This window comes from Serratia sp. CY43202, assembly GCF_052168755.1.
GTDB classification, from domain to species: domain Bacteria; phylum Pseudomonadota; class Gammaproteobacteria; order Enterobacterales; family Enterobacteriaceae; genus Serratia; species Serratia bockelmannii.
On record NZ_JBJNMB010000002.1, the window covers coordinates 911316 to 968986 of the forward strand.

Here is a 57671-nt window from a genome sequence, read left to right on the forward strand (position 1 = left end):
GCCACCTGCTCCGGGGAAAACGGCTGCGGCTGGCTGTCGATAATGCACAGGGTGCCGAGCGACAGCAGCGGTTGCCCGACGTAAAAACCGATCCTCGGCCCGCCGATCACCAGCGGATTATCGAAAAAGCGCGGGTCTTTGGCGGTATCGGGTACCACCAGCGCTTCGCGTTGCAAGATGGCATGGCCGCAAAACGAGATATTGCGCGGCGTTTCTCGGGCATCCAGACCGTAGCGCGATAAGAACCACTGGCGATCCCGGTCGATTAGCGACACCAGCGCAATGGTTACGCCGAAGTATTTCGCCGCCAACCGCGTGATGCGATCCAGTTTTTCCACCGAGTTCGAATCCAGCACGTTCAGGGAATTCAATACCGACAGGCGTTCGGCTTCGTTTTCGGGGAAGCAGGGTTCGAGCATGTTGTCTCCCATTGTGTCACCCACGGCCCCCGGCAAAGCCGGCGTGAGTCCGTTCAGCGTTTCCGTCGGTTAGCGGCAAATATCCTTGTCCATCATAGACTCACTCAGTATCAATCCGATTGCGTATTCTCGCCAGCTTTGCCGGGCGTTGCGTTTACCCCCGCGCTGCGCTACAGTCGTTCACAAGGTGATGGTGTTCCACCTTTCCCAACCGCCGCGTTCACTCGAACCGGATGATGACGCCTGATATACAACTTCGCTTTATTTTTTAGGCAGGTATGTCAGGAGTCGCTATGAATGAAATCTCACGTCTTACCCCTTTTCCGCCTCAGCCCGACGCCGTCGAGCAGGAAATACCCCTGTCCGTTTTCGGCCATAAAAATCCCGACAGCGACAGCATCTGCAGCGCGCTGGTGGTCGCGGACTGGCTCAATCACCTCGGCAAGCCGGCCGTGGCTTTTCGCCTTGGCGAACTGACGCCGGAAACCCGTTACATACTGGCTGCCGCCGGCGTGCAAGCGCCTGCGCTGCTGACAGACGAGCTCCGTGACCGCAAAGTCTGGCTGGTCGACTTTACCGATATCGAACAAGGCCCGGCCTCATTGCCCGACAGCGATGTGGTCGGCGTTATCGATCATCACCGGCTGGGCACCTTGATCACTCGCAACCCGCCCGATGTCTGGATCCGCGCCGTTGGCTGTTGCGCCACCGTGATCCTGTCCATACTGACGTCAGATACGCCGATGCCGCTTTCTTCCGCCCAGGCCACGCTGCTGCTGGGCGCGATTTTGAGCGATACCGTTGCGCTGAGCGCACCGACCACCACCGAACAGGATCGGGTGGCGGTCGCGCGGTTATGCGCAATCTCTCACGTTGACTATGACGCCTTCACCGCCGGATTGCTTGCCGCCAAAACCGATCTTTCGGGGCAATCCGCCCCGCAGTTGCTGCACCGTGACGCCAAGAATTACCGCATCCATAGCGTCTCGCTGCTGCTGTCGCAGATAGAAGTGCGGGCTATGAGCGATATCGATCCGCTGTTGCCCGCGCTGCAACAGGCGCTCGAGCAGGCTAAGCAGGAGGCCGGGCTGGAGATGGCCGCGCTGCTGGTTACCGATATCACCCGCCACCGCTCTACCCTGTATTTCTCGTCGAACCGGGTGCTCGCCATTCGGCAGGTGTCGCTGCCCGGCATGACGAGCCGGAAAAAAGAGGTTTTACCGTGGTTAACCCTACAGATTGCTAACGCAGGGAGATAAGTCATGTCGCTCTATCAACATGCTTTACTGCTGGTGCAGGATGAACGCGACGGCCGGCTGCTGTTGCGCCATGCCGAACGCCTCAATCAGCAGATGAATACGCGCATTACCGTGGCGCACATCAGCGCCGACTATGCCGAGCTGGACTACCTCAGCGATGCACAAACCAAAGATCGCCAGTCCAGCGAGGTGATCGCTGCCAAAGCCATGCTCAGCCGGCTGGTGGAAGACTGCACAATCCCCCTGGAGGTGCGCGCAATTGTCAGTATTCACCGTTTCAAAGACATCGAGGCCCTGATTGCCCGTGAAGGCGTCGATCTGTTGCTGCTCGGCCATCAGAACCGTCCGTTCGGCGTCTTTGCCTCCTTCGGCTTCGAGTTCATTAACCATTTGTCGATCGACGTGCTGATAAAGCACGTGCCCACTCCCTAGAATGAGGTGATCATCCATGAGCTATGAAATTGAAAACGTAACCGCCAGAGAGATCCTGGATTCGCGCGGCAACCCCACCGTCGAAGTTGAAATGACTGCGGCGGGCGTCGTAGCACGGGCTTCGGTTCCCTCCGGCGCCAGCACCGGTTCACGCGAGGCGGTGGAACACTGCGACGGCGATCCGCACCGTTACGGCGGCAGAGGCGTACTGGAGGCGGTGCAAAGCGTCAAAACGGCGATCAATGAAGCGCTGTGCGGGGTGGATGTACGTCAACAAGGGGAGATTGACCGCCGGTTGATCGCACTGGACGGCAGCGAGAACAAGAGCCGATTGGGGGCCAACGCCCTGCTCGGCGTTTCTCTGGCCGCCGCCCGCCTCGCGGCGCAATTGTCGCAGCTGCCGCTGTATCGTTATCTGGGCGGTCTCGGCGCCAACCTGCTGCCGGTGCCCTGCATGAATATCATCAACGGCGGCGTGCATGCCCGCTGGCAAGGTGCGGACTTTCAGGAATTTATGATAGCGCCGCTGGGCGCGCCGTCGCTGCGCGAGGCCGTGCGCTGGGGCAGTGAAGTTTATCAGGCGCTGCGCCAAATTCTGTTGGAGAAAGGCCTGTCGGTCGGCGTTGGCGACGAAGGCGGTTTTGCGCCGGCGGTTGCCTCGAACCGGCAACCGCTGGAGCTGATCGTGCAGGCGATAGAGAAAGCCGGTTATCAACCGGGAGACGATATCGCCATTTGTATGGACCCGGCCTCGAGTGAATTCTATGCCAACGGCAAATACCGCCTGCGCAGCGAAAACGCTGAACTGGATGCCGAACAGATGACGGCCTATTACCAGCGGCTGGTGCAAGATTTTCCCATCGTGCTGATTGAAGACGGTTTGGCCGAGGACGACTGGGCGGGCTGGCGCATTCTCAGCGACGCCCTGGGCGATCAGGTGGAACTGGTCGGTGACGATCTGTTCGTCACCAACGTGAAATACATCCAGCGCGGGATTGATGAAAGATTGGCCAATGCGGCGCTGATCAAGCTGAACCAGATTGGCACGCTGAGCGAAACTTTCGCCGCCGTGCAGCTTTGCCAGGCAAATGGCTGGGGCGCCTTTATCTCACACCGCAGCGGCGAAACCGTCGACAGCTTTATCGCCGATATGACGGTTGCGATGCGAGCTGGCCATGTGAAAACCGGCGCGCCGTGCCGCGGCGAGCGGATCGAAAAATACAATCAGCTGATGCGCATCGAAGACCAATTGGGCATCGCGGCGGTATATGCCGGGCGCGCCGCCTTTAAACACCGTTAATCTTTGCAGGCCGGCCACGCACCGGCCTGTTTTTCATTTTTTGCGCGGCATAATCCCGCCACGCCGGATTCTAACAGAATACGCCGCGTCGCCATCAACGTCTCACGCTGCTCGTTCAGCGTCGCCATCATCCGTTCGATTTCCGCCAGCCGGCTGTCGACGCCCTGTATCAACCCATCCTGATAGGCGCTGCCCTGCAGCGCCAATACCCCGCGGATCGCCTGCAGCGAAAACCCCAGATTCTGGCCGATTTGGATCAGGTGCAGCCGCTCCAGCGCGCTTTCGCTATACACCCGATATCCGTTAACGCCGCGCACCGCTTTGGGCAGCAGACCCTGCTGTTCGTAGTAACGTATCGCCGACGCGGCCATGCCGGCGCGCTCCGCCAACTCTCCGATTTTCATGCCCTATTGACCTTAAAGTTAACTTTAACCCTAGTATAGCGCCATTCCCCCTGCGACAGGAACGTACCCGATGTTTACCCCACTGATTCTGCCCAACGGCAGCCGCTTACCCAACCGTCTGGCCAAGGCCGCGTTGGAAGAAAATCTGGCCGATGAAGGCCAACTGCCCGGCCCCGCGCTATGGCGCCTGTATCGCCACTGGGGTATCGGCGGTGCCGGCCTCATCATCACCGGCAACGTGATGATCGACGGACGCGCCATGACCGGCCCCGGCGGCGTAGTGCTGGAACAGGATACGCCGCTCGAGGCGTTCAAAACCTGGGCGGCGGCCTCGCGCCAAGAAGGCGCACAGGTATGGATGCAGCTCAGCCACCCGGGCCGTCAGGTGATGGCCAACATGGGCGGTAACGCCTGGGCGCCCTCCGCCATCCCAATGGCGATGGGCAAGTACAGCAAGCAGTTTGCCCCGCCGCAGGCCATGAGCGAAGCGCAGATTGCCGAGGTGATCGCCCGCTTCGCCGCCAGCGCGCACGCCGCCGAACAGGCCGGGTTTACCGGCGTGCAGATCCATGCGGCGCACGGCTACCTCATCTCCCAGTTCTTGTCGCCGTTGTCCAACCAGCGCAGCGATCGTTGGGGGGGCGAGCTGGCGAATCGCGCCCGCCTGCTGCTGGAGGTGGTGCGCGCGGTGCGCCAGCGTGTCTCGCCAGGCTTTTGCGTGGCGGTCAAACTGAACTCCGCCGATTTTCAGCGTGGCGGCTTTTCGCCGGACGAGGCCCGACAGGTATTGTTGATGCTCAACGAACTGCCGGTCGATCTGGTGGAGTTGTCAGGCGGGAGTTATGAGAGCCCGGCGATGCAGGGCGAAGCGGCGGACGACAGCACCCTGGCGCGCGAAGCCTATTTTCTAACCTTCGCCCGCGATCTCGCCGCAGTGGCCCGCATGCCGGTGATGACTACTGGCGGCATCGCCCGCCCGTCGGTGGCGCAACGGGTGCTGAACAGCGGCATCGCGGTGGTCGGCATCGCCACCGCCATGGCGGAAATTCCCGATCTGCCGCACCGCTGGCAAACCGGCGAAGCCCCTCATGCGCTGCCCGCACCGGTAAAATGGCGCGATAAAACGCTGACGCTGCTCGCTCGTATGGCGCTGATCAAGCGCCGCATGCACGCCCTGAGCCGCGATCGGACGCGCAACGTGCGTTACTCCCCGCTGTGGTCGCTGCTCATCGACCGGTGGCGCACCCGCCGCACTCTGCGGCGCTATCACGCCTGGTTACGACAACGTTAATAACCGCGGTGCCGGCAGACTCGCCGGCACCGCACAAAAATCCCGCTTTTTTGATCGCGCTACGTAAAATCTGCAAGAAATCACCACTCTGGGTACTGCGCTTTTAACGCTCGACCGCTTATATTCATCACAAATTTTGTGTATATAACCGCTATAGGACTTAAGGTGGTGAATAGATGAAAATAAGCCGCTATTTTCTATTTATGTTATTAATCGGAAATTCACCTTAATAATAAATGCATTAAAGAAGTAGCCAAAGGAAAGCAGAAAAGGATTTTTACGCAATGTTAAAGAAATGTTGTTTTTTGCTGGCAAAATCAACGGTCAACAAATCAACAACATATTGATGAGCCTAAGAAAAAACTAAACAATTCAAAACAAAATCGGCTATTGAGTCCCAGGCAAAAAAGCCATATATTGGTCGCGCTTTTCACAAGGCAGTTACTTTTCTAATTCATTAATTCAATCGTTGCGTCTTGAGACCTTCGGTTGTAGGAGAGATATGATGACGGATAAAGTCCGTATTGATACTTTAGTTGCAAACTCATTAAACGGAAACAATGAAACCTATTTGGCGCGTCAAGCCGAATTTGAGTCGAATGTTAGGAGTTATCCGCGCAAATTGCCGTTGGCAATTGCGAAAGCCCAGGGTGTTTGGATCACTGATGTTGAGAATAATCAATATCTTGATTGCCTGGCCGGGGCGGGAACGTTGGCTCTTGGACATAATCACCCCGACGTCCTGCAAAGCATCCAAAATGTCATTACCAGCGGCTTGCCGTTACATACTCTCGATCTCACGACCCCGTTGAAAGATCGTTTCTCCGATTACCTGCTCTCTCTGTTGCCTGGCGAAGGCAAAGGGTATTGCCTGCAGTTCTGCGGCCCGTCCGGCGCCGATGCGGTGGAAGCCGCGCTGAAGCTGGCGAAAAAGCACACCGGCCGTTCCGGCGTGATCAGCTTCTCCGGCGGCTATCACGGCATGACCCACGGCGCGCTGTCAGTCACCGGCAACCTGTCGCCGAAGGCGGCGATCAACGGCATGATGCCGGAAGTGCAGTTCATGCCTTATCCGCATGAATACCGCTGCCCGCTGGGCATCGGCGGCGAAGCCGGCGTCAAGGCGCTGACCTACTACTTCGACAACCTGATCAACGACGTGGAAAGCGGCGTGCGTAAACCGGCGGCGGTGATCCTAGAAGCCGTTCAGGGCGAAGGCGGGGTTAACCCGGCGCCGGCCGAGTGGCTGCAGCGCATCCGCAAAGTGACGCAGGAGCATGGCATTCTGCTGATCATCGACGAAGTTCAGGCTGGTTTCGCCCGTACGGGCAAGCTGTTCGCCTTCGAACACGCCGGCATCGAGCCGGACATCATCGTGATGTCGAAAGCGGTCGGCGGCGGCTTGCCGCTCGCGGTGCTGGGCATCAAAAAAGAGTTCGATGCCTGGGAACCGGGCCACCACACCGGCACCTTCCGCGGCAACCAGCTGGCGATGGCCACCGGCCTGACCACCCTGCAGTACCTGAAAGAGCATAAGGTCGCCGATAAAGTGGCCGCTCAGGGCGAATGGCTCAAAGGCAAGCTGACCGAGCTGCAGAAACGTTATCCGGTGATCGGTCACGTCCGCGGTCTGGGCCTGATGATCGGCATCGAGATCGTCAAGCCGAACGAAGCGCAGGATCACATGGGCTGTTACCCGGCCGATGGCGAGCTGTCCGCGCTGCTGCAGAAAAAATGCTTCGAATCCGGCTTGATCCTGGAGCGCGGCGGGCGCAACGGCTGTGTGCTGCGCCTGTTGCCTTCCCTGCTGATCACCAATGATGAGCTGGGTATTTTCCTGGATAAATTTGAGCAGGCGCTGTTGGCCGCCGGCGTCAAGCCTGTCTGATTGGAGCGAATGACCGCGATGTCCAAGTTAAACCCGATTCTGGCTTCCTCGGCGCACAGCGCCGAGGCTTACCGCCAGGCGATCGCACAGAGCAGTGAAGCCGTCGTGCAGTGGCTGCAACAGCCCGAGATGTATCAGGGCAAAAGCGTTGCCGAACTGCGCGAGCGCATCCAGCTAGACTTTACCCCGCAAGGCCTGGGCAACCAGGCGGCGATCGAGCGCGCCATCGAGTACTTTTTGAAAGACAGCCTGTCGGTGCACCACCCGCAGTGCGTGGCGCACCTGCACTGCCCGAGCCTGGTGATTAGCCAGGCTGCCGAAGTGCTGATCAACGCCACCAACCAGAGCATGGACTCCTGGGACCAAAGCCCGTCGGCCACGCTGATCGAAATGAAACTGATCGAGTGGCTCCGCGCCCAGGTCGGTTACCCGTCCGGCGACGCCGGGGTGTTCACCAGCGGCGGCACCCAGAGCAACCTGATGGGGCTGATGCTGGCGCGCGACGCGTTCTTCGCGCGTCAGGGCCACTCCGTGCAGCAGGACGGTCTGGTGGGCGATTTGCGCAAGCTGAAGGTGTTCTGTTCTGAAAACGCCCACTTCTCGGTGCAGAAGAACATGGCGCTGATGGGCCTCGGTTATCAGTCCGTCACCCTGGTGAAAACCGATCGCTTCGCCCGCATGGACGTGAACGATCTGGCGGAAAAACTGGCGCAGGCCAAGGCCAACGGCGAGCAGGTGATGGCGATTGTCGCCACCGCCGGCACCACCGACGCCGGTGCCATTGACCCGCTGCGCGACATCGCGCGGCTGGCGGCGGAGCAGCAGATTTGGGTGCACGTGGATGCGGCCTGGGGCGGCGCGTTGCTGCTTTCCGAGCAGTACCGCGACTACCTGGACGGCCTGGAGCTGGTGGACTCCATCACCCTGGACTTCCATAAACAGTTCTTCCAGACCATCAGCTGCGGCGCCTTCCTGCTGAAAGACGAGCGCCACTACGAGCTGATGCGCTATCAGGCGGCCTACCTGAACTCCGAGTTCGACGAAGCGCAAGGCGTGCCGAACCTGGTGTCCAAGTCGCTACAGACCACCCGCCGCTTCGATGCGTTGAAGCTGTGGATGGGGCTGGAAGCGCTCGGGCAGAAGCAATACGCCGAGATCATCGATCATGGCGTGACGCTGGCGCAACAGGTGGCGCGCTACATCGCCGATCAAGAAGCACTGGAACTGGTGATGCAGCCGCAGCTGGCCAGCGTGTTGTTCCGCTACCGTCCGGCGCAGCTGGCGGCGAACGGCGATGCGGCCGTCGCGCTGTTCAACCAGCGTATCGGTGACGCCCTGTTGGAATCTGGCCGCGCCAACGTCGGCGTGACCGAGTTCGATGGCGTGACCTGCCTGAAGATGACGCTGCTGAACCCGATCGTGACGCTGGAAGACATCAAGCTGTTGCTGGCGCTGGTCGAGAAAACCGCCCAGCAGCTGCCCGCGTAACCCTCTGCCACTGCGCATTAAAAGCCGATAACCCCAGGTTATCGGCTTTTTTATCGCGCTCACGCCGTGCGCGTATTCAATCCGTTGACATGTTTTCCCAGGATGTCGCTTGTAGGTCCAGATCGATTTCCAGCGTTTCCAAAAAGCGCGCCGTCATCATGTAGTGCCCAATCATTAATGCCAGTTCAGCCAGTTGAACCTCGTCATAATAGCGCCTGACCGCGTTAAATGTGTCGGCAGAGACCTTCACCTGCTTCACGCATTCATCGACAAAATGCAAGATGGCCGTCCCTCTGGCGTCGATGCCCACACCCTGCTCTATTTTCTCGATGTCGTCATCGCACCACCCCGCAAGGATCGCCAGCGGATAGTGTTGCATACGCTCATAAGCGCTGTGGCTTAACGCGCCAACCCTTAATATGATCATTTCCCGATCTTTATCACACAGTCGCCCGGCCGGAAAAGAAGCGCCCAGGGACAGATATCCCTGCGCCGAACGGCTGGTTTTCAACAGACCCAGCGTAAGATTGGCGGGAAAACGGGCATATTGCTGCTGCTGCTCAGCCGTTAATTCACTCACTGCCGGCAGTTTTATTCTGGCCATCGCTTATTCTCCCGCTTGAGCTTCGATAATTGCAACCGGCCGAGCCCAGCCGGCGGATGCCTTATAAACCTTCACCGGCAGACTGATCACGTTAAATCCACAGGGCGGCAGCAATTCAAGATTGCACAGTTTTTCAATCTGGCAATAAGGATATTGACTGCCGGCATAGTGCCCTTCCCAAATAAACGAAATATCGCCGCTTTGTTCAAATTTGGTGCGCGTATGGCTGAATGGCGCGTCCCAGCTCCAGGCATCGGTGCCCACCACCCTGACGCCGCGTTCAGTAAGATACAGCGTCGCTTCACGGCCCATGCCGCAACCGCGATGAATAAAATCTTCGCTGCCGTAACGCCCGCCGGCCGCCGTGTTGACCAAGACAATATCGCCGGCGGCGATAGGATGGCCGATCCTCGCTAATTCACGCTCAATATCATGCGCAGTGGCCACATAACCGTCGGGAAAATGCCGAAAATCCAATTTGACGCCAGGGCCGATACACCATTCCAGCGGTATTTCATCAATGGTCTTTGACGCCGAGCCGTCATCCATATGCGAATGGTAGTGATAAGGGGCGTCCATATGCGTCCCCGCATGGGTGCTCATGCGGACAAACTCCACCGCCCAGCCCTCCTGACGCGGCAACTCCCGGGGATCCAGACCGGGGAATGATTCCGCCAGCTGCAACGCTCCGCGCTGGTTATCAACATACTCGATTTCCGGCAGAAAACTTTCCGGATCGGAGGCGATCCCGCTCATCAGCGGCACCGAAAGATCAATGATTTTGCCGTACATAGGGTTACCTTTACCCAGGGGAATGACCTGCCCAGAGTAAGCTTTCCCCATAGAATAGAAATGCCGATTATCAGACAACTTATTGTTATAATAGGAAGGCGCAGCCATAAGCGGACAGGAAGGCGTCATGAAGCCGTCAGAATTGACCGGGGAAGCCCCAATATCGATTTGGTTCAGAAATAAATCCTGGCCGGCAGGAACGCAATTCCCTTTGCAAGCGTTGCCTTGGGGAAAACTGATGTATTCCATGAAAGGGTTGGCGGAAATAAATATTGAGAACAATATTTATTTATCCACACCGGAATATGCTATTTGGCTCCCCGTTAATACTGAACATGAATCCGTTGCAAAGAGTGCAATTGACTATGTCATTCTTCATGTCAGTCCCCCGCTATGCCAACCCTTACCGAGCAAACCGCAAACCCTGCGGCTGAATAAGATCGTCAAAGCGGTGCTGGCCGATTTTTCAGAAAGGCTTATTGGCTATCCGCACACGCCTCAGGACCAGACGCTGGTTACCGCGTTGCTTGAGCAGCTGGCGCTGTCGGAGCGTTTTGACAGCTACCTGCCGCTCGGCAGCGATGACGTTGTCAAGATCATGACCGAAAAAATGAGCGCCGCGCCGCACGATCTCAACACCCTGACACAATGGTCGGGCATGCTGGGCTTGAGTGAGCGTACGCTGTCGCGGCGATTTCTCGCCGCTACCGGCATCTCTTTCAATGAATTGAAGCTGAGAAGCAAAACCCTCATGGCGATGACGCTGTTACAGGAAGGGAAAGCCGTCAAATATGTCGCCTCTACCCTGGGATATAACGATCCGTCCGCGTTTATCGCCATGTTCAGACGGCAAACGGGCCAGTCCCCCTCCGGTTTTTTAGCGGTAAGTCATGGCACAGCGAAAACAGGCTCAGGCATAATGCATGGCGACTGATGCAGCATTCGCACGCACAAACTGCATCGAACGCCTTCCCCCCTATTCAGCACGACAGGATGCGCACGCATGACCGACCCTGATTTCAACCTGCTGATCGCACTCGACGCGCTGCTGACGGCGGGCAGCGTTGCCGGCGCGGCGCGGCGTCTCGGTTTAAGCGCCTCGGCGATGAGCCGCACCCTCAGCCGGCTGCGCACGGCCACCGGTGATCCTCTGTTGGTGCGCGCCGGCCGTCATATGGTGCTGACGCCCTATGCCGAAACGCTGCGCGAGCGGGCGCGGCACGCGACGTTCGAAGCCCGCGCTGTGTTGCGTCCGGCGCAGGGAGCATTGGATCCCGCCGCGCTGGATCGTACCTTCACGCTGCGCGCCAATGACGGCTTCGTCGAGGCCTTCGGCCCGGCGCTGATCGCCGCCGCCGCCGAACAGGCGCCGCGGGTGCGGTTGCGCTTTGCGCCCAAGCCGGAGAAAAGCGACCGCCCCCTGCGTGAAGGTCTGGTCGATCTGGAGATCGGCGTGTTGGGTGACATGGGCCCGGAAATCCGCCTGCAGGCGCTGTTCCGCGATCGCTTCGTTGGCGTGATGAGAACCGCACATCCGCTGGCGCAACAGCCAGAGATTGGCGTCGCCGACTACGCCGCCTGCGGCCACGTGGTGGCCTCGCGCAGCGGGCGCATTCTCGGGCCGGTAGACGCTGCGCTGGCGGAGCTGGGGCTGGCACGCCATATCGCCGCCGTGGTGCCAAGCTTTCCCGCCGCGCTGGCGGTGGCGCAAGCCTCAAACCTGTTGGCGTTGCTGCCCACCTCTTTCCTGCAGGCTCAACCTGCCGATGGCCCGCTGCGCGTCTTCGAGCTGCCGGTGAAAACGCCGGCCATTACCGTCTCGCAAATGTGGCACCCGCGCCTGGACGCCGAGGCGGATCACCGCTGGCTGCGGCAGTTGGTGTTGTCGGTTTGTCATCGGGAGGCGCAGCCCTCGGTGAATGACAATGTCACCTAAAAAGCGTTTACGGCCTCTGATGCCGGTTTAAATCGGCCAGATAAGCGCAAAACATGTCCGCCATCGCATCGGCATAAGCCGCGATCTCGGTATCGGTTCGCGGCGTTTCGGAGAATTGCTTGCCCGCCGCCCCCAACGTGCCGACGATCAGATCGCCCGCCAACCGGCGAGTGACCTGCGGAACACCAGGCAACGCTTCGCACATGAAAACCTGCACGATATCCTTGCCGGCTGCCTTTACCGCCTGTGCCTCCGGCGCATCGCGGTAAAGCGGCGCCGCATCATTCAACGCTACGCGCATCTGCGCCTCTTCACATTCCGAACGGATAAACGCCTGCACCAACAACCGCAAGCGCGCGAACGGCGTTTTCTCGCGATCGGCCAAAATACGGCTCAGCATATCCGTGGTCTGCCGCCATTCGTCGCTCTGCAAACGAAACAGGATCGCCGCCTTATTGGGGAAATACTGATAAAGCGACCCGACGCTGACGCCGGCACGCTCGGCCACCCTGGCGGTGGTGAAACGCGCCGCCCCCTCCTGCGCCAAAACCTGAATAGCGGCGGTCAGAATAGCGGACACCAGTTCGGCAGATCGCGCCTGTTGTGGTTGTTTTCTCGAGGAAATTTGCTTACTGCGGCGTTCAGTCATAGCGGACGGCCAATGCGAATAGAGGAATGCGAATAGTTCGTCATATTATAACGGCATGCGCTAACGCGCTCCATTTACGACAGGAAATTAGCCATGAGTACCCTGACCACTGCCCCCTTAGCGCCGCTGCTAAGCCGCCTGTTCCAGCAGGCATCCCGCCACGCGCCGGCGCTTGCCGCCCTGTTCCGCGACGTGCCGGACGCAGAGCAAAGCAGGCTGATGCAGAGCAAAACCGAGTACCGCGAACTCTACCACCGCCTGAAGGATTTCCCGCTGGCCGTGTCGCCGGAAACCGGCGCATTGCTGTATATGCTGGCGCGCGGTTGCCGGGCGCAAAACATTGTCGAATTCGGTACGTCGTTCGGCATTTCTACCCTGCACTTAGCCGCCGCGCTGCGCGATAACGGCGGAGGCCGGTTGATCACCTGCGAGTTTGAACCGGGCAAAGCGGCGCAGGCGCGCAACAACCTGACCGAAGGCGGCGTCATCGACCTGGTGGAGATCCGGGTGGGCGACGCCCTGGAAACGCTGCGCGACGATCTGCCGGCCACGGTTGATCTGCTGCTGCTCGACGGCGCCAAGGGACTTTACCCTGATATTCTCGACTTGCTTGAGAGCCGTCTGCGGCCCGGCGCGCTGATCGTCGCCGACAACGCCGATGACAGCCCGGATTACCTGGCGCGGGTGCGTGCCCCGGCGGCAGGCTATCTCTCCACGCCGTTCGCAGATGACGTCGAGCTGTCGATTCGGCTTTAAAATCCCCATCGAGCGAGGGTTGTTCCCCCTCGCTCGATGGGAGAACATAGCGTTCACGATGCCTGACTCAGTGAAACGCCCATGACGCTTCCCCCTCTCTGGCCGGTCTTCGACGGCCATAACGACCTGCTGCTCAATCTGTGGCTGCAGCATGACGACGATCCGGTCGCCGCCTTTTATTCCCGCGTCACGCCGGGCCACCTCGATTTCTCCCGCATGCGGCGCGGCGGATTTTTCGGCGGGCTGTTCGCGGTATTTATTCCTCCGGTCAGCTATATCGCCCAGATGCGTAATCAAACGCAGGACGAGGCGCAGGCCGCCTTCGATCCGCTGGCGATCGCCGAACGGCAGATCGCCATCCTGCAGCAGCTGGAGCAGGCTTCTCAGGGGCAGCTGCGCATCTGTCGCACCGCCACCGAAATAGAACAGTGCCGCCTCAACCGGCAAATCGCCGCGGTGCTGCATATCGAAGGCGCCGGCATGATCGATGCAGAACTGACGCAGTTGGAGGCCTTCTACCGGCTGGGCGTGCGCAGCATCGGGCCATTCTGGAATCTGCCAAACGCCTTTGGTACCGGCGTCAGCGGGTCGTTCCCCGGCTCACCCGATACCGGCCCCGGCCTGACGCCGGCCGGCGAGGCGCTGATCCGTGCCTGCAATCAGCGCCGCATCATGATAGACGTCTCGCACATGAACGAGAAAGCCTTCTGGCAAACCGCCGCGTTGAGCACCGCACCGCTGGTCGCTACCCACTCCAATGCCCATGCCCTCTGCCCGCAGCCACGCAACCTGACCGACGCGCAGCTGGACGCCATCGCCCAGAGCGGCGGGATGGTCGGCGTCAATTTCGGCACCGCCTTCCTGCGGGCGGACGGTAAACGTGACAGTGCAACGACCGGCTTAACAGAAATTGTTAAACACGTTGAGTATTTGATCGCTAAACTTGGTGAAGATCGCGTGGGATTTGGCTCTGATTTTGACGGGGTCAACGTACCGCAATCGTTGGATGACGCAGCAGGCCTGCCGCGCCTGACGCAAGCGCTGGCGCAGGCCGGGTTCGATAACCGGCTGCTGGAGAAGCTGACCTGGCGCAACTGGCTGAACGTGCTCGCCGCCACCTGGGGTGAATAACCCGGTTACGCTTTAAAGGTTGCGATCTTTGTCACATTTCGCCAACATTGGGCCGGCCGAATGCGAACGTTTCTCATTGGGTTCGACATATTACGATGCATGCTAAGGAGCACCGCTATGACTACCTGGACTAAACCTGAGTTTGTTGACCTGCGTCTGGGGCTGGAAGTGACGCTGTACATTTCCAACCGTTAATCGCCCGTCTGCCCGCCTTTCGCGCGGGCATTTCTTTCTCTCTTTTCTGGTTTAGACATGCAGATAAAAGTTCTCGGCTCGGCGGCGGGCGGCGGCTTTCCCCAGTGGAATTGCAACTGCGACAACTGTCGGGGCGTTCGCGACCACAGCATCAGCGCCACGCGCCGCACGCAGTCCTCCATCGCCGTCAGCGACGACGGAAAAAACTGGGTACTGTGCAACGTTTCTCCGGACATTTGCCATCAGCTGTTGGCCTCGCCCGCATTGAATAACCCCGACGTGCTGCGCGGCACCGGCATTGGCGCGATCGTGCTGACCGACAGCCAGATCGATCACAGCGCGGGCTTACTCAATTTGCGTGAGGGCTGTCCGCATCACGTCTGGTGCACGCCTGAAGTACATGACGATCTCAGCACCGGCTTCCCGGTGTTTCCCATGCTCTCCCACTGGAACGGCGGGCTGATTCACCATCCGGTGACGCCCGGCGAGCCGTTCCACACGGCGGTCTGCCCGACCGTGCGCTTTACCGCCATTCCGCTGCTCAGCAACGCGCCGCCTTATTCGCCGTATCGCGATCGCCCGCTGCCGGGCCACAACGTGGCGCTGTTTATCGAAGATACCGCACGCGGGGTCGGGCTGCTGTACGCACCGGGCCTGGGTGAGCCGGACGAGGCGCTGATGCCGTGGCTGCACCGCGCGGACTGCCTGCTGATCGACGGCACGCTGTGGCGCGACAACGAGCTGGCCAACGCCGGCGTGGGCCGCAATACCGGCAAGGACATGGGGCATCTGGCGCTGGCGGAAGAACATGGGCTGGCGGCCCTGCTCGCCACCTTGCCCGCCAGGCGCAAAATCCTGATCCACATTAACAATACCAACCCTATCCTCAATGAAAACTCGGCAGAGCGGCAAAGCCTGACCGCCGCCGGCATTGAAGTGAGCTGGGACGGCATGAATATCGAACTGTAGGGACCGCCATGACGCAACCACTCCCCCTTGACCCACAGGCGTTTGAAGCGGCGCTGCGCGCCAAAGGCGCTTATTACCATATCCACCACCCGTACCACATCGCGATGCACAACGGCGAAGCGACCCGCGAGCAGATCCAGGGCTGGGTGGCCAACCGGTTCTACTACCAGACCAGCATTCCGATTAAGGATGCAGCGATCATGGCCAACTGCCCACAGCCGGAAACACGCCGCAAATGGGTACAGCGCATCCTGGATCACGACGGCTACGGCGGCAACGAAGGCGGCATCGAGGCCTGGCTGCGCCTGGGCGAAGCCGTTGGGCTGCAGCGCGACACTTTGCTCTCTGAAGAGCGGGTACTGCCGGGCGTGCGCTTCGCGGTGGACGCCTACGTCAACTTCGCGCGCCGCGCCTGCTGGCAGGAAGCAGCCTGCAGCTCACTGACCGAACTGTTCGCGCCGCAAATCCACCAATCGCGCCTCGACAGCTGGCCGCAGCACTACCCGTGGATCGACGCCGCCGGTTACGATTATTTCCGCAGCCGCCTCGGCCAGGCCAACCGCGATGTGGAACACGGCCTGGCGCTGGCGCTGGACTATTGCGACACCGTTGAAAAGCAGCAGCGCATGCTGGAGATCCTGCAGTTCAAGCTGGACATTCTGTGGAGCATGCTGGACGCCATGAGCATGGCCTACACCCTGAACCGCCCACCTTACCACAGCGTGACCGCCGCGCGGGTATGGCACAACCAGAGGCTGGTGTAATGACGCTGAACCCTGAACACACCCCCGTCTTCCGCCGCGGTTACCGCCTGCAATGGGAGCAGGTGCAAAACAGCCATGTGATCCTCTACCCGGAAGGCATGGCCAAGCTGAACGACAGCGCCGCCGCCATTTTGCAACTGGTCGACGGCCACACTACGCTGAACGGCATCATCGCCCAGTTGAACGCCCGCTTCCCCGGCGCCGAAGGGTTGGCGGACGACGTGCTGGAATTTTTCCAGCGCGCCTACGAACAAAAATGGGTGACCTTCCGTGACTGAACCACGTGCGCCGGCGGTGAATCCGCCGCTCTGGCTGCTGGCGGAGCTGACCTACCGTTGCCCGCTGCAGTGCCCCTATTGCTCTAACCCGCTCGATTTTGCCGCGCAGGAAAAAGAGCTGACCACCGCGCAGTGGATCGAGGTGTTTCGCCAAGCGCGGGCGATGGGCAGCGTGCAGCTCGGCTTCTCCGGCGGCGAGCCGCTGGTGCGTAAAGACCTGCCCGAGCTGATCGCCGCCGCCCGCGATCTCAGGTTTTACACCAACCTGATCACCTCCGGCATCGGCCTGACCGAGAAAAAGCTGCAGACCTTCGCCGACGCCGGGCTGGATCACATTCAGATCAGTTTTCAGGCCAGCGATGAAACGTTGAACGCCGCGCTGGCGGGCTCCGCCAAAGCATTTCAGCAGAAGTTGGCCATGGCCAAGGCGGTCAAGGCGCTCGGCTATCCGATGGTGCTCAACTTCGTGCTGCATCGCCATAATATCGGCCAGATCGACCGCATTATCGAACTGGCGATCCAGCTGGACGCCGACGACGTCGAGCTGGCGACCTGCCAGTTCTACGGCTGGGCGCACCTCAATCGCGAGGGCCTGCTGCCGACCCGCGAACAGATCGCCGATGCGGAAACCGTGGTGAAACGCTACCGCGAACGCATGGCCGCCGACGGCAAGCTGGCCAACCTGCTGTTCGTCACGCCGGACTACTACGAGGAGCGCCCCAAAGGCTGCATGGGTGGCTGGGGCGCCATCTTCATGAGCGTGACGCCGGAAGGCATGGCGTTACCCTGTCACAGCGCCCGTCAGTTACCGATCGCCTTCCCGTCGGTGCTGGAGCACGATCTGCAGCATATCTGGTACCACTCGTTCGGTTTTAACCGCTATCGCGGCTATGACTGGATGCCGGAGCCCTGCCGTTCCTGCTCGGAGAAAGAGCAAGACTACGGCGGCTGCCGCTGTCAGGCGTTCATGCTAACCGGCAACGCCGACAACGCCGACCCGGTGTGCGGCAAATCGCCGCACCACGGCACCATTCTGGCGGCGCGGGAAGCGGCGAACCGTTCGCAGATCGGTATCGATCAGCTGCGTTTTCGCAATCAGACCAACTCCCGTCTGATCTTCAAGGGTTGACGATGGCACTCGCCGGCGCCTCTTGGCAGCTCGAGAACGGTTTGGCCGTCAAGGCGATAAGCGACCCTGCTGTCGGTTGCGCCGCCGCGCTGGTGCGCATTGAGGCGGGCAGTTTTCAGGCGCCCGTCGCCTGGCCGGGCCTGGCGCACCTGCTGGAGCATATGTTGTTTCGCGGCAGCGCGAACTTCAGCGCGCAAGAGGGCCTGATGAGCTGGGTACCGTCGGTCACTGGCCGACTGAACGCCACCACCCAGGCTACGCAAACCGCGTTTTTCTTCGAGGTGGGCACCGAACATTTGGCGCAGGGGTTGGCGCGGCTAAGCGATATGCTCGCCGCCCCACAGCTGGCGACCGAGGCGATTGAGCAGGAGATCGAGGTCATCGACGCCGAATACCGCCTGCTGCGCGCCGAGGTAGAAACCCGCTGCGAAGCGGCGCAGCGGCAGATGTTCGGCGGCCCTGGTGCAATGCATCGCTTTCATATCGGCAGCCGCGCCGCCTTCGGCAGCGATATTTCCGCGTTGCAGCTGGCGCTGCGGCAGTTTCACCAGTGCTATTTTCGCGCGCCAAACATGACGCTGTGGCTGCAAGGCCCGCAATCGCTGGCGCAGCTGCATGCGCTGGCACAGCGCTACGGCAGCCGCTTGCCATCGGGCAGCGCCATACCGCACGAAGCCTCACCGCCGCTAACCGCCGCGAAAGATTACACCCTGTCTCTTCCCGGCACGCCGCAGCTGAGGCTGGTGTTTGCCCTGTCGCGTTCCCATTCACGCGGTTGGCTGCGGCGGCTGGAGCGCCTGCTGTTGGACGAAGCCCCCGGCGGGCTGCTGGCGCGGCTGCGCGCTCAGGCGTGGTGTGACGCCGTTCGGCTGGATTATTCGCGCTGCAGTGAGAACAACGCCCTGCTGAGTTTTATCTTTACCGTTAATCACGGTTCAGCCGCTGAAGCTGCCCACATCGAAAGCGCCCTGCTGGCGTGGCTACAGGCGCTGCGGGTGCTGACACCGGCTCAGCTTGCGCATTACGAGCGGCTGGCAAATCGCGATTTCCACCGTTTGGCGCCGCTCGATCAGCTGCGGGCCAGAGCGCTTGGGCTACCGCCGGTGGAGCCGAACGACGATTGGCCGCGGCATATTGCGGCGCTGATTAGCGCGCCGCGCCGTCGCCTGGCCGTGCGGCCTGATGGCCACGGCGAAACCCGTGAAATTCAAGGGCTGCCGCTGGCGCTTGGCCCCTTCGCCGGCGCCGCGCTGACGTCTGCCGCGGAACCTTTCCGCTTTTTCGCCACCTCGGCGGCGCTGCTTAGTCCGACCTTGCCTTCCGGCCTGGCGCCGCTGCGGCATCTGCTCCCCGGCGAAGCGCAGCCTGTGCTACTGCTGCGGCCGGCGCCGTCGAGCCGCTTCAGCGATGGACAGGCCTACGGCTTACAGGCGGCGCTGCGCACCGGGGCGGCAGAACTGGCGCATCGGGAGGGACATTTGAGCTTCGAGCGCCATCAGGGCGTGTGGCTGCTGCAACTGGCGGGCAGCCACTCGCTGATCTGCCACGGGCTGAGTGAGGTGAACCGAGCGCTGGCGGTGTTGCCGCCGACCGTTCTCAGCGAAGCGGCGAGAAACCTGCGCCATACGCAGCTGAAAGAACAAAGCGATATCGCCATTCGCCGCCTGTTAGCTCAATTGCCGGCGGCGCTCAGTGCGCCAACCGAAGCAGCACAATGGCATGCCACCTTGATCGGCGGCGATGGCGAGTTAAAACGGCAGCTGTCGCACCTGCTGTACGACTTCCCCTATTTCGTGGCCGCGGAGCCGCCGCTGCCGACACATCAACATCATTGCCCCATCACGCTGACGGAAAGCGGCGCCGAAAGTGCCTTACTGCAGTTTTACCCGCTGCAAAACGATGAAGCCGAAGGCCGTTGGGCGCTGCGCGTGCTGGCCCAGCTTTACGCGCCGCGCTATTTTCAGCGGCTGCGCGTGGAACGCAACGTGGGTTACGTGGTGCAATGCGCCTTCCACCGCTGCGCCGATGCCGAAGGCCTGCTGTTCGCGCTGCAATCCCCGACGTTCACCGTTGAACAGCTGAGGCAGTTAACCGACGAATTCTTATTGCAGATGCGTCATGAGTTGCCGCATGTTAGCGCGGGTGAACTGGCGCAAATACAACAGGCGACGCAACAAAACTTGCAGCGCCTCAGCATCGAATCGTTGCAGCGCGCCCGAGAAATTGCCTTGGAAGATCGCGTGGCCATGGCTGACGCGGCGCCAGTCACGCTGACCCAACTGTTGCACTGGCAGCAGCGGCTTTTCCAGGGCGATGACATTTAAAGCTGCACTGCCCAGTTAGCCCGTCGTGAACAACACAATGGGTATGCGATACCGGTCAGCACCATGCTGATCACCCAGGAAATGTCTGCGCCCGGGATCAGATTGGCGTAAGGGCCGGAGAAGAACGCGTTCTCAACAAAAGGCACCTGCACCGCAATACCGCCGAAATAAACGCCGAGCGCGCGGGTGTTAAGCAGGCCATAGCGCCCGCCGTCGGCGCTGAAAATGGCCGAAATGTCATAGCGTTGGCGGTTAAGCAGGTAAAAATCGATCAGGTTGATCATGCACCACGGGATCAGCACCGAGATCAAGGCAAAGATCAGGTTCAGGAACAGATGTACAAAGTTGGCCGAGGCGACCAACGCCACCCATACCGATCCCAGCAGAATCAATGTCGAGAACAGCGTACGTATACGCGCATTCGGCATCCACTGCGGCAAGAAGGTTTGTACGGCGGTAATCAACGAGAGCACCGCACCGTACAAATTCATCGAGTTATGGCAGATGATGTTGATCAGAAACAGCACCATCAGCACCGGCCCCAACCCTCCCGTCGCCTGACGCACCGCCTCCATGACATCATCGCTGCCGGCGACCAGATTGACCGCCACCATGCCGAACACAAAGGCCAAAATGGTGCCGCTGCAGGCGCCGAAGTAGGTATACAGGAACGGTTTGGCAATGCCGACTTCCGCCGGCAGGTAGCGCGAATAGTCTGACGTGTAGGGCGAGAAGCTGATTTGCCAGACGGCGCCGATGCAGAACGTGGCGAACCAACCGGCAATGCTGAACGATCCCCGCAGCCAAAAATCCGCCAGCAGCGGTTGAGAAAACATCAATACCAGCCCGAGGATCAACGCGCTGCCCATCACCCAGGCGCCGATTTTGTTGATCTTATGGATGAAACGGTAGCCCACCACCCCGATCAGCGTCGCCAGCACCGCGCCAATCACCGTCGCCGCGCCCATGTTCAATGACGGGATGACGTTATGGATGACCTTGCCCGAGAGCGTGATATTAGAAATGAAGAATCCCAGATAGATCACCGTGGCGAACACGATCACCAACAGCGACCCATAGCGGCCGAACTGCGCCCGACTCTGCACCATTTGCGGTATCCCGACCTGCGGCCCCTGGGCCGAGGTCAGCGCCAGAAAAATGCCGCCGAACAGGTGGCCGGCGATAATCGCGCTCAGCGCCGAGAGAATATCGAGATGAAACGTCTGTGTGGAGATGGCCCCGGTCACGACCGCCAGCGGCGCAATGTTGGTGCAAAACCACAGGGTGAACAGGCTGCGGGCATGGCCATGACGCTCCCCGGCGGGAACAAAATCGATCGACTTGTCTTCAATAAACGCGGTCTGCTCTGGCTGAGAATTCATATATCCCCCGGTTAACCTGGATTATTATTTTTTACAGCGTGTAGGGTGCCAATACGTCGAAAAAAGCGTGCGTTTGCCCCGGCGACATTGCGGTCGCCGGTTTCAACGCGATGAAAACTGGGTTGCCGGCGCGATCCGAGATCGCGCCTGATTGCGCTGGCTCAGCGCATGACGAAGGGATCGTCTATCGGATCGTCACTGGTGCGCAGCCATACCGTCTTGCTGGTGGTGTATTCCAGCGCGGCGTCAATCCCGCCCTCGCGGCCAAACCCCGACTTGCCGTAACCGCCGAACGGCGCCAGCGGCGATACCGCTCGATAGGTATTGAGCCACACCACGCCCACCCGCAGGCGACGGGTCACCCGGTGCGCGCGCGTCAGATTCTGCGTGAAAATACCGGCCGCCAGGCCATAGGCAGAATCATTGGCGAGCTGAATGGCTTCCGCTTCGTCCCTGAAGGTCAACACCGACAGCACCGGGCCGAACAGCTCTTGCTTCACGCACTCGGCGTCGGGTTGCGCACTGCAATCGACGATCGTCGGCGGGTAGTAAAAGCCTGGTGAAGCGATCGCCGCATGGCCAATCACCAGTTTCGCCCCCTGCTCCAGCGAGCGGCTGACGATGGCGGCGATCCGCTCTTGCTGCTGCCGGGTGCAAAGCGGCCCGAACTGAGTGTCTGGGCGATCCGGCGGCCCGATGCGAATGCTGCGTATCTTCTCCGTCAGCCGGGCCAAAAACGCGTCTTTGATGCTTTCCGCCACCAGCAGCCGCGAACCGGCCACGCAGCTCTGGCCCGACGCAGCGAAAATGGCCGCCACCTGCGCATTCGCCGCGCTGGTCAGATCCGCGTCGTCGAAGACGATAAACGGCGATTTCCCGCCCAGCTCCAGCGAGGTGCTGGCGAGATTTTCCGCACTGCCGCGAACGATGTGCTTCGCGGTTTCCGCGCCGCCGGTAAAAGCGATGTGGTCTACCTGCGGATGCGCCGTCAGCACCGCGCCGCAGTCGGCGGCAAATCCGGTGATCACATTGCACACGCCGCGTGGAAAGCCGGCCTCGTCTATCAGTTTGGCGAACGCCAGCAGTGGCACAGGCGCAGTTTCCGCCGCCTTGACCACCAGCGTGCAGCCGGCGGCGATCGCCGGGCCGATTTTCACCGCCGCGAGAAACAGCTGGCTGTTCCAGGGCACGATCGCCGCCACCACCCCAATAGGTTCGCGTCGAACCCAGGTTTCCATGTCGGGTTTGTCGATCGCCAGCACGCTGCCTTCCATCTTGTCGGCCAGGCCGGCGTAGTACCGGTAGTACTCCGCCACATAGGCGATCTGCGCCCGGGTTTCCCGGATGATCTTGCCGGTATCCAGCGTCTCCAGCCGCGCCAGCTCGGGGGCGTGCTGCTCAAGCAAGTCGGCCAGCCGCAATAACAGCTTGCCGCGCGCGCCGGCGGTCATGTCGCGCCATTCGGCCCCCTGAAATGCCCGGTGCGCCGCCGCAACGGCGCGATCCACATCCTGGGTGCGCGCTTCCGCCACCTGCGCCCAGGGTTCACCGGTCGCCGGATTGAGCGAGGCGAAGGTCGCCGATCCGCCATCAAATCGGCCATCAATGTAAAGTTCGAACGACTCCATTAGCGCCTCCGTCAGTGAAATTCCGGCATCACGCAGCGAATGAACCGCTCCAGAGAGGCCTTTTTACGCGCAAAGCTCATGCCGCTGTCAATCCACAACGCAAACTCGTCATAACCCAGCGCCTCATATTTTTTCAGTCGCGTAATGACCTCATTGGCGGTGCCGATAGCTAGGTTGCTACGCATCATGTCGGCGGAGTAATAGGTATTGGCAGCAATCTCCTCGTCGCTGAGCGGCTGAATCAACCCTTTTTGAACCGGACGTTGATTCTTGAACCAGGCGCCGAAGTAGTGGTAGAAACGGTTGAGTTCTTCCGCCGCCAGACGGGCGTCCGCCTCGTCTTCCGCCACGTAGCCATGCTGCAACAGCATGATCTTCAGCGGCTGCTCGGCGGCGAAACGCGCGCGAGCCTCGTTGAAACAGGTTACCAGCCTTACGATCTCCTCTTCCCCCTGATGCAGCGGCGTAACCTGAACGTTGCAGCCGTTTTGCACCGCAAATTCGTGACTGTTGGGATCGCGCGCCGCTACCCAAATCGGCGGATGCGGCTGCTGTTTCGGCAGCGGCGAAGAGGTGGTCGCCGGGAACGACCAGTATTCCCCCTGATGGGCATAGTCGCCCTGCCACAGTTTTTTCACCGCCGGGATCAGCTCGCGCATGCGCTGCCCGGCATCCCAGGCGGTTAAACCGGGCATCAGCCGTTCGTATTCATAGGAATAGGCGCCGCGCGCAATGCCCAGCTCCAGCCTGCCGCCGGTGATGATATCGGTCATCGCCGCCTCGCCCGCCAGACGGATCGGGTGATTGAATGGCGCAATGATGGTGCCGGTGCCGAGCCGCACCCTGGACGTGCGCCGGGCGATATCCGCCAGATTGATGAACGGATTCGGCGCAATGGTGAAATTCATGCCGTGGTGCTCACCGGTCCAGATGGCGTGCATGCCACCACGATCGGCGATTTCACACAGTTCGATCATCTCCTGGTATAGCTTTTCCTGGGATTCTTCGGGTAACGTTCGTTCCATATGCACGAATAAAGACAGTTTCATCACACTCTCCCGCTTAGCTTCAACCGGCGAATTGCTTGATGGCACCGCTGTGCTCATCGCCATAATAGATACCGTAATTCCCCACGGCGTTTTCTTTGACGAACCGGCCCATCATCGACCGCAGCGCCGGATCCTTGATCGGCAACCGTGCCAGCGTCGGCATGTCGAACCATTCCGCCGTGCTCAGCTGCGGCGTCAGGCTGCCGGCGTCGGTCGGCAGCGCGCACAGAAAAACGATGTGTTGCTGGTTCTTCTGCCGGTCGTCGTAGACGGAATAGACGAAACCCGGATGGGCATTGATGCCCAACTGCTGCAGTAAATCCCCCAACGTTTCGCTGACGCTGCGTTTCTCCACCGGGCTGGACGGCAGCTGATAGCCGCCGTCGTTTTGCCGCACCATCACGGCGTGCCCCTCAAACTCGATCAGCGCGCTCACCACCACCTGCGGCCCGCCAATCAGCGACTGCGCGTTTTGATAAGGCGTGAAGTATGCACCGCGGTAATACCCCAGACCGGCGGTCGCGTTGGACTCGAACCCCTCTACTTTGCCGATCAGAATGGCATGGTCGCCGGCGTCCACCACCTGATGCAGCGCGCAGTCGAACCACGCCGAACTGTTATCGATAAGCGGCACCCGTGACGCGCTCCAGCGCCAATCGATCAGCGCAAAGCGGTCTTCGTTCTTTTGCGCAAAAATGGTTGAAGCCTCTTTTTGCCGTTCCGCCAGAATATTGATGGCGAAATGGCTGCACTGGGTAAAGTGCTCCAAGTTCGCCGAACGCTTATCGATGCTCACCAACAGCAGCGCCGGATCCAGCGAGACCGACGAAAACGAATTGGCGGTGAAGCCAATCGGCCGCCCTTGTTTGTCCACCGAAGTCACAATGGTGACGCCGGTCATAAAGGCGCCGAAAGCGTCGCGCAACTGCCTGCGTTTATCCGCGTCCATTAGCCGCTCCTAAAGTCAAAGGTTGCTCTGCGGTCAGAAAATCGAGCATCAGCGCGTTGACGCGTTGCGCATCGGTCAGGCTGACCATGTGTTTGGCGTTCTCAATGATCACTGCGCGCCCGTTTGGGGCGGCCTGCGCCATTTGCCGCGCCATCTCAGGGCTGGAGTTGGCGTCGTGCTCGCCGGTCAGCACCAATACCGGGCAGCGGATAAGGTGCCAACGCTGGGCATACACCCGATCGCCGGTTGCAAATGCCTGATACGCGCGGGCATAGCCCGCAACGTCCACCTGTTGCAACCAGCCGCCCACCTGCCGGCGCAGATGCTGTTCGACAGGATCGGCGCCGAACCACCGGCTCAGCGGCGAGTCGAGCTGTGTCTGGCCGTTGGCCAACGCGCTGGCGCGTTGCGCGACCGCGGCGCTGGCTTGGGCCGTACGCTGGAACACGCCGCTCATCACCACGGCACGATTAACCCGCTCCGGATAATCGATCGCCAAACCGGCCGTGATCAAGGCTCCCATCGAGTGCCCCGCCACCGCAACGCTCGGCGCATCCAGGGTGTTTAAGAAAGCCGCCATCCAGCGCACGTAATCCTCCAGCGTCGCGGCGTGGGAGAAGCCTTCGCTTTCGCCGTGGCCCGGCATATCGACGGCGATAACCCGAAAGCGCGCGCTGAGCGCATCGAGCTGGGGATACCAGACCTCCGCATTCATGCCTACGCCGTGGATCAACACCAGCGGCTCACCACGCCCGGCCTCCAGATACCCCACCCGCAGAGCGGGCTCAGACAGCTGCCGGATTGTTCTGATCATGGCCCAACTCTTTCAGATCCAAATAACGGTTGCCGATACGGTGATGCGGCCGCCCCCCCAGCGCCGCGCCCAGTGCAATGACGATTTCGTCGTCGAAAGGCGCGTCGTTGATGTTGAACTGGAATGTCAGGTAGTGCTCACGGCTGCCTTCGTCGTTTTTCCCCATCATCGGGATCAGAATCGGCGCGTTGGCCGGCCCACGGGTATTGTTGAACGCCAGATAGCTTTTGCCGTTGACCGCCGAGCGGTAGTGGTTGCCAAAATGCAGCGTGTGGATCAGCGCCGAGGCGTGTTCCAACTCGCCGCCCAGCCCCACCACCGCGCTTTTGCCGAAGGCTTCCACCCGCTCGCCGGAACCGGCCTCCTTGAGGATCAAACCGGTCAGCAGCTCACCCAGCACCGGCGCCATTTCTCGAATCTTTGGCGCCAGATCCTCGACAAAGCCTTGTCTGGCCCAGGGGTTTTTGATGACCGCCGCAGCGGCGATCATCACCAGCGGTTTGCCCGCCGATTTGCCGCCGTCGGTGTAGATCGTTTCGGTAGAGACCAGGGTCTTGCGAATGTCTTGATGCATAAGGGACCTCGAAAAGTAAATCGAATGTTAACCATGTGTCACGATTCGAGGGTATAGCATCGGGCAGATTGGCATGTCAAAATTTGGTATACCATAATACGGTATTCTTATTTTGCGATGAGACGGCAAAAATAAATTGAAAATAACACTTATTAATCAATGCATTAATAAACTCGATTGGGCTTTGACTGGGGGCAAAACGCCGGCCATGACCGCCCCCACTCGGCAACCTGTGCCGATGCCGAACCCGTTGAGCCAGCGGGTATCGGCAACGAAAAGCGTTTTTTTTAGGCTATCTTTCGATTTTGTGAGCTGCTGCAACATTCACCGTTTTGGCGATGCGGCGCGAAATCGGCCGCCGTTGCTTTGCGGGTTGGAAAGATGTTAATAGTACCGGGCAAACGGGAATTCGCGTCGTTATCCGGATTAATGATGATCCACAAAAAATAGAGACAATTATGGTTCAGGCATCATTGAAGATTGAGAATGCACCGGTCACCTTGCGCGAATTGGCATTGGCGAAAATTAGGCAGGCGATTATCTCAGGGTATTTTCAGGCCGGCGATCGTTTGGTGGAACGCAGCCTGTGCGAGGAGCTGGGCGTCAGCCGCAGCGTAGTGCGTGAGGTGATCCGTTATCTCGAAGCGGAGGGACTCATTGAGACGCTCGGTAAGAAAGGGCCGATTGTCGCTATTTTAACCTGGGACATTGCCGAGCAGATTTATACTATTCGTCTGCTGCTTGAACAGGATGCCGCTCACGACTGCGCCTTGAACGCTGGGCCGGAAGATAAAAAGAAACTGCATGAAAAATTAATTGCAATTAATCAGGCTTCGGCCGGGCAGGACGATATTCAGCGCGTTGAAGCGTCGCAGGCTTTTTATGAAACCATTTTCCAAGTGGCCCATCACGCCATCGCCTGGGAAATCGTTCAACGCCTGAATAGCCGCATCAGTCGCCTGCGTGCCCTGACCCTGAAAACCCCGGAGCGTCAGCTGGCCGGTTTCGAGCGCATGACGCGGATCTATCACGCCATCGAGCAAAACAACCCGACGCAGGCCAGGCAAGAGGTCATCGAACATCTGACCGAGGCTGCCGCACTGGCCAAGCGCATTCTGCAGCAGGAGTCCTGAAATGCCCGCGTATTGGATTGCCCATGTCACCGTAAGAGATCCGCAGCAATATCAGCATTATATGGATTTGGCGCCCCAGGCGTTTCGCCAGTTCAACGCCCGTTTTCTCGCCCGCGGCGAACAGGCGCAAACGCTGGAAGGCCCGGCGTTCATAAAGCATGTGCTGATCGAATTCGACGACTACGCTACCGCGTTGGCCTGCTACCATTCACCGGCCTATCAATTGGCAAAACAACAGCGGCGCCACGTGGCGGAAGCCATGATTACCATCGTCGACGGCTTGCCGCCCGCGCAATAAAAAACCCCCATCGTCACGATGAGGGCTGAATAAAGCGAAGCACGCTAACCGCGATCAGAAGCGCCAGGTCAGACCGGCGTTGACGCTGTTATCCTGGTGGTTGGACGACAGCTGCCCGCCGTAGCCAAGGGACAGGACGGCGTTTTTGTTAATCGACACATCGACGCCCGCTTTCAGAATCGCCCCATCGCGGGAAACCGGCACGCTGTTTACGTCGAACGCCGCATCGGTACGTTTGAACATCAGCTGCGTTTTGCGCTCCAGCTTGCCGTATTGATGCTGCCAACCCAGCTCGCCGCGCAGCGCGATCGCCACACCGTCGGTTTGCCACTCGGTGTCGGCGCGGAGACCCAGCGTCGAGGCGGTGGCGGACTGACTTTGTTTGTCGCCGCGCAGTGCCGCTGCCCCGCCTTGCTCGTTGATCTCCTCGTTACGGTAATGGGTATACGCCAGGTTGGCGAACGGCTCAAGGTTGACCGCATCGCTCGACCAATCGTAGCCGCTTTCGATGAACAGCTGACCGGTACGCGCGTTATACTTGGCCTTCTCGCGATCCGACTGCGCGCCGTAGTTCACCGAGCGCGAGGTGTCGATGCGATGCCAGGTATAGGTGCCGCCTGCTCGCAGGGCCAACGCGCCGAAGCGTTTGTCGCCGTACAGCCCCAGATGGTAGTTGTCGCTGTGGGCATCTGACTGATAACCGCCATCCAGCGAAGTGCGGGTATACCCGGTCATCACCCCAAGCCGGCCGTCGTCAAACAGTTCGCTGTCCAGACCTAACAGTACGCCATAGGTAGAGGTCTGGTAGCCGGTGGCGTTGTCGTTGCCGGAAGCATGCCCCCAGTTGCCCAGCAGTTTCGCCCAGGCCCCATTATCATCCGCCTTGATATCGGAAGCGATACGGCGGCCTTCCGCCTGGCGCAAGCGCTCGGTGGCGGCATCGCGCAGGTAACGGCTTTCGTTAATCTGGGCGGAAGCCATATCCGCGTGGATCTGGCCGGACAGTTGACGGGTCGCCTGTTGCAGCTCTCTGGCCGACGTGAAGCCGAGGAAGCTTTCATACACCGGATGGCCGGTTACGACGCCCGCATCTTCGGTAGCGGCTTGCGCTTTGCCTTCATCACCTTGCAGTGCGCTTAGCGCCTCAGCGGTAGGGGCCGCCACGCTGCGCTTCACCGTTTCCGTGACTGGTTCCGTCGCGTTGAGCGTCTCCACCGCACGAGCTACCGCTTTCTCGTTCTCAGTGCTGGCCAGGCTGTCAAAGCTGGCGTCGGTGCGCGTGATGCCAAGGCCGACGTCATTGCCCTGATAATCCAGCGCGACTTTAACAAACGGATACGATGGGTTGGCGTTTTCGAACCGGCCGTTGACGCCGTCCGTCGTGGTCAGGATGGTGTACTTGTTGCCCAGCAGACTCTGCGCCTCATTCTGCGACAGCAGGTTTTGGCTGCGCTCCAGGCTGACATTCACACTGCCGCCGTTGAGGAAAGCGCGCCGCGCGGCGATCTTATCGCTGCGGCCATTGTCCGCCACTTCCACGTTATACTGCGAACCGCGATCAAAAATGGCGTCGTGCAACACATGCAGCGTGCCGATGCCGTTACCCGGCGCGACGCTGCCGCCCCGAACCGCTCTGAAGGCGCCTACGGTACCCTCACCGGACAACGTGCCGCTATTTTCGATATAGACGTTGGAGGCCACCGAACCGTTGATCGCCAATACGCCCTGTTTCACCCAGGTATCACCGCGATAGGTGTTATTACCCAACAACGCCAGCGTACCGGCGCCCGTTTTGGTCAAGCCGCCGTGCCCGCTGATGTCGTTACTCCACGAATCGAAGTCGCATTCGCTCGACGTGCAGCGCCGCTCAACAGAGGTACCGGGTTCGACGATATTTCCCAGGCCGGGGATATTCACCACGAACTGTTTTTCACTGTAGGAGCCCGGTACATAATATTCCTGCGGGATATCCTCTTGGGTAATAAACATTTTCGGACCGTTGATCGCATCGCGTAAATTGACACGTCCCCAGCCGAACAGATTATCAATACCGGCAACACCCAAATCGGTGGCGGTGGTTTTAATTACCGCGGATATTTGATCGGCGCTCATATAAGGGAAACGTTGCATCAATACGGCGGCAACGCCGGTAACGTGCGGCGCCGCCATTGAGGTGCCGGATTTATTGCCGTAGCCGGGATTAACCGACAGCTCGCCCTTATTATAAGCTTCGCGATTCACGGCGCCACCGGTATTGGATTCCAGCCGGCCAACGGTGCTGTAAATATCAGAACCCGGCGCGGAAACGCAGTAGCTGGCCGTTTGTCCGCAGCTGGTCGAGGAAACGCTTAACTGATTTTCGTCACTCAGGTTGGTCACAATCAGGTAATTATTCAGTACGTCCGGGAAAGCGTAAGGCAGTGACTTTTGCGCTTCCGGGATATTGTAGTTGTTGTAATTTCCTGCCGAGAAGACGATCAGCTTGCCGTGCCTGGCCGCCCGCAGCAGCGTCGACATGGCGCTGTGCCCGCCGGTGGGCACCGGTTGTTCGCTGCCCCATTCCACGCTGGATTTGCTGCGCATCATCTCGGCGATCACTTCGCTTTTTACAAATGCCACGTAGTCCGGCCTGCCGTTCGGCAACCAGATGATATCGCCTTTGGCGTCTCGCCGTATATCTGGCGCGATCCCCCAGCTGTTATTGATGACGCGGGCTGCGCTCTGAATCAGCTCTTCACGGCCGTTGCGATTACCGTAATCATTCAATTTGGTGCCGATAATATCCGCGTCGAAAGCAACGCCGTGCATACCTGCGCCATCTCTTTTAGCCGCCGCGATACCGGCTACGTGCGTGCCGTGATCGCCGAAAGACATATTATCTTGTTTATCATACGAGAAGTTATAACTGCCGTTATCCAGGCGCGTCAGTTTACCGGCGAATTCAGAATGGGAAAGAATGGCGTTATCGATAATGCCGATGGTTATACCTTTTCCGGTATAGCCTCTGGCATAGGCGAATTCGGCGGAAATAGCCTTAAGCCCCCATTGGCGATTAAACTCCGCGGTTTTCCAACTGTCAGGCACGCCCAATCGACCGGGATCCTGATAAGCGGCAAGAGAAGAATGAATGGATAAGCCATAACAACCCAGAAAAACGCAATACGCTAACTTCAATCTTTTATTAAGTATCATTTTACGCTCCATGTTTATTTATACCCAGAAGAAAACTTACGTTTTAACCGCGCTGAAACCTCCTATGATCGTGAAACGACGGATAACACATGCGGGCCCGACGCGGGCCGCGCGAACAGACAGGCTGAGAGATGAAAATGGGCGCAGACAGACAAAGAGATGCCATCGCGCCGGGCGCCTATGGCGCAGACGTTTGGAGAGGAGGCGAATGTACGCTTGCCGGCGCCGTTGCGCCGAAATGCCCCGACCATCGGGTGCGGGCGTAAGGATCAGGCTGTGGGTGCATTTCGCCTCACCATCCAGTTTTGCTAATGATTATCATTCGCGAGGCTATCTTATACGTAAGTAAAGTGTCAACAGATGAAACAAAACATTTCTTGATTTGCATCATAACTTTTCTCTAAACGCCGGGCGACGGTGCTGCGACAACCGCTGAAGAGTGCATAAAATGGCGGTTATTGCCGCCATAAGTGAGATTTTCGTCAGTGAAGACGCATAGCGCCGGCAGAGCAGCCGGTGGAAGAGCATAAAAACACCTGAACATTTCATCAAATAGAAACATCAGATTGATTAACTTTTATGGCAAAAACCCATCGTGGTCCGATCACTTATTTTTCGTTGCAATATAAGGGGGGCTTATAAATAACAGGAGTATTCCTAATGCGTTCACGCTGGATGTATTCCATGCTAGCGGGCTGATTTTTAGCCGCGCCCGCTGGCTATTCCCAATTTCATTGGCAAGACTATATTGAAAGAGGCTCTGCTAGAGAGCGAGAATATGGGTAATTTTCCGAGGAAATGCCGCATGACCCTGTTGCCCAAGCAGACCAATAACAAAAATCCGATTGATCTCTATAGCGAAATCGTAGACGACTTGCCCGGTCTGATTTGCTTCGGCAACCGCCTTGGCGGCTACTTCAATAAACAGTGGCGCGACTATACCGGCGCAATCGCCGGTGAACACGGCGCCGCTGATTGGCTCGATACCCTGCACCCCGACGATCGCGATCGGCTGGCCACACAATGGCGCCAGGCGATCGTTGCCCTCTCCTCATTCGCCGGCGAGGCCCGCCTGCGCGATCGCAGCGGCGCCTACCGTTGGTTTATGCTGGCGTTTAACGCCCGTCAGGACGGCATGGCACTGGAGCCCAGCTGGTACCTCACCGCTACCGACATCCACCCGCAAATGCTGCAACGTCAGCAAAACGTTCAGGCGCTCTCTATCCAGCAAGACATGCTGGACGCCAGCGTCGACTGCATCAAAGTGATCAATCGCGACGGCACGCTGCGGCACATGAACCGCTCCGGCAGCCTGGCGCTCGGCCTGGATCCGGCGCAAAAAGAGTTTGGCATGCCCTGGCTGGGGCTGTTGTCGCCCGAAGTCCGCCGCCGTGGCAGCAAGGCGCTGCACAGCGTCAGAGCCGGTAAAAATGCGCGCTTCGCGGGATTGAGCGTGACGCCGCAAGGAAAAAAACAGCATTGGGACAACATTCTCTCTCCCGTCAGCGATGAACACGGCGCCGTGGCCGAGATCTTGTGCGTCTCGCGCGACGTGACGTCGCAACGCGTGATGGAACAGCGTCTGTTGCTCGCCAGCGAATATGACGAATTGACCGGCCTGCCCAACCGGCGTTTATTCAAGAAAAAGCTGAAGCAAGAGATGAAGCGCGCCCTGCATGGCAACAAGTCCCTCGGGCTGATGCTGCTGGATCTTGACCACTTCAAGCTGGTGAACGACACGCTGGGCCACGCGGCGGGCGACCATCTGCTGCGGGTTCTGGGCAAAAGGCTCAGCGCCTGCATGAATACGCATTCGTTCGTCTCCCGCCTCGGGGGGGACGAATTCGCGGTGGTAATCAGCGACGTTGAAAACGAGCAGGATATTTTCCGCATCGCCAACAAGTTTCTGCTGCAGCTGGAGACGCCGATCACCCACGGTGGCAAGACGCTGCATTGCGGTATGAGCATCGGCGGCGCCATCTACCCCAAAGATGCCCGCGACGCTTCGGAACTGATGAAATGCGCTGATACCGCGCTGTATGAGCTGAAAGACGGTGGCCGCGGCGGCGTCTATATGTTCGATCGCAAGATGATGGACAAGGCCCGCGCACGCGCCAGCCAGCTCAACTACGCGCGCCAGATCGTGCGCGACAACTGCATCCGTCCCAGCTACCAGCCGAAGGTCAGCCTCTCCGACGGCAGCATCGTCGGCTTCGAAGCGTTGCTGCGCTGGCATTGCCCGCAAAACGGCATACAGCTGCCGGCGACGGTCAGCGAAGCCTTCAACGACTACGAGCTGGCGACCAAGATCAGTGAAGCCATGCAGCTGAAGGTCTTCGCCGATATCGCCCGCTGGCGCGCGGCCGGCGTAGCGGTACGCCCTATCTCGCTGAACGTGTCGCCGATCGAATTTTTACGCGACAACTACGCCGAAACCTTCCTGCAGCGCCTGCTGAAATTCCATATTCCCCACCACCTGATCGAACTGGAAGTGACCGAGCACGCGTTCAACAAACATGGCTCCAAGTACGTGCTGCGCGCGCTGCAAATGCTCAAAGAGATGGGCATCCGCATCGCACTGGACGACTTCGGCACCGGCCATTCCTCATTCAGCCATATCATGGATTACCCGCTGGACTGCATTAAGCTGGACTGCGATTTCGTTCAACGCATGAACACCGAACCGGCGATCCTGGCGATCGTGGAAAGCATCGGTATCCTCGGTCAGAAGCTGTCGATCGATATCATCGCCGAGGGCGTGGAAACCGAGCAGCAGCGGCAAACGCTGTGCGAAGCCGGTTTCCATATTGGCCAGGGTTTTCTGTTCAGCCGGGCGGTGGAATCCCAGCGGGTGCCCGAGCTGCTGCAAGCGGTGCCGCAATCTGTCGAGGGCCGTTAAGCCCCCTGCCGTGCGCCAAACGGCGCCAGCTGCATACCGATAAGCGTCACTACGCAGATGAGTGCCCCGGCGTAGAAGGTGGAGGCGGAACCGAACAGCTCCCACAAGGTTCCAGCCCCAAGACTCGCCAGCAGCAGCGCCACGCCGCTGATCAGATTGAACATGCCAAACGCGGTGCCGCGCAGATGAGCCGGCGCTGTATGCGCCACCATCGCCGCCAATAGCCCCTGGGTCATGCCCATGTGCACCCCCCACAGCGCTACGCCAAACAGCACCCCGCTCCAATGATCGCTCAGCGCCAATACCAGGTCGGCGGCGATCAGCACCAGCAACCCGGCTTTCAGCAATCCTTCATGGCTCATGCGGTCAGACAGTTTTCCGAACGGATAGGCCGAGCAGGCGTAGACCAGATTCATGGCGACCATCACCAGTGGGATCAGCGCCAGCGGCGTGCCGCCCTGCTGCGCCTTCAACACCAGGAACGCTTCGCTGAAGCGCGCCAGCGTAAAGATCGCGCCGATGCTCACCACCCACCAATAGCTGCGCCCCAGCAGCCGCAGGTTGGCGCGGGTGATCGGGTTGGTGCGCTTGTGGGTTATCGCGGCGGTCGGCTCTTTCAGGCCGAAAAACAGCAGCGCAATCGCCAGCGCCGCCGGGACCGTCGCCACCCAAAAGATGGCGCGAAAATCGTTGTGCCACAGCAGCATCAGGCCGACGGCCAGCAGCGGCCCTAAAAAGGCGCCGACGGTATCCAGCGACTGCCGCAGCCCGAAGGCCGCGCCGCGAATTTCCGGCGGCGTCACGTCGGCCACCAGGGCATCGCGCGGCGCCCCGCGGATGCCTTTGCCCACGCGATCCAGCAGGCGCGCGCTCATCACCATGCCGGACGACGATGCGATAGCGAAAAACGGCTTGCTGATGGCGCCCAGCCCGTAGCCCAGCAGCGCCAGCCCTTTACGTTTACCGAGGTAATCGCTGAGCACGCCGGAGAACACCTTGACGATCAATGCCGTCGTCTCCGCGAGCCCTTCGATCAGCCCGATGACGATCACGCTGGCACCGAGCGTCGTCGCCATAAACAGCGGCAGCAGGCTATGGATCATTTCCGAGGAAACGTCCATCAGCAGGCTCACGCCACCCAATACCCACACGCCGCGCGGTATGCGGCCCAACGTAGCGAAACGCGACGACATGCTTCATCCTCGATCGATTCAGCGCCGCCAGAGGCGCATCATGATTTTTCCAAGATTGGTTAGTGAATTTTGTTCGTTCACAGACCTGCGGCCTTCAGAGATAGTGCAACGACCCTGTGACAATCCTAATAATGAAGGTAATTAACATAATGATAGATAGCAAAAAGATGATAGTAATGGCGGCGCTGCTGAGTTTTTCCGCCGCTGCCGCGCCAGGGGTGGATATCGTCGCCAACGAAACCCCGATCCATACGGTGAAGAACGCCGAGGCGGTCGCCAAAATCCCCGCAGGTTTCAAGTTCGTGGAGCCCGGTACGCTGACGGTGGCCATTTCCCTGCTGGGCAGCGGCCCGCCGTTCGGCCTGTACGCGCGCGACAATAAAACGGTGATCGGCAGCGAGGCGGACATCGCGCGCCTGGTGGCCGACGGTTTGGGGTTGAAACTCAAGCTGGTGCCCACCTCGTGGGAAGACTGGCCGCTGGGGGTGGCCTCCGGCAAATATGACGCCGCGGTGTACAACATCACCGTGACCAACGAACGCAAGACCAAATTCGATTTCGCCACCTATCGGCAGGATACGCTGGGCTTCTACGTCAAGTCCGACAGTAAAATCACCCAGATCAACACCGCGCCGGATATCGCCGGCAAAAAGATCATCGTCGATTCCGGCACCAATCAGGAAGCGGTGCTGCTGGCCTGGGACAAGGAGAACCGCGCCAAGGGACTGGCACCGCTGCAGCCGGTGTACGTCACCGACAAGGCCGCCTCCACGTTGGCCATTCAGTCTGGCCGCGCCGACGCCACCTTCGGGCCCAACGTCTCCGGCGCTTATCAGGCGCGGCTGACCGGCAAAACCCGGCTGGTGGGCATTGTGCCCGGCGGCTGGCCGAAGACCGCCAACATCGCCGTCACACTGAAGAAAGGCAACGGTCTGGTGGACGCGGTGCAGGCTTCGCTCAACAGCGCCATCGCCAACGGCAGCTATCTGCAGGTGCTGGATCGCTGGGCGGAAAGCGACGAGAAGATTGCCCATTCGGAGATTAACCCGCCGGGACTGGGGGACTAGAGCATGAACCGGCCCCGCATCGAGGGGCCGGTTATTGATGAGCAATCATGACGTTTCATTCCGCCACCGCTTTCTGCCTCCCCAACTTGCGGTACAGCGTGCTGCGCGAAACGCCCAGCGCCTTCGCCGCCCGGCTGAGATTGCCGCCCGCCCTGTCGATCGCCGTCTGCAGATCCGCCTGGCCGGTATCGGCGTTCTCCTGGCGCGGCGCCAGCACCGCGATGGACTGAGGCAGATCGTCCAGGGTGAGCACCGCATGATCGTCCGCCAATGCCAGCAGCACCTTGAGCGTACTCAACAGCTGCCGCACGTTGCCGGGCCATGGATAGCGCGCCAGCATCGCCAGCGCCTCCGGCAACAGGCGAATGTCGCGCCGCTCGCCGCCCAGCTCTCGCCACAACTGCAAAATGAAGGTCTCCAGCTGCGCCCGCTCTCTGAGCGGCGGGATGCACAGGCTGTATTCCTGTATGCGGTACAGCAAATCCTCACGAAACGCCCCCGCCTCTACCTGCCGATGCAGATCGTGGTGCGTGGCGCAGACCAGCGCGAAATCGACCGGATAAGCGCTGCGGCTACCGAGCGGCGTGACCGTTTTTTCCTGTAACACCCGCAGCAGGCGCGTTTGCAGGCCCGCCGGCATGTCGCCGATTTCATCGAGGAACAGCACGCCGCCGTCCGCCTCGCGGATCTTGCCGATATACCCTTTCGGGTTGGCGCCGGTAAACGCCCCCGGCGCATAGCCGAACAGTTCGGATTCGATCAGCGGCTCAGGCAGCGCCGCGCAGTTGATCGCCACGAAGTTGCCGTTGCGCCAGCGGCTCTGTTGAAACAAGCGTCGGCTGAAATGCTCTTTACCGCAGCCGGTTTCGCCGGTCACGCACAGGGAAAGGCCGGCATTGAGAATGCGTAGCGCCTTCTGATGCTGTTCGTCATGCCGTTCCGCCGGCGGCGGAACCGAACGCAGGGCGCTAACGCGGCGCTGCGGCGCCTCGAGCAGCGAATAATAATGCCGTTGATTGCCGGCCAGCGTCTGGTGCGGTGCGCCGGAGGGCTGTCGCAGCAGGTCGGGAAACAGCTGGGCAAACTCAACCGAGCCTAATGCGGCCGGTGAAAGCCGGAACTCCAGCATCGCCAGCCGATTGGCGGCGACCAGCACTTCGTCGTGAAACACCAGCAGCAGCTCCTGCGCGCTGCCCAGGCTCCCGGCGTTGGCGTGCAGGCGCAGCGTCCAGTGACGGTCGGCGATCGCGCTTCTGACCCAGCGGTGTTCGATATGCCGCACCGCCTGCATGATCAGGCGCTGTGCATCGCGGTACGGGCGCTGCGCGGGGGCGGAGAGATCCAGTATGCCGGCAATGCGGCCATCCGGCCGATAGATCGGTGCGGCGGTGCAGTTCAATCCGGCATTTTGGTTGAGGAAATGCTGGTCGCCGCGGACCTCGCAGAACGCGCCGAGTGCCAGCGCGGTGCCGATGGCATTGGTACCCCGATCCGCTTCGCCCCACTGGTTGCCCGGCGCCAGCGCAAAGCGCGACGCCTTGTGCAGAAAGTCGGTATTGCCGCGGGTTTCCAGCACCAGTCCGTCGGCGTCGGCGATCACCACGATGGCGGGCTGGCGCGTAATTTGCGCGCCCAACTGCTCGATCAGCGGCTGTACCCGTTGCGGCACCCAGTCATTGCGGCTGCGTAGCTCTTCGAGTAATCCGGCTTTGATAAAAGGGATATGTTGATCGGCGCGCGTCAGGCCGTAGCCCCGGCTGCGCTGCCAGGATTCCGCCAGCGGGCGGGTCAACAAACTGGCGCCCTCGGTGGGCAAGCGGTCATCAGGCAACATGCGTTTCTCCCCCCGTTTACGAGTGTTGCAAATATGTATCACAGATGTGTATCAGGCGTTGCGACACGGAACACAAAAACCCATCGCCAGCGGCGGTACCGCATGATTCGTCACGTCATATCAACTTTTAACGCGTTAATAAATAAGATCTTTTAACGATCATCTTCGCCATTCATCAATCTGGCACGGGCCGTGCTTCTCCGTGCTGCGGCGACATGCCGCACTCACAGGCGCAGCCCAATAGCGCCGGTTATCATCTGCAGAGAGGTGCTTCACATGAAATATGTCCACCCCGGTTTGCCTGGCTCGCTGGTTTCGTTCCGCAAACGCTATGGCAACTACATTGGCGGTAAATTCGTCGAACCGGTATCCGGCAACTACTTCACCAACACCTCGCCGGTGACCGGCCAGCCGATCGCCGAATTCCCACGTTCCGACGCCAAAGACATCGAACTGGCGCTCGACGCGGCGCATGCGGCGGCGGACGCCTGGGGCAAAACCAGCGTGCAAGAACGCGCCAACGTGCTGCTGGCGATCGCCGATCGCATCGAGTCGCGGCTGGAGATGCTGGCGCTGACCGAAACCTGGGACAACGGCAAACCGATCCGCGAAACCCTGAATGCCGATTTGCCGCTGGCGGTCGACCATTTCCGCTACTTCGCCGGCTGCCTGCGCGCGCAGGAAGGCACTGCGGCGGAGATCGACCAAAATACCGTGGCCTACCATATCTATGAACCGCTGGGCGTAGTCGGTCAGATCATACCGTGGAACTTCCCGCTGCTGATGGCCGCCTGGAAACTGGCGCCGGCGCTGGCGGGCGGTAACTGCGTGGTGCTGAAACCGGCGGAACAGACGCCGCTCGGCATCAGCGTGCTGATGGAAGAGATCGGCGATCTGCTGCCGCCGGGGGTGCTCAACGTGGTGCAAGGCTTCGGCGCCGAGGCCGGCGAAGCGCTGGCGCGCAGCAAACGCATCGAAAAAATCGCCTTCACCGGCTCCACGCCGGTCGGCCGCCACATCCTCGCCTGTGCGGCGGAGAACATCATCCCCAGCACCGTCGAGCTGGGCGGCAAATCGCCGAACATTTATTTTGAAGACATCATGCAGGCGGAGCCGGAGTTTATCGACAAGGCGGTTGAGGGGCTGGTGCTGGGCTTCTTCAATCAGGGGGAGGTGTGCACCTGCCCTTCACGCGCGTTGATCCAGGAATCCATCTACCCGCAGTTTATGGAGAAAGTGCTGGCACGCATCGCCACCATCCGCCAGGGCGATCCCTTCGACACCGAGACCATGATCGGTGCCCAGGCGTCAAAACAGCAGTATGACAAGATCCTGTCGTACATCGACATCGCTAAAAACGAGGGAGGCAAAATCGTTGCGGGCGGCGAACCCGCTCAGCGCGGCGACGAAGTGCAAAACGGTTTCTACCTGCAGCCGACGCTGATTACCGGCAACAACAGTATGCGTTTCTTCCGTGAGGAAATCTTCGGGCCGGTGATTGGCGTCACCACCTTCAAGGATGAGGCCGAAGCTCTAGCGTTGGCCAACGACACCGAGTTCGGACTGGGCGCCGGGCTCTGGACCCGCGACATCAACCGCGCCTACCGCATGGGACGCGCGATCAAGGCCGGCCGCGTGTGGACCAACTGCTACCACCTGTACCCGGCGCACGCCGCGTTCGGCGGCTACAAGAACTCCGGTATCGGGCGCGAAACCCACAAGGCGGCGCTGTCGCACTATCAACAGGTGAAAAACCTGCTGGTCAGCTACGACGCCAAACCGCTGGGCCTGTTCTGAGCCGGGCATAGCGACAAGAAGGCCACCCGCGGGTGGCCTTTTTTAGCGATGCTTATTTCGCCATGCCGAGATCGATCACCATGCGACCGCGAATGGTGCCCGCCTTCATCTCGTCGAAGATGGCGTTGATATCGCCCAATGGCCGTTTGGTCACTTTCGGCGTCACTTTGCCTTCGGCAGCGAACTGGAACGCCTCTTTCAGATCTTCGCGTGTGCCGACCAGCGACCCCACCACCTGAATGCCGTCCAGCACCAGGCGCGGAATGCTCAGATCCATGCTCTCCGGCGGCAGCCCCACGGCCACCACTTTACCGCCGGCGCGCACCGCATTGACCGCCGAATTGAAGGCGGCTTTCGCCACCGCCGTCACCACCGCCGCGTGAGCGCCGCCGGTTTGCTGCTGAATGATCTCCTCCGCATTTTGCGTTTTGGAGTTGATGGTCAGATCGGCGCCAATCTGTTTGGCGAACTCCAACTGGCCGTCGTTGACGTCGATGGCAATCACTTTGGCGTTAAACACGTTTTTGGCGTACTGCAACGCCAGGTTGCCCAGCCCGCCCAGGCCATAGATGGCGATCCACTGCCCCGGCTTGATATCGGAAATTTTCACCGCCTTGTAGGTGGTGACCCCGGCGCAGGTGATACTGCTGGCGGCGAAAGAATCGAGCCCGTCCGGCACTTTCACCGCGTAGTCCGCCACCACGATGCACTCTTCCGCCATGCCGCCGTCAACGCTGTAGCCGGCATTTTTCACCGAGCGGCACAGGGTTTCGTTGCCGCTGACGCAATATTCGCAATGGCCGCAACCCTGGTAAAACCAGGCGACGCTAGCGCGGTCACCCACTTTTAACGAGGTAACGCCCTCACCGACGGCGGAGACCACGCCGATACCCTCATGTCCCAACGTAATGCCCGGCACCTCGCCGAAATCGCCGTTTTTCACGTGCAAGTCGGTGTGGCACACCCCGCAACACTCCATTTTTAACGCCGCCTCGCCGTGCTTCAGCGGGCGCAGCACTTTATCCTGAATGTCTACGGTATGGTTTTTCGTCACTACGGCAGCTTTCATGCTGTATTCCTCCAGCCGGATTATAAAAACGGTCTTGATCACGGTCGTTACTGTCACCCAGGGCGACAATTCACATTCTCTTTTTCCGCTAAACGGTTAGCTTTAAAATATAGCAGAGAAATTTTTTTTATTGAATTAATTGCACGGCATTGCAGAAGCATGAGTGCCATTCACTTAACACAATAAAAACAACGCTCTCTAATTAATGTAACATCACCTGTCACAGAAATACCCTTAGTTCAATAACGACTGAATAAGATTATAATTAACACGCTTAATATCATTGATAAAAAAGTTATTTTATTTATCATCATGATTTTGAAATGGTTTAATTTTATTTATACTTGCATTGACAGAATCAATTACCTCCCCTAGTTTTAACTATGCTGTTTATCTCTGATAAGACTTTTCTTCACCTTCTATTTTTCATCGCCGCTATTTTTAGCGGCGCTACCCACAGCTGTCTAAAAATTCGAGGTTATATATGTCGACGACACAATTTAAAGTTATTAGCGTCAGTTCCGGCTCCACTCAAAGTTTGGATTTTGGTTCACGGGTGATTAATGCTTCCGTCGCCGTTCAGGGGTTTAACGTTTCTTACGGCAATACCGACCACCACCTGAAAACAATCGACGTCTCCAGCGCGATCGCCGGCCTCAGCGGCAGCAGTGTCACGGTGTCCGCCACCTGCTTTATGGAGGACAAATCCAACAATAAAACCTCAGGTACGGTAAGGGTGCTGGTGATCGCCGAATGCGAATCCTGAGACGTTGAGCGGCCGCTGGCCCGCCGTTTGGGCGCAGAGGCGCATCGCCTGGCTTTCAATCGCCCCTGGCGATTGAAAGCCATTTTGTTTCCCTGCGCTTTATCGATGAGGGTATTTAAAAATGAGTGACAAAACCAACGGTCAGATCCCGCCAGTACGGCCAAGCCAATTCGAAAGCAATGAAAAAAACATATTCGAAGACAGCGTCAATCTGTTTCGCGGCGATGTGAATTTATCGCTTGATTTGGTTGCGTTAACCGGAAGGAATCAACTCGACGTCAAAGTCACTGCATTTTATGGCAGCAACATCAAAAATGAAATTTATCAATCAAATGTTAGCGCACCAACCGGAATTATGGGATTAGGCTGGCAATTGCCTTTCGAACGCATTGAAGCCGATCACCGGGATAATGCAACACCCGGTGACAACCTTTATCGAATTTATACCAACAACGCCTCATCAGAATTAATTCGCGCGCCCAACGATTGGCTGAGAGCGAAATTACCAATCGCCGCCACCACCGCGCTCAATAGCGGCAAAGTGGACACCGAAATCCAATCCGCTTTCATCGCCGCCGGCCTGCAGTTGGGTTGCCATGCTCAGGTCGTCACGCGGTTCGACGATCGACAATGGGAAATTATCGACCCAGTCTATCAGCGCACCTTCAACGTGCTGCGCCAGGACGCCGAACTCGCCGTCTTCTCCGGCGGTGAAGCGTTTGAGTGCTTCCACTATGATTTCAGCAAGGTCCTGTATTATCCGCAGTTCGAACGCTGGGAGCTGGTCAAGGACAACGGGGTCAGCTACTTCTACGGCGGCAACGCGCAGGATGATCAGAGCATTCAATGGAAAGTGCGCTGGGGCAACTGGTCGGGACAATCCGCTTTGACCCACTCGCCCCAGGGCGATGCCTTGCAGTCTCGCTTTGCGGCAATCTGGAATCTGGCGCAGGTGGAAAGCCTGTGGGGCGATCGGATCGCCTTCCATTACGAGGCCGTTGAACAGCCGGTTGGCGAACGAGGCTTAAGTTTTACCAAAGCCTGCTACCTGACGCGCATCACCGACATGTTCGATCGCACCGTCGATTTTGGCTATCAGGAGAAGCGGTACGACACGCAGTCGCCCGCAGGCCCACGGGAATACCTGTCTCCGCATTGGGATACCCCCTACAGCAAGGCCCCCGGCAACGCCGCTTCAGCCTATCAGGATCGCTACGAAACGCGCTATCTGGACAACATCGTCGTCAAAAACTCGCAGGGCACATTGCTCTATGCGGTGCAGCTGAGCTATGACACGCAGAGTAATTTCAGCGGTTACCCGCAAAGCGATCCGCTTTACGGTGATACCGTCAAACGCACGCTCACCGGCGTCCAGCGGCGCTATGCGGAAAATTGTGCGCTGCCGCAGATGCAGTTCAGCTACTGGCCGGCGGGTACGGTCAATGCCGGCGCGCTCAGTGGCGCCGTCACGCCGGACGGTGCGAAAATCGCCTACCGGTATAAGCAACAAACGCTGCCGCTGTGCGATCGCCAGCGGCAGATCGTCAGTCCCTGGCCGCGCAGCGCCAAACCGCGCGTATGGTTCGGCGGCGATTACGCGGTCTGCCTGTGGCTTAACGAGTCGAGCGACCAAATCCACGTCACATTTTACACCTGGCTTGGGCGCTGGCAATGCTGGGCTCCCGAGCAGCAAACGATCAAGGCCGCTTTCGACATCAACAGTGTCAACGTCGTCACTGCCGGTGATTTCGCCTGCCTGACCTATGCCACCCCGCAGAGCGGCAAATCCTATGCGCATGTCTATCACAAGGATAACCGCAAATGGGGCGAGTGGTTCGACAGCGCGCCAATCGCCGCCAACACCACCCAACTGCAGCTGGCCGCCGGCGACAACTTTTTTGTGGTCTGCGACAAGGATCAACGGACGCTGCTGCGCTACACCTGGGATAACTTCACCAAACGGTGGGCGATCGCCGATAGGTCTGGCGATCTCAACGCCACCGCCCGCCCCTACATCGCGGCGGCCAACGGCTATTACGCCGTCCTGGATTATGCCCCCCTCACCGGCGGCGAACACCGTAATCGGCTGGCGCTTTATTATCAGGATAGCCAAGAACAATGGCGAAACGGCGCCTCACTCCCGCTGGTGTTCACCCTCGGCGGCGATGCGTCGGCCACCCGTTTCGGTTTTGCCGCCGGCGCCTCGTTTATCGCGCTGACCTACATCACGCAGGAGGTTTCGCTCAGCGTTGATTACACCGTCAAGGTCATCGGATGGGACGCGGCATTCGGCGCCATGACCAGCACTGACTTTCCCTGCCGCCTGCCGAAAAGCGCGCCGTCGCAAACCCTCACCATTCCGTTCCTGGCAAAATTCGTCAACAACGCCATGATTGCGTCCGGCCCCTATCTGCTGCGCTATAACGGCGCAGACTGGCTGCGTAACGACAGCCTGCTGTTACGCAGTACCTGCAGCGATCAGGACATCAACTGGTTCGCCTACGGCGCCGATTACGCAATCGCCGTCAGCAACCGCGAATTCGCGGCTCAGGCGCGCATGGTAGCCTACGATCCCAACCGGCAAATCACCGCCTGGAACGATGCGGCGCGCGATCTCTATACCCGTGACGATCCGACTTCGGAAAGAAAAAGACACTACTTCCCGACGGCAGGCGCGGATATCGCCACCATGGGCAACCGCGTCTATCACCGCGGTTCCTGGTGCAATTGGTTGGACGCGGCAGCCGGATATGCCGAAGTGCCCTACGCGATAGACAGCACCACCATGATCAATCAGGGACCGCGCTTTATCTCTTATCTGAACCTGGACGGCACGGCAGCCAAAAACACCACCGTGAAAACCTTCCGCAATCAGGCCTTCGCCGGCGATGACACGCTCACGCAACGTTATTTCACGCAGATTGGCGTCTCCGGCATGGTCAAACCCAATATCAACGGCCAATATCCCGCCGGCCTGTCCGCGTTCGTTACCTATCTACCGCTGAACAAAGACTTCGATAATGCGGAAAGCCTGACGCTGAATCGCTACCTCGACAACACGCTGCAAGGCGCACTGGTGGATTACTGCGTCGACACGGTCAGCATCGATGACGGCTACGCCGTCAGCACCACCTGCTACGTGTTCGACATTGCGACAGCGACCTGCGACCCTACCGGCGCGGTCTTCAAGTACTACAAGAGTGCCAGCTATCCCGGCAGCGAGAGCATGTCCGCGCCGCGCTTCGGCTATCGCGAGAACTATTACTTCAATGGCCTGACGCGCCAGGATCCGCAGGTCGGCCAGCGAGTTCGCGCTGCAGATCAAGCATCATCCGGGCTGTTGGACGGCCAATTGATCGAGCAAAAGGTGTTTGACGCCGACGGCAATCTGTTGGTTCACGAACAAAAAAACCTGATGGCCTTCACCTCCGTAGCGATCGACGGCGTCGAGCGACCGCTGTTCGGCGGTTATACGCGCTGCATCGCCGACAACAGCCTTAATGATGGCCTGGCGATACGTACCGATTATCGCTATGACTCACGCTTCGGCAAATTGATCCGCGAGCGCTTTGACAATGTGACCGCCACCGGAGAAACGCAGGGCGTTGCCAAACTCTACGGCTATGCGTTCGAAGCCTATCCCTGGTTCTTACTGAAAAATGCGATCGACGCGCCCTTCAGCCAATTCGACGCAGCGGGGAGCGCGGCGCTGGGAGAGGCGCTGCCAATCTACGCCGGCAGTCTGCAACGCTACGGCGCTCTGCAACGGCAACAGCCGCTTGCCGATGAAGCTGCGCCGACAGTGTGGGCCGCCACGCAAGCCTATGTGCTGCAAGCCGCGATTGGCGCCCAGCCCCCCAGTCCGCCGGCGCTGGCAAGCGATCCGGGTGACGCGTGGTTGCCGGTAGGCACAATACTGGCCAGAACATTCTATGGTGCGATCCTCTCCCAGAAAAACAGCGAAAGCCAGGTCGAAAGCACGCTGTGGGACAACAACCAGATCCTGCCGGTGGCGGCGTTCGTCAGCGGCGCGGCGGATGAGTGCGATTTCATCGGTTTCGAACCCTATCAACACAGCACCGATCCCTGGCGGCTCGACGGCGATACGGCGATCGTCGACGACGACGCCTATGTCGGCAGCCGCAGCCTCAAACTCGGCGTCGGTGCGACCCTGACCCGAACGGCGCCGCTGCGGCAAACGCAGCCGGTCGTTGTCTCCGCCTGGCTCAAAACCTCGCCCGGTTTCAACGCGGCGCCCGGTGCGGCAAACTTGATCAGCCGTAGTGGCAACGCCGCGCCGCACACCACGCCGATCGTCCCCACGGCAGAAGGCGCTTGGGTTTACTGGCAAAGCGTCATCCCCTATAGCGGCGATCCGGAGCGTCCGCTCGCGCTCGCCTTCGACAACCAAAAAACGGTCGGCTATGTGCTGTTCAACACCGTCAGCGTCACGCCGTTGGCCAGCAAGATGGAGGCCCGCTGCTACGATCCGCTGTATCTGGATGAGATCGCCGTTATGGGTAACAACGCCGATGTCCTGCGCTGCGGCTACGATCCGCTGCGGCAAAAGTTCGTTGAGACCGGGCCACAAGGCGAAAGCAAGAAAGGCGTGGTGAACTATGCGCCACGTAGTTGGCACGACACGCTGCCATTCAGCTACCCGCAGCACGATCCCGCCAGCAGCTGCGAAATTCTGGCCGCCGACGGCGGGCAATACGAAACCTTCACGCAGGGCGAACAAACCTGGACGCGCTGGCGGCGCGACGACGACAGCGCCTGGCGTCTCAGCCAGGGCCGGCTACTGCATTGCGGTACGACGCTCAACCGCCTGCGTTGGTTGGCCACCGCCGGCCGCTACGCGGTGGGCTTCACCCTTTCGTCGCCGGCGACGCAGAACCTCGCCTTCGGCCTGACGATCGGCGACAGTCTGAGCGCCCAGTGGGACGCCATCGCGGGATGGCGGCTGACGCTGGCGGGCAACACCTACACTGACGACGCGACCAACGGCTGCCTGCCCACCTCGGTGCTGCTGGTACCGGGCGACGATGCCGTTCTGTTATATGCCGACGGTCGTCAGGTTTTCGCCCTTCAGACCGATGCGAGGATCGACGGTGAATTCAGCCTGCAGGCACAGGGGGAAATCTATTTTGCCAATGCGGTTACCTTCCGTTCGCCACAGCTGGCCATCACGTATAAAAACGCCAACCGGCAGGAAACGCAGCATCAGGTGCTGAACGAAGGACGATGCCTGGTGCGTGAAACGCTGTACGACGCGCTGGGCAATACGGTTGCCGAAACCAAGATCGCCGCCTTTGAACGCACGTTGTTCGGCTACCGGGCGGCCTTTGTCCGCACACTGGACGCCGCAAACGGCGTGATGACCGGTGAAGTGAGTGATTATTACCCGCAGGACGAAGGTTACCCCTATAGCGGCACCCGTTATGAGGCTTCCTCGCTGAAACGCCCGGTGGCCAAAGGCATGCCAGGCAAAACCTTCGCCATTACCGGCGACAACCCGCATATTACACGATTCATTTACGCCGTCAGCGATCACACGCAGGTGGCAGGTATCGCCTGTCGCCCTGGAGAATTGCGGGTGAGCGCCCTGTACGATGCCGATGGCACCGGCGTGCTGTCACTCAACGATCGCCGTGGCCAGACGCTGAGCAAGCAGACCGAGGCCGGCGGCGTTGTTCGCGACGCTGTCCAACAGATCTTCGACGCGGCGGGCAATATCGTGCAGGTTCGCCACCCGTCGTCTTCCCCGGCGGATGACGCCTTCATCAGCCACAATCGCTACAACTTCCTGTGTCAGCTCGCTGCACGCGTCACGCCGGATGCCGGAGAAACGACGTATATCTACGATCCTGCCGGACGTCTGCGTTTCAGCTCAACGCCGCTGAGCCGCGCGAAAGACCGCGTGTTGTATAAAAAATATGACGTTCTGGGGCGCCTGAGTGAGGATGGCGAAGTGGCGCAAGCCTGGGGTGACGGTTCGGCGCTGCAGGCGATCGCCGATAACGATCCGCACTACCCGCACCATGATGACTGGCAAACGCAAAACGTCTATGACGGCGAAGGCGACGAGCCGACTCTGCGCGGCCGCCTGTGGAAAATGTACCGTCGCGCCGCTGACGGACTCTGCGTCGAAAACTGCTATGGCTACGATACGGGAGGCAATGCGACCCTGTCGCAACTGCGTCTGCCGGACGCTGGCGATTACATCACGGGCTATGCCTACGACAACCTCGGCAACGTCATCCGCATCGATTATCCCGCCGGCGCGCCGCTCGCCAGCGTGGCCTATCGCTATAACGACATGGGACAAACCGCCGCCATCGGCACGCCGGACGATCCGGAGAAGTTCGTTCGCTACCGTTACCATGCCGACGGCAGCCTGGCTGAAGAGCAGTTGAATTCACAGGGGGGGCGGGCGCTGCGACGCACCATGAGTTATAACTCTCCCGGCTGGTTGAATGAAATCAACAACCACTATGCCGACGGCGCACCGCTGTTGAAACATCGCTTCAGCTACACCGACGGCGGCTACGAGGGCGCCGGTTACTTCAACGGCAATATCGCCGGCGTAGTGCACGACAATGCGGTCAGGCCCGAAAACAGCTTCGCTTATCGCTATCGCTACGATCCGCGCGGCCAATTGACGGTCGCCGAGCACAGCGTCAATTCCGCCTACAGCCTCGGCGTCGGCGCGCCGCTGACCTTCGACGCCGGCGGCAACATCCTCCGGCTGCAACAGGGAGACACCCTCTTCAGCTACGAGTATCAGCCGAACAGCGGCAAAGTCGCCGCCGTGCTCGCCAATGACGCGGTCGCGCAGCGTTACGAGTATGACGTCGTCGGTAACGTCACGCTCTCCGCCAGTCGCGGTATTCAGCGTATCGATTACAACCCACTGAATAATCTTCCGTTAACGATCGCACTGGATGACGGCCGCCAGCTTGCGCTGTGCTACAACGGCATCAATCAGCGGGTGCAAAAGCGGTTCGCCGACGGCAGCAAACTCGCTTACGTACACGGCCTGAGCGACGCGCCGCTGATGGAGTTCGGCGCTCGTACGACGCAATATCTCTATGGCGTCGGCGGATTGCTGCTGCTCATCGACGGTGGTGAGGCCCAGTACGTGCTGAAGGATCAGCAAGGTTCGATCCGTGCCGTAGTGGCGGAAAACGGTCAGGTCAACGCATTGCTCGACTACATGCCCTTCGGCCAATCGTTGCCGACTGGCGTCGGCACGTCCTCGTTACTGCGCTATCGCTACACCGGCCAGGAGTTGGACGAAGATTTGGGACTCTATAACTATCGGGCGCGCTTCTACGATCCGCAATTGGGGCGCTTTTACTCCTGCGATCCTAGATTCCAGTATGGCGGCCCTTACGTCTACTGCGGCAACAACCCGGTTAATCAGACCGACCCTTCCGGTGAGATCGCCCCAATCATTATCATCTTGCTGATCGGGGCCGCCGTCGGCGCCGTGCTGGGCGGCGGGGTCGCCCTGTACAGCGGCTATCAGTCCGGATTGCGCGGCGGCGCGCTAGCCGGTTATGTATTCGCCGGCGCAGGGATAGGAGCCCTCGCCGGGGCTCTGTCCGCCGCCGGCGGAGTCGGCGCCTTTGCCGCAGGGTCGGCAGCGGCGGCGGCAGCTTCCACCACCGCCGGCGGCATTGCGGCGGGCCTGGCGGCCGGCGCAGGGGTCGGAGCCACCGTAGGCGCGGCAGTAGGTGCGGCGCAGGGAGTGAGCCAATTCTTCATCAACGACGCCTTTGGCGTCGCCAACAGCGGCAGTTGGCAACAGTCGCTGCTGAAAGGCGCCGTTACCGGTGCCGTCGGCGGCGCGATCAGTGGCGGCGCCGCAGGGGTTGGCGGTACGGCCGCCTTCCAGCAGGCTGCGCGTTTCGCCGAGCTGACCGGCGGCAACGGCTGGGCCTTCAGCCCGACCTCGCTCACCCAGGTCAGCAACGCCTACAACGCTTTCGGTAGCCTGGGCATCGTGCCGTTGCCAGCCTTCGTCAGCCGCATCCCCAACTACAACCTGCCACTGGTCGGGGGAATGCAAAGTTTCGTCCTGGGGAAATTCAGCCTGCCAACTTTCAGCAGTCTCGGCGGTGCGGTGGCCAAGCAGGCCGTCTCGCCGCTGCTGCCGAGCGGCGGTGGCACGGCGACAGGAACCCCGCCGACGGCCTTCTATGGACAACAGGCCTACAGCCCGGCGATGACCGGCAGCATCGGGCTGCAAACGGCGCTGGTATTGGATCCCGCCGGCTGGAGCAACGGCAAAGCATAACCCACGCAGGGTGCGGGACTGCGCGTCCCGTCCCTGCGTCTTGATGAGAGGCAACGTCATGAATGATGCAACGATTCGCTACCATCAGGTGCGGCAAAAGAGCACCCACAACTCGTATCAACGCACGGAAAGCTACCCGGCTCAGGCGCTGTACTGGCGCATCCGTTCCCTTGAGATCGATATCCACAACAGTAATAACGCCGCCGGTTGGCCGCAGTTAAACGGCAACTGGTACGTTTATCATCTGGCGGTCATCGATCAGGTCAGCTCAGTCAACACCTTGGCGGATGCACTGGACGCGCTGTTGGCGTTTCATCGCGCGGTGCCGCAGCACGAAGTCGTCACCCTGTGGCTGGATTTGAAAGACGACTTCAACGCCGCCCGAGATCAAACACCCGAATCGCTCGATCGTTTGTTGGCCGAGCGCCTGGGGCGCGAACACATTTGGGGACCACCCGATCTGATCGGCGACTGCACCGATCTGCAAGCAGCGATCGCCGCCTATGGGTGGCCGTCGCTCGACACCCTGCGCGGCAAGTTCATTGTTGGCTGCACCACCGGCGATCTCGCCTCGCCGAATTCGGTGCTCAATCAGTATGTGCAAAACGGCGCCACCGCCAATCAACGGCTGGCGTTCGTCACGCCGGAAATCACCCAGGCGCAACAAATCGACCAACACGCCTGCGCCGTGATGTTCAACCTCTCGGCCGCCCACACCGCCCTGGCGAACGCGGTGTTTACCGCCGGCTTTGTCGGCCGCGCCTACGGCCTGAACGACGCAAACAGTTGGGCTACCGGCTGGAACAGTCGCGCGCACCATCTGGCCACCAACAAGGTTAACGCCGATTGGGACGGGTGGGCGCGCACCGATCTGCCGATGACCGGCTATCCGTTTACCGGCATCGACGTCACGCTACCGCCGGATCTGACCGAATCCGGTGCACTCTGCGCCATCAAGGTCGACTCCGGCGATATCTGGAATAAACGCGACAGCGGCTATTTTCGTTTCGATCGTGCCACTATCGGTGCCGAACGCACGCTCAGCGCCTTCGTCGCCAACCCGCAGTCACATACCGACGGCTTTATCAAAGGCGGAGTGATGGCGCGGGCCACGACCGCCGATGACGCCGCCTATATCGCAATATTTCAAACCGCTGCTCACGAAATCCGCATGCAGTACCGGCGGGATAACGGCGCCGGTACGGAAAAAATCGATGCCCGTCTGCCAAATGGCGTCAACGGCAAGCCCGTCGTCAGCAGCAATACGCCGATATGGCTGAAGCTGACGGTTCGGGCCGATGGCCACCAGGCACAAGGCAGTTATTCAATCGACGGCCTGATCTGGCACGCCGTAGGGGAGATCGGCGTCAGCCAAACGCTGCCGCTGCAAGGCTGGGCGGCCTCTTCACACGGCGCCGGCTCCGTAAAATGGCTGTTCGGCGGCGCAAAGGTGCCGACAGAGAGCACCGTCTTCGGCAACTCGGCCACCGGCGAATTCATCGCCGACAGCGCCCCTGCCGCGAGCCTCGGCCCATACCGTTAGGAAAATTGACAACGGCGGTGCGGCAGCTGATGATGCAAGCACCGCTTCCTACTCGATCCGCCAACGATGAAAAATGCCCCCGCAGTGACGATCCACTACTGTTCGCAATGCAACTGGCTGCTGCGCGCCGGCTGGATGGCGCAAGAGCTGCTGAACACCTTTGGTGACGATCTCGCCTCCGTCACCCTGATGCCGGGCACCGGCGGGGTCTATCAAATCAGCGTCGATGGCGTGATGATTTGGGATCGCAAGATTGACGGTGGCTTCCCCGATGCGGCGCAGTTAAAGCAGCGGCTGCGCGATCACAGCTTCCCCGATCGCTCTCTCGGCCACAGCGACGGTAAAAAAGCCAGGCACTGAAGGCCGTCAGCGCCCCGTCGGCGGCTGCGCGCCGATAATGCGCGGCAACGTTTCTTTCATCATTTCCATGAATTTGCGTAAACGCGCGGGATAATAGCTGGCGTAGGGATACAGCAGGTAGATAGGCAGTGGCTCGGCTCGCCACAGGGGCAACAGCGTCTGCAGAGATCCTTGCGCCAACTCTTCTTTCACCACCCAAGACGACACGATCGCTACGCCCAGCCCTTCCAGCGCCGCTTTACGCGCCGCATAAAGGCTGTCGGTGCTCAACCTGGGTGCGATGTCGAAACGCCGCTGCTCGCCGCTGGTCGCGTGGGTCAGGACGACCTCATTGCGATAAAAACTGTTTACCGCCAGCCACGGCAATGATGCCAAATCGTCGAGATCGACGATCGCCGGTCGTTCAGTCAACAGTGCGGGTGACGCCACCGTGCTGCGCGGCACTTCCGCCAACAGCACCGCCACCACCGAAGGATCGGTCACCGCGCCAACGTGAATGGCGCAGTCTACGCCTTCGGAAATGAAATCGGGAGAGTGGTCGTTCAGCGTCCACTCCACGCTGGTTTGGGGATAGCGCCGCAAATACTCCCCGAGCGGCCCGATCAGCTGATCCTGCCCAAAGGCGTGCGGAGCGCGCACGCGCAGTGCGCCAACCGGTTCGTCGCGCGCGCCGCGCAGCGCATCTTCCAGGCTTTGCCATTGCGCGAGCAAGCCGCGCGCTTGCTGATAGCAGCGTTCGCCGTCATCGGTAAGATGGAGCGCATGCGTCGACCGTTGGATCAACCTGGTGCCCAACAGCTGTTCCAACGCCCGCAGACGTCGGCTGATGGTCGGCTGCGAGGTGCCCAGCTGCTGCGCCGCCGCCGACAGGCTCCCGCTCTCGACAATACGCACCAGGGTTTGCAGCAGTATTATACGGTCGCCGTTGGGTAAATTAATTTTATTCATACGCATTACGTATAACAGTTCTACCCATATCGGGTCTACCCGCCGATAGCATTCAAGACAAAAATAGCCGCACATCCACCTTGTCAGGAATTATCGAATGAGCCTCTCACCCACCGGCGGTGCGCTTTCCGCCAAAACCGTTTTCCTGTTGGCCACCGGCGCCGGCCTTAGCGTCGCCTCTATTTACTACAGTCAGCCGATGTTGAGCGTCATGGGTGCCGACTTCCATGTCGGCGTTGGCGATACCGGATTCGTACCGACCCTGACCCAATTGGGGTATGCCTTGGGTATTCTGTTACTGGCGCCGCTGGGCGATCGCCACGATCGCCGCGGGATCATTCTGGTGAAGGGCGTGCTGCTGGCCATGATGCTGCTGTTGTGCAGCCTGGTTTCCTCTTTTTCGCTGCTGTTGCTCAGCAGCCTGACGCTCGGCCTGGCCGCCACCGTCGCGCAGGACATCATCCCCGCCGCCGCGGCTCTGGCTCCTGATGCCCGACGCGGTAAAATCGTCGGCACCGTGATGACCGGGTTGCTGGCCGGTATTTTGCTGTCGCGCGTGTTCAGCGGGCTGGTCGCCGATTATTTCGGCTGGCGCAGCGTTTATGCGTTAGCCGCGCTGGCCGTTTTACCGATCACGCTGGTGATAGGGCGAGCTTTGCCGCGCTTTCAGCCACACAGCACGCTGAGTTATCCCGCCTTGCTGCGTTCGATGAGCCGGCTTTGGGCCACCTACCCTGAATTGCGGCGCGCGGCGTTGTCTCAGGCCTTTTTGTCCGTCGCCTTCAGCGCCTTCTGGTCCACGCTCGCGGTGATGCTGGCCGATCGCTATCAGCTGGGCAGCGCAGTCGCCGGCGCGTTCGGCCTGGCCGGCGCAGCGGGTGCACTGGCGGCACCGTTGGCGGGCAGTCTGGCTGACCGATACGGCCCAGACGCCGTCACTAAAATCGGCGCTGCGCTGGTAACGGTTTCTTTCGCCCTGATGTTTTTACTGCCGTTGCTACCGCAATCGGCGCAATGGGGGCTGATTGCGCTGAGCGCCATCGGGTTTGATCTCGGCATTCAGGCCACGCTGATCGCGCACCAGACCATTATTTACGGCCTCGATCCGGCTGCCCGCAGCCGCCTTAACGCCATTCTGTTCACGCTGGTATTCATCGGCATGGCCACCGGCGCCGCACTGGGCAGCCGCGTACTGGAACACCTGGGATGGCCGGGCGTAGTGGCGCTGACGACGGCCGCGGCGGGTGTTGCTTTGCTGATCCGCATGACGCGCCACTCTTTGCGTGCAACAGCCTGATCCGCGCCGTGATAGGCGCTCGGATAACGCAACCGGTTGATTTCGCCCGGGTCACCTGCGCTATACTGAGCGCCCTTTTTGCCACGCATTTAAAACAATTTTATGATGGAACGCTTGCTAGAAAACGCGATGTACGCCTCCCGCTGGTTGCTCGCACCGGTTTATTTCGGCCTTTCACTGGCCCTGGTCGCCCTGTCGATCAAATTTTTTCAGGAGATCCTGCACGTCCTGCCCAACATTTTTTCTGTCGCGGAAGCCGATCTGATCCTGACCCTGCTGTCGCTGGTCGACATGGCGCTGGTGGGCGGGTTGTTGGTGATGGTGATGTTCTCCGGGTATGAAAACTTCGTCTCGCAGCTGGATATCACCGAAGGGAAAGAAAAACTGAGCTGGCTGGGCAAAATGGACGCCACCTCGCTGAAAAACAAAGTCGCCGCGTCTATCGTCGCCATTTCCTCCATTCACCTGCTGCGGGTGTTTATGGACGCCAAGAACGTGCCGGACAACAAGCTGATGTGGTATGTGATCATCCACCTTACCTTTGTGCTGTCCGCCTTCGTGATGGGCTACCTGGATAAAGTGACCCGCTCCAAGCACTAAAACGTACTGCCACACCCGGTCGTCAGGATCGGGTGCCTCCCTCACGCGCCCTTCTTCGCCTGTTTCCCCGCCGTCGTTTTTTTCATCTGGCACATCTGATGATAATTTTATTATAATGTTATTACACTCATCATGGACTGAACGCCGGCCCTTGCACCGGTTTCGCCGCAGACAGGATCACGCTCTCTCATGCCATTGACTGGTCACCCCCTGCAATTCAACGATATTCAGGCGATTTTGCCTCATCGTTATCCCTGCCTGTTGGTCGATCGCGTGCTGCCCGCCGGCACCTGCATTGCCGAAGGGAGGCTGAGCGCCATCAAGAACATCACCGCCAATGAGCCGACGTTCTGGAACGGCCACGCGCACTTCGCCGGTTTTCCCGGCGTGCTGTTGGTGGAAGCGCTGGCGCAAAGCACCGGTCTGCTGGCGCATTACTATCTCGGGGCGCTAAACGAGGGGGAGCATTACTATTTTGCGGCCATTCAGCGTGCGCGGTTTTATCGCGCCGCCCGCCCCGGCGATCAGGTGCTGATGGAGGTGGCCTTTGTGCGCCGCCGCGGGGCGATCGCCCGCTTTACCGGCCGCGCCAGCATCGATGGCCAGCGCATTTGCACCGCCGATTTCATGTGCGCCCGTAAATAGGCCGCTTGCCGAAGGAGCCCTGCGAATACCATGTCTCTGGTTGACAGCTTACTCAAAACCCTTGATTTCTCTCCGCGCGGCCAGGTGATCGCTCGCGAAACCGACGCCTGGGGCGAAATCATCGTTTCCGACCACAAGGACTACCGCACGCTGCGGTTTGACGGCATCTGCGAACAGAGCAAGATGAGCCTCAGCAACCCCGCGCAGCCGATCCACAACTACATCAAAGCGATGCTGATGGCGGTGGCCTGGCAGCCGCCGGCCTCGGCGTTGATTTTGGGGTTGGGCGGCGGCAGCTTGCTGCGTGCGCTGCACGCGCTCGATCCGGCGATGCGCCTCGACGTCGTCGAGCTGCGCGCTGCGGTGATCGCCGTCGCACGCCGCTATTTCACGCTGCCGGCCACCGACACCATCAGCCTGCGCACCGCCGACGCCATGGACTTTGTGCGCCCGCCCGCCGAGACGCGTTACGATCTGATCTTCTCCGATCTCTATTCGGCGTTCGCCATGGATCCGCAGCAAGGCACCCAGACATTCCTGGAAAACTGCGCCGCGCGGCTGAACGACGGGGGCTGGCTGGTGCTGAATTACCACGATCTGCCCGACGAAAACAGCCTGCTGTACCACAGCCTGCACCGGATATTCGGCACCGTATTGTTTTGCGTCGCCCCCAGCGGCAACGTGATCATTTACGCCACGCCGGCCCAGGTGACGTTGCCGCTGAGCGCGCTGCGCAACCTGGCCGCCGGCAGCGGCGAGCTGTTCAACTGCGAACTCGGCTACCTGTCACGCAAAATAGAGCGGCTGCATTTCCGCTAAAGACGAGCGGCGACGCGGTCTGGCTGGCCGCTTCGTCCACGTGGTATTATCATTCAGTTATCATTCTCTGGAGGATCCTGATGGAAAAGAAAACGGCGCGGCTAACGGTGCTGATTGACCCGGACAAGAAGAAAGCTCTGGAAGAACTGTGCCTACAGCAGGACGTCACTCCTTCCCAGGTGGTACGCCAGCTGATCCGCGATTATCTGCACAAGCATCAGGTTGACTATCCCAGCCAGCCGACTCACGCCAATCCACGCGTCGAAAGCAATTGAGCGGCTGCCTGTTCCGCCTACTGTGAAGCGCGCGTTGCTCCTGCGCGCGTCCCTAATCCGAATCCTCCGTTACGGTCTGTCCATTCTGCAATATCGCTGCTACTGTTTGCGTTCATACTCTCTCTTCGGAAAGGAAGCGCCATGTTCAGCCATATTACCGTCGGCGTCAGCGATCTGGACGCCGCCGCCGCCTTCTACGACGCCATTCTGTTGCCGCTGGGATTACAGCGGCGGGAAGTGACGCCGGACGGCGGTCCCGCTGCCCGCTGCTGGGTGAAGCCGGGCCAAACGCTGCCGCGTTTCTATGCTTACCAACCCTTCGACAGGCAGCCAGCCAGCGCTGGCAACGGCAGCATGCTGGCCTTTCTCGCCGCCGATGAGCTGGAGGTTAAACGCGCCTACGCTGCTGGCCTGCTGGCGGGCGGCAGCAGTGAAGGCGAGCCCGGCGAACGCGCGCATTACGGCAAGGGCTATTACGGCGCTTACCTGCGCGACCCCGACGGCAACAAGGTCCATGTGGTGTACCGGGGAGATCTCGCCTGATGAAATGTTCGGTTTATATCGCCACCAGCGTAGACGGATTCATCGCCGGCGCGGACGGCGACATCGACTGGCTGCTGCGCCCCGAGTACGCGGTTTCGTTGCTAAACGGCCTGAGTTATGAGGCATTTATCGCCGACATCGACGCACTGGTAATGGGGCGCCATACCTATGAAAAAGTCCGCGCCTTTCCCGAATGGCCCTATGGTGACCTGCCGGTGGTGGTGCTGTCGACGCAGCCGCCCTCGCCGCACGAGACAGGCCACGTTCGCTGGATGAATGGCGAACCGGCGGCCATCGTGGCGCAGTTGGCCGAGCAAGGCTGCGGTCACCTGTATATCGACGGCGGCCAGACCGTACAGCGTTTCTTGCAGGCCGGATTGATCGACGAACTGACGATGACCCGCGTGCCGCTGCTGCTGGGTGGCGGCATTCCCTTGTTCGGCGCCGATGGCCCGGAGCAGCGCCTGCGCCTGCTCGCCGTCACCCAGTCGGACAATGGTTTCGTGCAAGAACGCTACGCGGTTCAGCGCGCATCGTAACGCAGCATCCGTCGGCGGCCGCCGAAGGCGATGAGCAACGCAGCCAGCGCCAACAGCGCCGCCACGCCGTAAGTCACCCGCATGCCGTCAACCGCGGCCGCCGCCGCAGTACCCGCCACCTGCTGCGAAGCCAGATAAAACAGCGCCC

At 60.0% G+C, this 57671-nt stretch carries 49 protein-coding genes and 1 riboswitch (2 of these 50 cut by a window edge); of the genes, 32 read left to right on the forward strand and 17 right to left on the reverse strand.

All coding sequences use genetic code 11. From position 1 onward, the window contains the following. On the reverse strand, positions 1-419 hold the beginning of the coding sequence (locus ACJ8J5_RS06035; RefSeq protein ID WP_414104497.1) for a diguanylate cyclase domain-containing protein. It extends 1447 nt beyond the left edge of the window; the window shows 419 of its 1866 coding nt (coding positions 1-419); its start codon is at positions 417-419; its stop codon lies beyond the left edge, outside the window. A 177-nt stretch (positions 420-596) separates the two neighbouring features. Next, positions 597-672, forward strand: a riboswitch (Fluoride riboswitch). 40 nt (positions 673-712) lie between these two features. Here ACJ8J5_RS06035 and ACJ8J5_RS06040 point away from each other — a divergent pair. From ACJ8J5_RS06040 to eno, 3 genes are read left to right on the forward strand one after another with little or no spacing between them, the layout of a single operon-like run. Further along, entirely contained in the window at positions 713-1678 is a 966-nt protein-coding gene (locus tag ACJ8J5_RS06040; protein WP_414104498.1) for a DHH family phosphoesterase, read from the forward strand. A gap of 3 nt (positions 1679-1681) precedes the next feature. Then, positions 1682-2110, forward strand: a complete 429-nt coding sequence (locus ACJ8J5_RS06045; protein WP_025302833.1) for a universal stress protein — start codon at positions 1682-1684, stop codon at positions 2108-2110. A gap of 16 nt (positions 2111-2126) precedes the next feature. Then, a complete protein-coding gene (gene eno / locus ACJ8J5_RS06050) occupies positions 2127-3410 on the forward strand; it encodes a phosphopyruvate hydratase (protein WP_414104499.1) in 1284 nt (427 codons plus the stop codon). Here the strand turns inward: eno and ACJ8J5_RS06055 are convergent. Continuing rightward, positions 3407-3814, reverse strand: a complete 408-nt coding sequence (locus ACJ8J5_RS06055; RefSeq protein ID WP_025302831.1) for a MerR family transcriptional regulator — start codon at positions 3812-3814, stop codon at positions 3407-3409. The two genes, eno and ACJ8J5_RS06055, sit on opposite strands and share 4 nt — an antisense overlap. Before the next feature lie 70 nt (positions 3815-3884). Between ACJ8J5_RS06055 and ACJ8J5_RS06060 the strand changes: the two genes are divergently transcribed. From ACJ8J5_RS06060 to ACJ8J5_RS06070, 3 genes are all read left to right on the forward strand, one after another. Next, positions 3885-5105 (forward strand): NADH:flavin oxidoreductase/NADH oxidase family protein, encoded by a 1221-nt coding sequence (locus ACJ8J5_RS06060; RefSeq protein WP_025302830.1) that lies wholly within the window; start codon positions 3885-3887, stop codon positions 5103-5105. A gap of 505 nt (positions 5106-5610) precedes the next feature. Further along, positions 5611-6993: a diaminobutyrate--2-oxoglutarate transaminase gene (locus ACJ8J5_RS06065; RefSeq protein WP_071826114.1), complete on the forward strand. Its 1383-nt coding sequence runs from the start codon at positions 5611-5613 to the stop codon at positions 6991-6993. Positions 6994-7011: 18 nt separating this feature from the next. Next, the gene (locus ACJ8J5_RS06070) at positions 7012-8481 is read left to right on the forward strand and encodes a pyridoxal phosphate-dependent decarboxylase family protein (RefSeq protein ID WP_043137457.1); all 1470 of its coding nucleotides are present in this window, start codon (positions 7012-7014) and stop codon (positions 8479-8481) included. A gap of 76 nt (positions 8482-8557) precedes the next feature. Here ACJ8J5_RS06070 and ACJ8J5_RS06075 read toward each other — a convergent pair whose 3' ends face one another. Further along, the gene (locus tag ACJ8J5_RS06075) at positions 8558-9085 is read right to left on the reverse strand and encodes a carboxymuconolactone decarboxylase family protein (protein WP_147823791.1); all 528 of its coding nucleotides are present in this window, start codon (positions 9083-9085) and stop codon (positions 8558-8560) included. A 3-nt stretch (positions 9086-9088) separates the two neighbouring features. Next, the gene (locus ACJ8J5_RS06080; protein WP_261424451.1) at positions 9089-9877 is read right to left on the reverse strand and encodes a cyclase family protein; all 789 of its coding nucleotides are present in this window, start codon (positions 9875-9877) and stop codon (positions 9089-9091) included. 127 nt (positions 9878-10004) lie between these two features. Here ACJ8J5_RS06080 and ACJ8J5_RS06085 point away from each other — a divergent pair, with 127 nt between their 5' ends. Further along, complete coding sequence (locus ACJ8J5_RS06085) at positions 10005-10811, forward strand: helix-turn-helix domain-containing protein (RefSeq protein ID WP_414104500.1); 807 nt, start codon at positions 10005-10007, stop codon at positions 10809-10811. A gap of 69 nt (positions 10812-10880) precedes the next feature. Continuing rightward, the gene (locus ACJ8J5_RS06090) at positions 10881-11813 is read left to right on the forward strand and encodes a LysR family transcriptional regulator (protein ID WP_342095705.1); all 933 of its coding nucleotides are present in this window, start codon (positions 10881-10883) and stop codon (positions 11811-11813) included. Positions 11814-11820: 7 nt separating this feature from the next. On the opposite strand, the gene ACJ8J5_RS06095 is transcribed toward ACJ8J5_RS06090, so the two are convergent. Then, positions 11821-12462 (reverse strand): TetR family transcriptional regulator, encoded by a 642-nt coding sequence (locus ACJ8J5_RS06095; protein WP_089180899.1) that lies wholly within the window; start codon positions 12460-12462, stop codon positions 11821-11823. 93 nt (positions 12463-12555) lie between these two features. Between ACJ8J5_RS06095 and ACJ8J5_RS06100 the strand changes: the two genes are divergently transcribed. The 8 genes from ACJ8J5_RS06100 to pqqF all read left to right on the forward strand — a co-directional run bounded on the left by ACJ8J5_RS06100 (position 12556) and on the right by pqqF (position 20008). After that, a complete protein-coding gene (locus ACJ8J5_RS06100; protein WP_197834925.1) occupies positions 12556-13218 on the forward strand; it encodes an O-methyltransferase in 663 nt (220 codons plus the stop codon). Between the two features lie 81 nt (positions 13219-13299). Further along, the gene (locus ACJ8J5_RS06105) at positions 13300-14349 is read left to right on the forward strand and encodes a dipeptidase (RefSeq protein ID WP_197769626.1); all 1050 of its coding nucleotides are present in this window, start codon (positions 13300-13302) and stop codon (positions 14347-14349) included. A gap of 117 nt (positions 14350-14466) precedes the next feature. Further along, positions 14467-14544, forward strand: a complete 78-nt coding sequence (gene pqqA, locus ACJ8J5_RS06110) for a pyrroloquinoline quinone precursor peptide PqqA (RefSeq protein ID WP_004937827.1) — start codon at positions 14467-14469, stop codon at positions 14542-14544. A 57-nt stretch (positions 14545-14601) separates the two neighbouring features. Next, complete coding sequence (gene pqqB / locus ACJ8J5_RS06115) at positions 14602-15513, forward strand: pyrroloquinoline quinone biosynthesis protein PqqB (protein ID WP_414104501.1); 912 nt, start codon at positions 14602-14604, stop codon at positions 15511-15513. Between the two features lie 8 nt (positions 15514-15521). Further along, entirely contained in the window at positions 15522-16277 is a 756-nt protein-coding gene (gene pqqC, locus ACJ8J5_RS06120; RefSeq protein WP_060447180.1) for a pyrroloquinoline-quinone synthase PqqC, read from the forward strand. After that, positions 16277-16555: a pyrroloquinoline quinone biosynthesis peptide chaperone PqqD gene (gene pqqD / locus ACJ8J5_RS06125; protein ID WP_016927749.1), complete on the forward strand. Its 279-nt coding sequence runs from the start codon at positions 16277-16279 to the stop codon at positions 16553-16555. Before pqqC ends, pqqD begins: the two co-directional genes overlap by 1 nt. After that, positions 16548-17684, forward strand: a complete 1137-nt coding sequence (gene pqqE / locus ACJ8J5_RS06130) for a pyrroloquinoline quinone biosynthesis protein PqqE (RefSeq protein WP_414104502.1) — start codon at positions 16548-16550, stop codon at positions 17682-17684. Before pqqD ends, pqqE begins: the two co-directional genes overlap by 8 nt. 2 nt (positions 17685-17686) lie before the next feature. Beyond that, positions 17687-20008, forward strand: a complete 2322-nt coding sequence (gene pqqF / locus ACJ8J5_RS06135; protein WP_414104503.1) for a pyrroloquinoline quinone biosynthesis protein PqqF — start codon at positions 17687-17689, stop codon at positions 20006-20008. Here the strand turns inward: pqqF and ACJ8J5_RS06140 are convergent. The 6 genes from ACJ8J5_RS06140 to ACJ8J5_RS06165 form a co-directional block, all read right to left on the reverse strand. Next, positions 20005-21390: a purine-cytosine permease family protein gene (locus ACJ8J5_RS06140; protein ID WP_414104504.1), complete on the reverse strand. Its 1386-nt coding sequence runs from the start codon at positions 21388-21390 to the stop codon at positions 20005-20007. The two genes, pqqF and ACJ8J5_RS06140, sit on opposite strands and share 4 nt — an antisense overlap. A gap of 161 nt (positions 21391-21551) precedes the next feature. Then, positions 21552-23018, reverse strand: coding sequence for an aldehyde dehydrogenase (locus ACJ8J5_RS06145; RefSeq protein WP_043137398.1), 1467 nt, complete (start codon positions 23016-23018; stop codon positions 21552-21554). 11 nt (positions 23019-23029) lie between these two features. Beyond that, entirely contained in the window at positions 23030-24067 is a 1038-nt protein-coding gene (locus tag ACJ8J5_RS06150; protein ID WP_043137401.1) for an LLM class flavin-dependent oxidoreductase, read from the reverse strand. Between the two features lie 19 nt (positions 24068-24086). After that, positions 24087-25016: a flavin reductase family protein gene (locus ACJ8J5_RS06155; protein WP_164067083.1), complete on the reverse strand. Its 930-nt coding sequence runs from the start codon at positions 25014-25016 to the stop codon at positions 24087-24089. Next, positions 25003-25830, reverse strand: coding sequence for an alpha/beta fold hydrolase (locus tag ACJ8J5_RS06160; RefSeq protein WP_043137407.1), 828 nt, complete (start codon positions 25828-25830; stop codon positions 25003-25005). The genes ACJ8J5_RS06155 and ACJ8J5_RS06160 overlap by 14 nt, the downstream gene beginning before the upstream one ends. Next, complete coding sequence (locus ACJ8J5_RS06165; RefSeq protein WP_043137410.1) at positions 25802-26404, reverse strand: amino acid synthesis family protein; 603 nt, start codon at positions 26402-26404, stop codon at positions 25802-25804. Before ACJ8J5_RS06165 ends, ACJ8J5_RS06160 begins: the two co-directional genes overlap by 29 nt. 338 nt (positions 26405-26742) lie before the next feature. Between ACJ8J5_RS06165 and ACJ8J5_RS06170 the strand changes: the two genes are divergently transcribed. Next, positions 26743-27537 (forward strand): GntR family transcriptional regulator, encoded by a 795-nt coding sequence (locus ACJ8J5_RS06170; RefSeq protein ID WP_225735574.1) that lies wholly within the window; start codon positions 26743-26745, stop codon positions 27535-27537. A 1-nt stretch (position 27538) separates the two neighbouring features. Next, the gene (locus ACJ8J5_RS06175) at positions 27539-27835 is read left to right on the forward strand and encodes a DUF1330 domain-containing protein (RefSeq protein ID WP_049204019.1); all 297 of its coding nucleotides are present in this window, start codon (positions 27539-27541) and stop codon (positions 27833-27835) included. 54 nt (positions 27836-27889) lie between these two features. On the opposite strand, the gene ACJ8J5_RS06180 is transcribed toward ACJ8J5_RS06175, so the two are convergent. Then, positions 27890-30925, reverse strand: coding sequence for an autotransporter outer membrane beta-barrel domain-containing protein (locus tag ACJ8J5_RS06180; RefSeq protein ID WP_089195877.1), 3036 nt, complete (start codon positions 30923-30925; stop codon positions 27890-27892). A gap of 907 nt (positions 30926-31832) precedes the next feature. Here ACJ8J5_RS06180 and ACJ8J5_RS06185 point away from each other — a divergent pair. Beyond that, on the forward strand, positions 31833-33926 hold the full coding sequence (locus ACJ8J5_RS06185) for a putative bifunctional diguanylate cyclase/phosphodiesterase (RefSeq protein WP_049204018.1): 2094 nt from the start codon (positions 31833-31835) through the stop codon (positions 33924-33926). On the opposite strand, the gene ACJ8J5_RS06190 is transcribed toward ACJ8J5_RS06185, so the two are convergent. Beyond that, positions 33923-35119, reverse strand: coding sequence for an MFS transporter (locus ACJ8J5_RS06190; RefSeq protein ID WP_308369674.1), 1197 nt, complete (start codon positions 35117-35119; stop codon positions 33923-33925). The genes ACJ8J5_RS06185 and ACJ8J5_RS06190 overlap by 4 nt on opposite strands. Before the next feature lie 149 nt (positions 35120-35268). On the opposite strand from ACJ8J5_RS06190, the gene ACJ8J5_RS06195 reads away from it, so the two are divergent. Then, positions 35269-36186, forward strand: a complete 918-nt coding sequence (locus ACJ8J5_RS06195) for an ABC transporter substrate-binding protein (protein ID WP_102984707.1) — start codon at positions 35269-35271, stop codon at positions 36184-36186. A gap of 55 nt (positions 36187-36241) precedes the next feature. Here ACJ8J5_RS06195 and ACJ8J5_RS06200 read toward each other — a convergent pair whose 3' ends face one another. After that, positions 36242-38020, reverse strand: a complete 1779-nt coding sequence (locus ACJ8J5_RS06200; protein WP_060433040.1) for a sigma-54-dependent Fis family transcriptional regulator — start codon at positions 38018-38020, stop codon at positions 36242-36244. A 276-nt stretch (positions 38021-38296) separates the two neighbouring features. On the opposite strand from ACJ8J5_RS06200, the gene exaC reads away from it, so the two are divergent. Beyond that, on the forward strand, positions 38297-39817 hold the full coding sequence (gene exaC, locus ACJ8J5_RS06205) for an acetaldehyde dehydrogenase ExaC (protein WP_060447184.1): 1521 nt from the start codon (positions 38297-38299) through the stop codon (positions 39815-39817). A 52-nt stretch (positions 39818-39869) separates the two neighbouring features. Here exaC and adhP read toward each other — a convergent pair whose 3' ends face one another. Continuing rightward, on the reverse strand, positions 39870-40886 hold the full coding sequence (adhP, locus tag ACJ8J5_RS06210; RefSeq protein ID WP_004928541.1) for an alcohol dehydrogenase AdhP: 1017 nt from the start codon (positions 40884-40886) through the stop codon (positions 39870-39872). 556 nt (positions 40887-41442) lie between these two features. Between adhP and ACJ8J5_RS06215 the strand changes: the two genes are divergently transcribed. The 4 genes from ACJ8J5_RS06215 to ACJ8J5_RS06230 all read left to right on the forward strand — a co-directional run bounded on the left by ACJ8J5_RS06215 (position 41443) and on the right by ACJ8J5_RS06230 (position 51857). Next, positions 41443-41652, forward strand: coding sequence for a hypothetical protein (locus ACJ8J5_RS06215; RefSeq protein ID WP_049207659.1), 210 nt, complete (start codon positions 41443-41445; stop codon positions 41650-41652). A 355-nt stretch (positions 41653-42007) separates the two neighbouring features. Continuing rightward, positions 42008-49954, forward strand: a complete 7947-nt coding sequence (locus tag ACJ8J5_RS06220; RefSeq protein ID WP_414104505.1) for an RHS repeat domain-containing protein — start codon at positions 42008-42010, stop codon at positions 49952-49954. A 58-nt stretch (positions 49955-50012) separates the two neighbouring features. Further along, on the forward strand, positions 50013-51497 hold the full coding sequence (locus ACJ8J5_RS06225) for a Ca2+-dependent phosphoinositide-specific phospholipase C (protein ID WP_406903287.1): 1485 nt from the start codon (positions 50013-50015) through the stop codon (positions 51495-51497). A gap of 66 nt (positions 51498-51563) precedes the next feature. Beyond that, on the forward strand, positions 51564-51857 hold the full coding sequence (locus ACJ8J5_RS06230) for a SelT/SelW/SelH family protein (RefSeq protein ID WP_004928553.1): 294 nt from the start codon (positions 51564-51566) through the stop codon (positions 51855-51857). A gap of 6 nt (positions 51858-51863) precedes the next feature. Here the strand turns inward: ACJ8J5_RS06230 and ACJ8J5_RS06235 are convergent, their stop codons facing one another. Further along, entirely contained in the window at positions 51864-52805 is a 942-nt protein-coding gene (locus tag ACJ8J5_RS06235) for a LysR family transcriptional regulator (RefSeq protein ID WP_414104507.1), read from the reverse strand. Positions 52806-52902: 97 nt separating this feature from the next. Between ACJ8J5_RS06235 and ACJ8J5_RS06240 the strand changes: the two genes are divergently transcribed. The 7 genes from ACJ8J5_RS06240 to ACJ8J5_RS06270 all read left to right on the forward strand — a co-directional run bounded on the left by ACJ8J5_RS06240 (position 52903) and on the right by ACJ8J5_RS06270 (position 57523). Beyond that, positions 52903-54102, forward strand: a complete 1200-nt coding sequence (locus tag ACJ8J5_RS06240; protein ID WP_025302806.1) for an MFS transporter — start codon at positions 52903-52905, stop codon at positions 54100-54102. 105 nt (positions 54103-54207) lie between these two features. After that, on the forward strand, positions 54208-54702 hold the full coding sequence (locus ACJ8J5_RS06245; RefSeq protein WP_025302805.1) for a TIGR00645 family protein: 495 nt from the start codon (positions 54208-54210) through the stop codon (positions 54700-54702). Between the two features lie 189 nt (positions 54703-54891). Next, positions 54892-55347: a 3-hydroxyacyl-ACP dehydratase FabZ gene (fabZ, locus tag ACJ8J5_RS06250; protein WP_025302804.1), complete on the forward strand. Its 456-nt coding sequence runs from the start codon at positions 54892-54894 to the stop codon at positions 55345-55347. A 30-nt stretch (positions 55348-55377) separates the two neighbouring features. Then, positions 55378-56166, forward strand: coding sequence for a spermidine synthase (locus ACJ8J5_RS06255; RefSeq protein WP_049204011.1), 789 nt, complete (start codon positions 55378-55380; stop codon positions 56164-56166). An 80-nt stretch (positions 56167-56246) separates the two neighbouring features. Next, positions 56247-56441 (forward strand): ribbon-helix-helix protein, CopG family, encoded by a 195-nt coding sequence (locus tag ACJ8J5_RS06260; protein WP_004928567.1) that lies wholly within the window; start codon positions 56247-56249, stop codon positions 56439-56441. Positions 56442-56582: 141 nt separating this feature from the next. Continuing rightward, entirely contained in the window at positions 56583-56984 is a 402-nt protein-coding gene (locus tag ACJ8J5_RS06265) for a VOC family protein (protein WP_025302802.1), read from the forward strand. Beyond that, the gene (locus tag ACJ8J5_RS06270; protein WP_188016062.1) at positions 56984-57523 is read left to right on the forward strand and encodes a dihydrofolate reductase family protein; all 540 of its coding nucleotides are present in this window, start codon (positions 56984-56986) and stop codon (positions 57521-57523) included. The genes ACJ8J5_RS06265 and ACJ8J5_RS06270 overlap by 1 nt, the downstream gene beginning before the upstream one ends. Here ACJ8J5_RS06270 and ACJ8J5_RS06275 read toward each other — a convergent pair. Continuing rightward, a protein-coding gene (locus ACJ8J5_RS06275) for an MFS transporter (protein WP_147823780.1) crosses the window boundary here: on the reverse strand, positions 57508-57671 show its final stretch. 1234 nt of this gene lie beyond the right edge of the window; 164 of the gene's 1398 nt are visible here — the last part of the coding sequence; its start codon lies off the right edge, out of view — the gene reads right to left on this strand; the stop codon is at positions 57508-57510. The two genes, ACJ8J5_RS06270 and ACJ8J5_RS06275, sit on opposite strands and share 16 nt — an antisense overlap.

Excerpts from the sequence above, each read along its gene's own strand:
- ACJ8J5_RS06220 (WP_414104505.1), top strand. The coding sequence starts at position 42,008 with ATGGGATTAGGCTGGCAATTGCCTTTCGAACGCATTGAAGCCGATCAC.
- ACJ8J5_RS06175 (WP_049204019.1), top strand. The coding sequence starts at position 27,539 with ATGCCCGCGTATTGGATTGCCCATGTCACCGTAAGAGATCCGCAGCAA.
- ACJ8J5_RS06150 (WP_043137401.1), bottom strand. The coding sequence starts at position 24,067 with ATGAAACTGTCTTTATTCGTGCATATGGAACGAACGTTACCCGAAGAA.
- ACJ8J5_RS06265 (WP_025302802.1), top strand. The coding sequence starts at position 56,583 with ATGTTCAGCCATATTACCGTCGGCGTCAGCGATCTGGACGCCGCCGCC.
- ACJ8J5_RS06270 (WP_188016062.1), top strand. The coding sequence starts at position 56,984 with ATGAAATGTTCGGTTTATATCGCCACCAGCGTAGACGGATTCATCGCC.
- ACJ8J5_RS06155 (WP_164067083.1), bottom strand. The coding sequence starts at position 25,016 with ATGGACGCGGATAAACGCAGGCAGTTGCGCGACGCTTTCGGCGCCTTT.
- ACJ8J5_RS06045 (WP_025302833.1), top strand. The coding sequence starts at position 1,682 with ATGTCGCTCTATCAACATGCTTTACTGCTGGTGCAGGATGAACGCGAC.
- ACJ8J5_RS06065 (WP_071826114.1), top strand. The coding sequence starts at position 5,611 with ATGACGGATAAAGTCCGTATTGATACTTTAGTTGCAAACTCATTAAAC.
- pqqF (WP_414104503.1), top strand. The coding sequence starts at position 17,687 with ATGGCACTCGCCGGCGCCTCTTGGCAGCTCGAGAACGGTTTGGCCGTC.
- ACJ8J5_RS06100 (WP_197834925.1), top strand. The coding sequence starts at position 12,556 with ATGAGTACCCTGACCACTGCCCCCTTAGCGCCGCTGCTAAGCCGCCTG.
- ACJ8J5_RS06255 (WP_049204011.1), top strand. The coding sequence starts at position 55,378 with ATGTCTCTGGTTGACAGCTTACTCAAAACCCTTGATTTCTCTCCGCGC.
- ACJ8J5_RS06240 (WP_025302806.1), top strand. The coding sequence starts at position 52,903 with ATGAGCCTCTCACCCACCGGCGGTGCGCTTTCCGCCAAAACCGTTTTC.
- ACJ8J5_RS06235 (WP_414104507.1), bottom strand. The coding sequence starts at position 52,805 with ATGAATAAAATTAATTTACCCAACGGCGACCGTATAATACTGCTGCAA.
- ACJ8J5_RS06170 (WP_225735574.1), top strand. The coding sequence starts at position 26,743 with ATGCGGCGCGAAATCGGCCGCCGTTGCTTTGCGGGTTGGAAAGATGTT.
- pqqA (WP_004937827.1), top strand. The coding sequence starts at position 14,467 with ATGACTACCTGGACTAAACCTGAGTTTGTTGACCTGCGTCTGGGGCTG.
- ACJ8J5_RS06225 (WP_406903287.1), top strand. The coding sequence starts at position 50,013 with ATGAATGATGCAACGATTCGCTACCATCAGGTGCGGCAAAAGAGCACC.
- ACJ8J5_RS06080 (WP_261424451.1), bottom strand. The coding sequence starts at position 9,877 with ATGTACGGCAAAATCATTGATCTTTCGGTGCCGCTGATGAGCGGGATC.
- pqqC (WP_060447180.1), top strand. The coding sequence starts at position 15,522 with ATGACGCAACCACTCCCCCTTGACCCACAGGCGTTTGAAGCGGCGCTG.
- ACJ8J5_RS06200 (WP_060433040.1), bottom strand. The coding sequence starts at position 38,020 with ATGTTGCCTGATGACCGCTTGCCCACCGAGGGCGCCAGTTTGTTGACC.
- ACJ8J5_RS06085 (WP_414104500.1), top strand. The coding sequence starts at position 10,005 with ATGAAGCCGTCAGAATTGACCGGGGAAGCCCCAATATCGATTTGGTTC.
- adhP (WP_004928541.1), bottom strand. The coding sequence starts at position 40,886 with ATGAAAGCTGCCGTAGTGACGAAAAACCATACCGTAGACATTCAGGAT.
- ACJ8J5_RS06185 (WP_049204018.1), top strand. The coding sequence starts at position 31,833 with ATGACCCTGTTGCCCAAGCAGACCAATAACAAAAATCCGATTGATCTC.
- ACJ8J5_RS06075 (WP_147823791.1), bottom strand. The coding sequence starts at position 9,085 with ATGGCCAGAATAAAACTGCCGGCAGTGAGTGAATTAACGGCTGAGCAG.
- pqqB (WP_414104501.1), top strand. The coding sequence starts at position 14,602 with ATGCAGATAAAAGTTCTCGGCTCGGCGGCGGGCGGCGGCTTTCCCCAG.
- eno (WP_414104499.1), top strand. The coding sequence starts at position 2,127 with ATGAGCTATGAAATTGAAAACGTAACCGCCAGAGAGATCCTGGATTCG.
- ACJ8J5_RS06145 (WP_043137398.1), bottom strand. The coding sequence starts at position 23,018 with ATGGAGTCGTTCGAACTTTACATTGATGGCCGATTTGATGGCGGATCG.
- ACJ8J5_RS06070 (WP_043137457.1), top strand. The coding sequence starts at position 7,012 with ATGTCCAAGTTAAACCCGATTCTGGCTTCCTCGGCGCACAGCGCCGAG.
- ACJ8J5_RS06190 (WP_308369674.1), bottom strand. The coding sequence starts at position 35,119 with ATGTCGTCGCGTTTCGCTACGTTGGGCCGCATACCGCGCGGCGTGTGG.
- ACJ8J5_RS06165 (WP_043137410.1), bottom strand. The coding sequence starts at position 26,404 with ATGCATCAAGACATTCGCAAGACCCTGGTCTCTACCGAAACGATCTAC.
- ACJ8J5_RS06055 (WP_025302831.1), bottom strand. The coding sequence starts at position 3,814 with ATGAAAATCGGAGAGTTGGCGGAGCGCGCCGGCATGGCCGCGTCGGCG.
- pqqD (WP_016927749.1), top strand. The coding sequence starts at position 16,277 with ATGACGCTGAACCCTGAACACACCCCCGTCTTCCGCCGCGGTTACCGC.
- ACJ8J5_RS06195 (WP_102984707.1), top strand. The coding sequence starts at position 35,269 with ATGATAGATAGCAAAAAGATGATAGTAATGGCGGCGCTGCTGAGTTTT.
- ACJ8J5_RS06105 (WP_197769626.1), top strand. The coding sequence starts at position 13,300 with ATGACGCTTCCCCCTCTCTGGCCGGTCTTCGACGGCCATAACGACCTG.
- exaC (WP_060447184.1), top strand. The coding sequence starts at position 38,297 with ATGAAATATGTCCACCCCGGTTTGCCTGGCTCGCTGGTTTCGTTCCGC.
- ACJ8J5_RS06245 (WP_025302805.1), top strand. The coding sequence starts at position 54,208 with ATGGAACGCTTGCTAGAAAACGCGATGTACGCCTCCCGCTGGTTGCTC.
- ACJ8J5_RS06060 (WP_025302830.1), top strand. The coding sequence starts at position 3,885 with ATGTTTACCCCACTGATTCTGCCCAACGGCAGCCGCTTACCCAACCGT.
- ACJ8J5_RS06090 (WP_342095705.1), top strand. The coding sequence starts at position 10,881 with ATGACCGACCCTGATTTCAACCTGCTGATCGCACTCGACGCGCTGCTG.
- fabZ (WP_025302804.1), top strand. The coding sequence starts at position 54,892 with ATGCCATTGACTGGTCACCCCCTGCAATTCAACGATATTCAGGCGATT.
- ACJ8J5_RS06160 (WP_043137407.1), bottom strand. The coding sequence starts at position 25,830 with ATGATCAGAACAATCCGGCAGCTGTCTGAGCCCGCTCTGCGGGTGGGG.
- ACJ8J5_RS06140 (WP_414104504.1), bottom strand. The coding sequence starts at position 21,390 with ATGAATTCTCAGCCAGAGCAGACCGCGTTTATTGAAGACAAGTCGATC.
- ACJ8J5_RS06230 (WP_004928553.1), top strand. The coding sequence starts at position 51,564 with ATGAAAAATGCCCCCGCAGTGACGATCCACTACTGTTCGCAATGCAAC.
- ACJ8J5_RS06260 (WP_004928567.1), top strand. The coding sequence starts at position 56,247 with ATGGAAAAGAAAACGGCGCGGCTAACGGTGCTGATTGACCCGGACAAG.
- ACJ8J5_RS06040 (WP_414104498.1), top strand. The coding sequence starts at position 713 with ATGAATGAAATCTCACGTCTTACCCCTTTTCCGCCTCAGCCCGACGCC.
- ACJ8J5_RS06095 (WP_089180899.1), bottom strand. The coding sequence starts at position 12,462 with ATGACTGAACGCCGCAGTAAGCAAATTTCCTCGAGAAAACAACCACAA.